The sequence below is a fragment of the Xenococcus sp. PCC 7305 genome, assembly GCF_000332055.1.
GTDB lineage: Bacteria > Cyanobacteriota > Cyanobacteriia > Cyanobacteriales > Xenococcaceae > Xenococcus.
Map to the genome: position 1 here is coordinate 1 of NZ_ALVZ01000191.1, position 47,363 is coordinate 47,363.

The 47,363-nt window shown below is 37.2% G+C and carries 37 protein-coding genes, 1 tRNA gene and 5 pseudogenes; 16 read left to right on the plus strand and 27 right to left on the minus strand.

The window, feature by feature from the left end; all coding sequences use genetic code 11:
• Nucleotides 1-270 precede the first annotated feature (270 nt).
• The 4 genes from XEN7305_RS30040 to XEN7305_RS26770 form a co-directional block, all read right to left on the minus strand.
• Entirely contained in the window at nucleotides 271-1,749 is a 1,479-nt protein-coding gene (locus XEN7305_RS30040; protein ID WP_006510323.1) for an NAD(P)/FAD-dependent oxidoreductase, read from the minus strand.
• An 86-nt stretch (nucleotides 1,750-1,835) separates the two neighbouring features.
• A complete protein-coding gene (locus tag XEN7305_RS15075) occupies nucleotides 1,836-3,905 on the minus strand; it encodes a hypothetical protein (RefSeq protein WP_006510324.1) in 2,070 nt (689 codons plus the stop codon).
• A 133-nt stretch (nucleotides 3,906-4,038) separates the two neighbouring features.
• On the minus strand, nucleotides 4,039-4,938 hold the full coding sequence (gene hslO / locus XEN7305_RS15080; protein WP_006510325.1) for an Hsp33 family molecular chaperone HslO: 900 nt from the start codon (nucleotides 4,936-4,938) through the stop codon (nucleotides 4,039-4,041).
• Nucleotides 4,939-4,991: 53 nt separating this feature from the next.
• The gene (locus XEN7305_RS26770; protein ID WP_006510326.1) at nucleotides 4,992-6,368 is read right to left on the minus strand and encodes a hypothetical protein; all 1,377 of its coding nucleotides are present in this window, start codon (nucleotides 6,366-6,368) and stop codon (nucleotides 4,992-4,994) included.
• A gap of 151 nt (nucleotides 6,369-6,519) precedes the next feature.
• On the opposite strand from XEN7305_RS26770, the gene XEN7305_RS15090 reads away from it, so the two are divergent.
• On the plus strand, nucleotides 6,520-7,194 hold the full coding sequence (locus tag XEN7305_RS15090; protein WP_006510327.1) for a response regulator transcription factor: 675 nt from the start codon (nucleotides 6,520-6,522) through the stop codon (nucleotides 7,192-7,194).
• A gap of 29 nt (nucleotides 7,195-7,223) precedes the next feature.
• Here XEN7305_RS15090 and XEN7305_RS15095 read toward each other — a convergent pair whose 3' ends face one another.
• Both XEN7305_RS15095 and XEN7305_RS15100 read right to left on the minus strand, forming a co-directional pair.
• Complete coding sequence (locus tag XEN7305_RS15095; RefSeq protein ID WP_006510328.1) at nucleotides 7,224-8,501, minus strand: hypothetical protein; 1,278 nt, start codon at nucleotides 8,499-8,501, stop codon at nucleotides 7,224-7,226.
• 124 nt (nucleotides 8,502-8,625) lie between these two features.
• The gene (locus XEN7305_RS15100) at nucleotides 8,626-9,921 is read right to left on the minus strand and encodes a hypothetical protein (protein ID WP_006510329.1); all 1,296 of its coding nucleotides are present in this window, start codon (nucleotides 9,919-9,921) and stop codon (nucleotides 8,626-8,628) included.
• A gap of 268 nt (nucleotides 9,922-10,189) precedes the next feature.
• Between XEN7305_RS15100 and murF the strand changes: the two genes are divergently transcribed.
• From murF to XEN7305_RS15115, 3 genes are all read left to right on the plus strand, one after another.
• Nucleotides 10,190-11,542, plus strand: coding sequence for a UDP-N-acetylmuramoyl-tripeptide--D-alanyl-D-alanine ligase (gene murF, locus XEN7305_RS15105; protein WP_006510330.1), 1,353 nt, complete (start codon nucleotides 10,190-10,192; stop codon nucleotides 11,540-11,542).
• 111 nt (nucleotides 11,543-11,653) lie between these two features.
• The gene (locus XEN7305_RS15110; protein WP_006510331.1) at nucleotides 11,654-12,088 is read left to right on the plus strand and encodes a pentapeptide repeat-containing protein; all 435 of its coding nucleotides are present in this window, start codon (nucleotides 11,654-11,656) and stop codon (nucleotides 12,086-12,088) included.
• A gap of 85 nt (nucleotides 12,089-12,173) precedes the next feature.
• The gene (locus XEN7305_RS15115; protein ID WP_040898071.1) at nucleotides 12,174-12,632 is read left to right on the plus strand and encodes a hypothetical protein; all 459 of its coding nucleotides are present in this window, start codon (nucleotides 12,174-12,176) and stop codon (nucleotides 12,630-12,632) included.
• 49 nt (nucleotides 12,633-12,681) lie between these two features.
• On the opposite strand, the gene XEN7305_RS15120 is transcribed toward XEN7305_RS15115, so the two are convergent.
• Complete coding sequence (locus XEN7305_RS15120; protein WP_006510333.1) at nucleotides 12,682-12,960, minus strand: YggT family protein; 279 nt, start codon at nucleotides 12,958-12,960, stop codon at nucleotides 12,682-12,684.
• A 591-nt stretch (nucleotides 12,961-13,551) separates the two neighbouring features.
• Between XEN7305_RS15120 and XEN7305_RS15125 the strand changes: the two genes are divergently transcribed.
• The 4 genes from XEN7305_RS15125 (at nucleotide 13,552) to XEN7305_RS15140 (ending at nucleotide 19,535) form a co-directional block, all read left to right on the plus strand.
• Nucleotides 13,552-15,558, plus strand: a complete 2,007-nt coding sequence (locus XEN7305_RS15125; protein WP_006510334.1) for a vWA domain-containing protein — start codon at nucleotides 13,552-13,554, stop codon at nucleotides 15,556-15,558.
• Between the two features lie 407 nt (nucleotides 15,559-15,965).
• Entirely contained in the window at nucleotides 15,966-16,244 is a 279-nt protein-coding gene (locus XEN7305_RS15130) for a hypothetical protein (RefSeq protein WP_006510335.1), read from the plus strand.
• 140 nt (nucleotides 16,245-16,384) lie between these two features.
• Nucleotides 16,385-17,854 (plus strand): hypothetical protein, encoded by a 1,470-nt coding sequence (locus XEN7305_RS15135; RefSeq protein WP_006510336.1) that lies wholly within the window; start codon nucleotides 16,385-16,387, stop codon nucleotides 17,852-17,854.
• Between the two features lie 538 nt (nucleotides 17,855-18,392).
• Nucleotides 18,393-19,535, plus strand: coding sequence for a fibro-slime domain-containing protein (locus tag XEN7305_RS15140; protein WP_006510337.1), 1,143 nt, complete (start codon nucleotides 18,393-18,395; stop codon nucleotides 19,533-19,535).
• A gap of 139 nt (nucleotides 19,536-19,674) precedes the next feature.
• On the opposite strand, the gene XEN7305_RS15145 is transcribed toward XEN7305_RS15140, so the two are convergent.
• Nucleotides 19,675-20,436, minus strand: coding sequence for a phycocyanobilin:ferredoxin oxidoreductase (locus XEN7305_RS15145; protein ID WP_006510338.1), 762 nt, complete (start codon nucleotides 20,434-20,436; stop codon nucleotides 19,675-19,677).
• Between the two features lie 142 nt (nucleotides 20,437-20,578).
• On the opposite strand from XEN7305_RS15145, the gene tatA reads away from it, so the two are divergent.
• The gene (gene tatA / locus XEN7305_RS15150; protein ID WP_006510339.1) at nucleotides 20,579-20,740 is read left to right on the plus strand and encodes a twin-arginine translocase TatA/TatE family subunit; all 162 of its coding nucleotides are present in this window, start codon (nucleotides 20,579-20,581) and stop codon (nucleotides 20,738-20,740) included.
• Between the two features lie 49 nt (nucleotides 20,741-20,789).
• Here the strand turns inward: tatA and XEN7305_RS15155 are convergent, their stop codons facing one another.
• Entirely contained in the window at nucleotides 20,790-22,421 is a 1,632-nt protein-coding gene (locus XEN7305_RS15155; RefSeq protein WP_006510340.1) for a hypothetical protein, read from the minus strand.
• Between the two features lie 258 nt (nucleotides 22,422-22,679).
• Here XEN7305_RS15155 and rpsB point away from each other — a divergent pair, with 258 nt between their 5' ends.
• Together rpsB and tsf are read left to right on the plus strand one after the other, a co-directional pair.
• Complete coding sequence (gene rpsB, locus XEN7305_RS15160; protein WP_006510341.1) at nucleotides 22,680-23,531, plus strand: 30S ribosomal protein S2; 852 nt, start codon at nucleotides 22,680-22,682, stop codon at nucleotides 23,529-23,531.
• Nucleotides 23,532-23,740: 209 nt separating this feature from the next.
• Entirely contained in the window at nucleotides 23,741-24,400 is a 660-nt protein-coding gene (gene tsf / locus XEN7305_RS15165) for a translation elongation factor Ts (protein ID WP_006510342.1), read from the plus strand.
• 91 nt (nucleotides 24,401-24,491) lie between these two features.
• On the opposite strand, the gene XEN7305_RS15170 is transcribed toward tsf, so the two are convergent.
• The 4 genes from XEN7305_RS15170 to XEN7305_RS15185 form a co-directional block, all read right to left on the minus strand.
• Nucleotides 24,492-25,409, minus strand: a complete 918-nt coding sequence (locus XEN7305_RS15170) for a DUF3365 domain-containing protein (protein WP_006510343.1) — start codon at nucleotides 25,407-25,409, stop codon at nucleotides 24,492-24,494.
• A gap of 169 nt (nucleotides 25,410-25,578) precedes the next feature.
• On the minus strand, nucleotides 25,579-27,267 hold the full coding sequence (locus tag XEN7305_RS15175) for an NAD(P)H-quinone oxidoreductase subunit 4 (protein ID WP_006510344.1): 1,689 nt from the start codon (nucleotides 27,265-27,267) through the stop codon (nucleotides 25,579-25,581).
• Nucleotides 27,268-27,390: 123 nt separating this feature from the next.
• Nucleotides 27,391-28,536: a glycosyltransferase family 4 protein gene (locus XEN7305_RS15180; protein WP_006510345.1), complete on the minus strand. Its 1,146-nt coding sequence runs from the start codon at nucleotides 28,534-28,536 to the stop codon at nucleotides 27,391-27,393.
• A 233-nt stretch (nucleotides 28,537-28,769) separates the two neighbouring features.
• On the minus strand, nucleotides 28,770-29,498 hold the full coding sequence (locus tag XEN7305_RS15185) for a Bax inhibitor-1 family protein (RefSeq protein WP_006510346.1): 729 nt from the start codon (nucleotides 29,496-29,498) through the stop codon (nucleotides 28,770-28,772).
• Between the two features lie 272 nt (nucleotides 29,499-29,770).
• Between XEN7305_RS15185 and XEN7305_RS15190 the strand changes: the two genes are divergently transcribed.
• Nucleotides 29,771-29,844: transfer RNA gene (locus tag XEN7305_RS15190), tRNA-Pro, on the plus strand.
• Between the two features lie 258 nt (nucleotides 29,845-30,102).
• Here XEN7305_RS15190 and XEN7305_RS15195 read toward each other — a convergent pair.
• Entirely contained in the window at nucleotides 30,103-30,819 is a 717-nt protein-coding gene (locus tag XEN7305_RS15195; RefSeq protein WP_006510347.1) for an IS1 family transposase, read from the minus strand.
• Nucleotides 30,820-31,109: 290 nt separating this feature from the next.
• Between XEN7305_RS15195 and XEN7305_RS28230 the strand changes: the two are divergent.
• Nucleotides 31,110-32,036 (plus strand): annotated as a pseudogene (locus XEN7305_RS28230) (IS630 family transposase).
• Here XEN7305_RS28230 and XEN7305_RS26775 read toward each other — a convergent pair.
• From XEN7305_RS26775 to XEN7305_RS15220, 3 genes and pseudogenes are all read right to left on the minus strand, one after another.
• A complete protein-coding gene (locus XEN7305_RS26775) occupies nucleotides 32,005-32,388 on the minus strand; it encodes a transposase (protein ID WP_071591358.1) in 384 nt (127 codons plus the stop codon). The pseudogene XEN7305_RS28230 and the gene XEN7305_RS26775 sit on opposite strands and share 32 nt — an antisense overlap.
• A gap of 34 nt (nucleotides 32,389-32,422) precedes the next feature.
• Nucleotides 32,423-32,770 carry a transposase gene (locus XEN7305_RS29775; protein ID WP_006510351.1) on the minus strand — a complete coding sequence of 116 codons (348 nt, stop codon included), beginning with the start codon at nucleotides 32,768-32,770 and terminating at the stop codon, nucleotides 32,423-32,425.
• A 78-nt stretch (nucleotides 32,771-32,848) separates the two neighbouring features.
• Nucleotides 32,849-33,145: pseudogene (locus tag XEN7305_RS15220) on the minus strand (transposase); the annotation flags it as partial.
• A gap of 68 nt (nucleotides 33,146-33,213) precedes the next feature.
• On the opposite strand from XEN7305_RS15220, the gene XEN7305_RS15225 reads away from it, so the two are divergent.
• Nucleotides 33,214-34,221: a hypothetical protein gene (locus XEN7305_RS15225; protein ID WP_006510353.1), complete on the plus strand. Its 1,008-nt coding sequence runs from the start codon at nucleotides 33,214-33,216 to the stop codon at nucleotides 34,219-34,221.
• Nucleotides 34,222-34,276: 55 nt separating this feature from the next.
• Here the strand turns inward: XEN7305_RS15225 and XEN7305_RS15230 are convergent, their stop codons facing one another.
• The 3 genes from XEN7305_RS15230 to XEN7305_RS15240 all read right to left on the minus strand — a co-directional run bounded on the left by XEN7305_RS15230 (nucleotide 34,277) and on the right by XEN7305_RS15240 (nucleotide 38,212).
• Nucleotides 34,277-35,215 (minus strand): DMT family transporter, encoded by a 939-nt coding sequence (locus XEN7305_RS15230; RefSeq protein ID WP_006510354.1) that lies wholly within the window; start codon nucleotides 35,213-35,215, stop codon nucleotides 34,277-34,279.
• Between the two features lie 66 nt (nucleotides 35,216-35,281).
• Nucleotides 35,282-36,232 carry a hypothetical protein gene (locus XEN7305_RS15235; RefSeq protein WP_006510355.1) on the minus strand — a complete coding sequence of 317 codons (951 nt, stop codon included), beginning with the start codon at nucleotides 36,230-36,232 and terminating at the stop codon, nucleotides 35,282-35,284.
• Between the two features lie 258 nt (nucleotides 36,233-36,490).
• Nucleotides 36,491-38,212, minus strand: coding sequence for a carbamoyltransferase C-terminal domain-containing protein (locus XEN7305_RS15240; RefSeq protein ID WP_006510356.1), 1,722 nt, complete (start codon nucleotides 38,210-38,212; stop codon nucleotides 36,491-36,493).
• Between the two features lie 549 nt (nucleotides 38,213-38,761).
• Between XEN7305_RS15240 and XEN7305_RS29780 the strand changes: the two are divergent.
• Nucleotides 38,762-39,183: pseudogene (locus tag XEN7305_RS29780) on the plus strand (IS1 family transposase); the annotation flags it as partial.
• Between the two features lie 9 nt (nucleotides 39,184-39,192).
• Here the strand turns inward: XEN7305_RS29780 and XEN7305_RS15255 are convergent.
• The 6 genes from XEN7305_RS15255 to XEN7305_RS15280 all read right to left on the minus strand — a co-directional run bounded on the left by XEN7305_RS15255 (nucleotide 39,193) and on the right by XEN7305_RS15280 (nucleotide 46,052).
• Nucleotides 39,193-39,537, minus strand: a complete 345-nt coding sequence (locus XEN7305_RS15255; RefSeq protein WP_006510358.1) for a hypothetical protein — start codon at nucleotides 39,535-39,537, stop codon at nucleotides 39,193-39,195.
• A gap of 187 nt (nucleotides 39,538-39,724) precedes the next feature.
• Nucleotides 39,725-40,333 carry a DUF6272 family protein gene (locus tag XEN7305_RS15260; protein WP_006510359.1) on the minus strand — a complete coding sequence of 203 codons (609 nt, stop codon included), beginning with the start codon at nucleotides 40,331-40,333 and terminating at the stop codon, nucleotides 39,725-39,727.
• Nucleotides 40,334-40,363: 30 nt separating this feature from the next.
• On the minus strand, nucleotides 40,364-42,142 hold the full coding sequence (locus tag XEN7305_RS15265; protein WP_006510360.1) for a SpoIIE family protein phosphatase: 1,779 nt from the start codon (nucleotides 42,140-42,142) through the stop codon (nucleotides 40,364-40,366).
• Between the two features lie 49 nt (nucleotides 42,143-42,191).
• A complete protein-coding gene (locus tag XEN7305_RS15270; protein ID WP_040898104.1) occupies nucleotides 42,192-42,551 on the minus strand; it encodes a response regulator in 360 nt (119 codons plus the stop codon).
• 25 nt (nucleotides 42,552-42,576) lie between these two features.
• Nucleotides 42,577-45,123: a response regulator gene (locus tag XEN7305_RS15275; RefSeq protein ID WP_006510362.1), complete on the minus strand. Its 2,547-nt coding sequence runs from the start codon at nucleotides 45,121-45,123 to the stop codon at nucleotides 42,577-42,579.
• Between the two features lie 35 nt (nucleotides 45,124-45,158).
• A complete protein-coding gene (locus tag XEN7305_RS15280; RefSeq protein ID WP_238568985.1) occupies nucleotides 45,159-46,052 on the minus strand; it encodes an ABC transporter substrate-binding protein in 894 nt (297 codons plus the stop codon).
• Nucleotides 46,053-46,451: 399 nt separating this feature from the next.
• On the opposite strand from XEN7305_RS15280, the pseudogene XEN7305_RS27720 reads away from it, so the two are divergent.
• Nucleotides 46,452-46,574, plus strand: a pseudogene (locus XEN7305_RS27720) (transposase); the annotation flags it as partial.
• A 130-nt stretch (nucleotides 46,575-46,704) separates the two neighbouring features.
• Here the strand turns inward: XEN7305_RS27720 and XEN7305_RS26780 are convergent.
• A pseudogene (locus tag XEN7305_RS26780) lies at nucleotides 46,705-47,363 on the minus strand (IS5 family transposase); the annotation flags it as partial.

The following is a 47,363-nucleotide window of genomic DNA, read 5'->3' on the forward strand; positions in this document are numbered from 1 at the left end:
GACTTGGGGATTTAGGGATTTGGGGATCTAGGGAAAAGCCTATTACTTCGTGGTTCAACTTGGGAAATTTAATCAAAAGGAAAATTCGTCGAACTCACGTTTATTTAAATTTGCAGATAAAAGTTGGCTTAATATCTTCATGATTGACTTTATCAGCCCAAGAATTTCCGAATCTTTTCTTTTACTTCATGATAATTTTTTGCTTAATTCAATCCCATTTGCAATAAATAAAAACCAACAAGATCAAATTATTTAATGCCTTTTGTCAATCTAAACAATAAAATTATCAATTAAATCTGCAACATTTCGACTATAAACTAAATCACTATAATTTCCCCATTTTTCCTGTGACCAATGATGATTTTGCATTGTAGCTTCTTGAATTACTGTCATAAAAGGACGACGCAACTGTTCATATCTTCTAAAAAAATGATCAATTCTTTCTTGATTATCTAAAGCATTATTATTAACAATATTCGCGGTCTTACAAGCAAGGCACTTCGCGATCGCATGACCAATAATCGCCGCATCTTCTAAACCTTGATTAGCACCTTGGGCAGCAAAAGGAGGCATTCCATGAGCCGCATCTCCTGCTAAAACCACTCTGCCTTTACTCCAAACAGATTGAGAATCAGGGGAAATATTTGTCGGATGAATATAATAAGGGCGTCGAATTAATACCTCAGGATTTGACAAATTAATTAATTGGGCAAAAACATCAGGAAATCCAGCTCTGGTAAGAATTTTAGCTGCTAAATGGATAATCTCTTCAGGAACCTTATTTTGTAATAAATCTAAGTCTAAAGGACTATGTAATAAATAACCAAGAGCTTTTTGAGATCTACGAATTAGGATCAGCCGAGGACGCTCTGAATTCTCAGAATGAGGCGAGTCGGAATCGTTATATAAAGTAACAACTTTATCATCCTGAAAATATTGATTTTCTAATTGCTGAATAATAGTCTGAGATACATTCTCAATTTGTAAACAACCGATCGCGGAGAAGCCAGAATATTGGGGTTGTGCCCATTGCTTTAAATCCGAACCGCCATACATTATTTGTCGAACAGTTGAATTAATACCATCTGCTGCCACGACTAACTTAGCTTGAAATTTTTTGGTAACGGGATAGGGAGTTTTTGATTGTATATTAGTTATGTTATCCGAAGATTTGGTATTGCCAAAATCAGCTTGAGACATTTCCCAATAGGCGAAAGGATTACTCAAAGTTTCATCATTATTAGTAAGACAATCGACCTCTATTAATGAATCTTTTTCAGTGATATCAATACAACGATGATTAACTAAGACTATCTCTGAAGGAAGTAAATTCCTAAGGGTTGTTTGCAAGTCATACCAAGGAATTGAAACTCGACCTTCATTATAGCGCTCATGCCAAGCTTCAAAAACTAAAGGAGTTGAACGAATTATTTTGCCTTGCAGATTTTTTTGATGCCAAAATCTTTTCTGAGGGTTGCTTGATGCTTTGCCTTCACTGTTTTGTCTCCGAACCTTAGTAAACTCTAACCCTACCTGCTTAACTTTTTGATAAGCTTGCTCATCAATGTATTTAAGGGCTTTTAATCCGTTGGGGAGAATATCAACTACTTGACCAACCCGACGGAAACTACGAGTTTGATCAATCACCATTATATTATCTATGCCACGTTGCCGTAATGCGATCGCAGTAGCTAACCCCACCGGGCCAGCGCCGACAATCAACACATCACAGACTCGCTCTAGATTCATAATGTATTTTCCATCTGTCGTCTGCCGTTATTATTCCGCTTGATATTATCCCACGAAGACGGGACGATACTACCACCTATCTCGGTTTAATTTTCAGATTTGTTTGTGGTTTTTTCCAGCTTCAAATCCAGAACCGATTTTGCTTTTTTATCCAGGACAGGAGTGGGATTTAATTTCTCGTCCCAAGTCTTGATCAAACTTTGAGCATTACTATATCCAGTTGTTCCTGAAGGAATTTTGCGAGCGATCGCGATTGCCTCCTCCAAAGAATAATAGGAAGCTCTCTCTGCCAGCACCACCATTTCAGTACTCCAGTCATTGACATTGGGAGTCACTTGGTAATAGGAAGATGTGCTCGAAGGTATTTGTCGAATTGTTCGAATAGCTTGAGCTAAAGCATCGGGAGTTCGTTGATCTGCTAGTTTAAAAGCCTGTCGCAAATATTCTCTAGCTTTAATTTCCTGTTGCCAAAGAGCTATTTTCTTCTGGGCTTGAGAAGACAAAGCCCTTCCCGAGCGAATTTGTCGAGCTGTTTGAATTGCTTCATCATAGTTTTTCAGATTAGCCAAAGAAATAGCCTGGTCTAATATGGGCTGATCTTCGACTCTTTCAATACTACTTTGCCAACGGCTAGCATATTTTCTGGCCTCTCGGTATAGAGGACTACTAGAAGAAACTAAATTTATTTCTGCGATCGCTCTGCGCCAAGCAGTGACATTTGAAGGTGCCGCCAGTTCTCTGGCTCGGGCAATGATGGGACGATCTTCAATGATTTGAATTTCGCCGCGCCATTGATTAATTTGTTTTTGAGCTTCCTGATGGCGAGGATTCCCATTAGGAATCAGCTTCAATTCAGCAATAGCTGCCCTGTAGCTAGTAATATTAGCGCCTTGAGCAAGTTCGCTCGCTCGGTCAAAATGCTTAACATCTTCAATTTCCAATGTCCAACGAGCCATTAGTTGCTGAGCTTGGGCATACAAACTCGCTTCTGGAGTTAATTCAGCCGCTTCTGAGATCGCATCCTCTAAATTGAGAACTGAACCTAACTCGGCACTTGTCCCTGCATTGGCGAGAATCTTCCACTCTTGAACTAGTTCTGCAATGCCCAAGGTCTCGCCAGGGACATTGTAAGTAATATTTAGTAGTTTGGACCAATTTTGTTTAGTTAGATACTCATCAGCCAAGGCAAAGATGCGATTTTTCCCTTGAGCCAAAATATCCTGGGCCTCGGCATAGGCGTAACTATCTTCAGAGATTGCTTCGGCTTTTTTGATCGCAGCAAATAGATTATCGAGACTACCCTCTTCTAACTGGGTCACGGCTTTATCGAGAGTCGCGCTTTCTTCTTGCGCAATATTAATATTATCAATCGCCTCTTGATATTTGGTTGTCGACCAATAACTATTGCGAACATCCGCGAGACGAACTGCGGCAGAAAAAGCTTCATTCCATTTAGCAGCGCGTAACAATTCTTCTACTCGGTTATAGTTGCCCTCTGCTTTTGTCCAAACAGTTTGCCAGTTGTCAATTTTGGAATCAACTATCTTTTGCGCTTCCAAATTCTCAGGTATCTCCTGGGCGATCGCGATCGCCGCTTCCAAATTACCTTCTTGGAATTTAGTTTCCCCGATATCCAAAATTCCCGTTGCCCATTTTTCCACATTACGATTAATTTCCGAGCGCAAAGGATGATTATCCGGTAACTTTTCAACCAGAGCGATCGCACTCAAATAATCGTCAACAGTTTTTTGTTCAGCTAGGTTTTGAGCGCAATATATTCTCACTGCAGCTGAAGCCACTGGCCAAAAGACATTAGAACAAGTCTTGGTTTGAGGCAATCTAAGTAACATTGAGGTTGCTCCATAGCCAATCCCCCCAGATAAAATTACCAAAACAATGGCCCATATTTGCCAAGTTTGCCACCAAGAAATTTGAGCAGATGATTCTGTAGTCATGGGCTTCGGAGAATTTGATTGAGGATTAGTTAAACTATTATCAGGAGTAGTCACTGGTAAAGACATGTTATCCGCTTCCAAAGAGACAAATTTATCATTTACGTCTTGAGAACCTTTTGTTAAGACAGGCTCTTTTGATAACGGGTAATTACCTCCTGGGGATTTATTATCAACGTTTTTAAATTCTCGATTAGTTGTCATAAACCGTCCCTAATTTACCAGTAACTTTTGTCTCCAAATTATTCTTAGAGATATTTATTTATTTGAACTACATCTTATCATCTAGTTCTCTAAGTAAATATACTAAATACATGGTGAAAAACCTGGTAAATAGCTAATTAGACTCTGCTCTTAGATCATCAATAATTCGGCTCAATTCCGATTCAGTTGCCTGATAAACCTCATTACAAAATTGACAAGTTGCTTCAGCACCTTCATCTTTTTCGATCATATCTTGAAGCTCAGCTTCTCCTAACATTTTTAAAGCCCCCAAAACCCGATCAAACGAACAACGACAGCTAAAGCGAACTAGCTGACTCTCGGGCATAATTGTCAGGCCCAGATCTCCCAACATATCCTCCATAATATCATTGAGACTCTTACCTGCTCTCAACAGAGGAGTAAAACCTGATAGCTTGCTAACCCGAGATTCTAACAAAGCAACTAAGGATTCATCCCGAGCAGCCTTAGGTAACACCTGTAATAATAACCCCCCAGCTGCGGTAACTCCATCTGCACCAACAAAAACCCCTAGTAATAATGCAGAAGGTGTTTGCTCAGAAGTTACGAGATAATTAGCAATATCATCACCAACTTCCCCAGAAACTAACTCCACAGTACTCGAATAAGGATACCCATAACCCACATCTCTGATTACGTATAAATAACCATCTTTGCCAACAGCTCCCCCCACATCTAGTTTTCCTTTGTCATTGGGAGGTAGCTCCACCTCAGGATTTTGCACATAACCTCTCACCGTGCCGTCAAGACCGGCATCAACTAAGATGCTACCCAAGGGTCCATTACCTTCAAAACGAATGTTAACCCTCGATTCTGCTTTTTTCATGCTGGATACCAGTAGTAATCCAGCGGTCATCGTGCGCCCTAAAGCTGCGGTGGCAACATATGAGAGGTTATGTCGTTGGCGAGCTTCTTCTGTCAGTCTCGTCGTGATAACCCCGACGGCTCTAATACCATTATCTGCTGCGGTTGCCCTAATTAGTTTATCTGCCATTAATCTCAATTTTGAAGTTGCTATGGTGCTACTTAATAAAATTTAGCATTACTTCAGTTACTGAAACTTTTGAATAGTAGCCGTAAGGGTTTGCGAAGTTTTCTGGGAAGCCACAGAGATTTTTTGAGAAAGTTGCGAAATTTCCACGTACTATCTCCCAAAAGCTTGCTGAACAACAGCAATAACTTATATTTAGTTGATTCAGAATTAACATTGTTGATAATCGGCTTGAGAAAATAATCATCCAAATTATTTTCCGCAGCATGCTGCACAAACCACAAAGCGTAATTTAACCTTCCCTGCAAATGATTAAGATCGAAGGCTATCTGTAAATCAATTCTTTGTTCCCAAAGGTAACGCATTAAATTAGTCACTTTCCAGGGAGAAAGACTAGATACCATTCCCGAAGGTTGATTAAGATATTGATGAAACGACTCAAAAGGATTTCCCGTAAATTTCTCTGGGGAATTTCGATAGCAATAACGCATTAGATTGGAGATCCCAAGACCGTTACTAAATCGACCATAGCTATATTCAGGATTAACATTATTTCCGTAACTAAATTCCTGTAACTTTGCCAAATAATGGTTCACGATCGCTTGTAAGGGAACATCTAAATCACCATTGAATCTTTCAGTATGCTTAGAAAGGCGTTGAGGTTGCTTAGCATCAATGCCACTGAAATGGAAAAAACTTAAGGGCTTACCATCAACCAACCAGCCTGTGTCTGTTTGGGTTAGTTGACGCTGTTCGAGGTTCCAATATGCCACATTAAGACTATGATTTCGTAAAATAGCCACATTTTCGTGAAAAGCTGGCAAAAGATCGACGAATTTTTGATCAACAAAGATTCCTTGATCCTGTTGATTAATGCATTGAAAACGTAATTTTCTCTCCCACCATTGCAAAAAGGCGATCGCATCTTGACTATTATTCAAGGCAATAAAACCGAGGTTATAGATTCCCGCCTTCATAATGCCGATATCGTTGGGAAAATCTTTAAATTCTGCTGGAGCAGTCAGATGGGGAGTCAAGACAAAATCAGCACCCCCCTCAAAAGCATCCAACACAGGAGTCATCGGGGCAAAGAGTTCAATATCAGGATCAAGATAAATTACTTCTGTATAACCTCTCGATTCAATAAGCTGCCGCATCACAAAAGGTTTAACTGCAGTATTGAATTCCATGATGTCGTAGCGAAAAGCAAAATCAGAAAAGTTCTCAATCCCTAGATCGGCGGCAGGAATAATTTCCACACCCCGAATGCCTAATTCGACATCCGCAGAAATTTCATCGGCCAAACATAGAAATAAATCCACCTCAGGATGATATTTTTGTGCCGAGCTAAACAAAATCCTCACATAGGGAAAATAATTATTGGAACAGATACTGACAATAGCTCGTTTCTTACTGTTGGAAGTAGAATTCATCAATTATAAAGTGCGATCGCATTTATTTAACATCATTATATATTCCTACAAGTTACCTCAAAGATGAGCTTAACTGGCGGAAATTAATTTATCCTATTATTTATTGATCCAATATCAAGAAACATTCTTTTCCCAAATTCCCCAAAACAAGATGAAATCTCACATTTTAGTCGTCGAAGATGAAGGTAAATTAGCTCAGTTCATAAAGCTAGAATTAGAATATGAAGGCTATGAAGTAACTGTGGTGACTGATGGATTAGGGGGCTTAGGGACAGCAAGGGAAATGACTCCCGATCTCATTCTCTTAGATTGGATGTTACCAGGAATTTCAGGATTAGAGATTTGTCGTCGTTTGCGCCAAACTGGGGATAAAGTCCCAATTATTTTATTAACTGCTAAGGATGAGGTTAGCGATCGCGTGGCTGGGTTAGATGCTGGAGCAGATGATTATATGATCAAGCCTTTTAGCATTGAAGAATTGCTAGCTCGCATTCGAGCTAATTTGAGGAGGAATCAAGAAGAAGATAGCAGCTCTCTGCAATTTTCCGATTTGCGTTTAGATCGCTCATCTCGCGAAGTCTATCGGAGCAATCGTTTGATTGAGTTAACCGCCAAAGAATTTGATCTTTTAGAATACTTGATTTCCCATCCTCGTCAAGTTCTAACTCGCGACCAAATTTTAGAACGAGTCTGGGGGTATGATTTTATGGGAGATTCTAATATCATCGAGGTCTATGTGCGTTATCTACGTCTCAAATTAGAAGCCAATCAAGAACCCAGATTAATCCAAACTGTTCGCGGTGTTGGCTATGTATTACGAGAATGAGCCAGAATCAACACAAACCATTAACTCGTCTAGATAACCTTGGTTGCCGAAAGATCAATTCTGCCCAAATAAAGACTAAAAGCAATCAAAAAGTTTTCTAAAACTTTGATTAACCAGGTAACGTCTTCTGCCTTCTGGGATTCATACTTAACAAATAAAATTGCTAATCTTTGCTCTAATTCTGGTTTAATTTTAGGACATATCAGGAGCATTTTCACCAACAAAGAGACGGCATTAACCGTACCTAAATTCATCACTAAATCAATAAATTGACTGTGATTGTTTTGTTTAGTCGTATCAACCATGATAAATCTCAACAATCTTCTGCAAGTCTGAAAAATTAAACTATCAGTTAAAGGCTGAGAATCTGATTGATAATAGCTTTCATCAAGAATATTTAAGATTGTTTTATCCAATTGATAGGCTTTATTCCTTGATTTTATTCCCAAAAGCAAATAAGCATGCAAGTTTTTTTTAAATTTTTTGTAGGAAACTGTTGAGTCATTTTTCAGCAGAAATCTCTCGGATATTTGTTGAATTGTCTCTTTTTCATTGGGCTTTTCCAAATATTTCTGAATCGATATTTTCAAATCCTGATCAGATAGTAAACTAGGGTTTTTCACTCTTCTTAAAAGTTTTCCCGCACCATGAGACATCTGCCTAGCTCTGGCAATCTGCATCAAACGAGAGCGATAAATAACATGTTGTGCTAGTTGAAATTCAAAATATTTTTGGCGAATACTTTGAAGTTTAACTATCAAACTCTTTTCCTCCGGACTATATTCTTTACCGAGTAATAAAGACTTATATAGGTAAGGATAATGAGTTAAATAATTAGAAACTGGTTCTTTAAAATTAAAGTTAGATAATGATTTATGAGCAATGACATTACCAATACGTTTTAATTTTAAATAATAATCCGTCTGGCGAAAATTATGAGCTAATTCATATATTTTTTTACGTCTGCGGTCATAGCATGGGGTGGTAAAATTAATCGAATCTATAATATTAACTAGTTCAAAAATAAATTGCTGTAGCTCCGATTGTTGCGCCCAATGATTAATGACAATGTGATAGCAATAATTTAAGACATAGGAAAATCTTGCCTGATCTTCCCTCGAAAAAATCAGACTCTCCATATGGCCGCGCAGCGCAGAATCTTGAATACTAAACTCAAAAAAAATGCGGCGAAATTCAGCAATAACATCAGCTGGTGAATTATTTTCTACATAGTTTCGTAAATACTGATAGACTACTTGTTCTAAATTAACTCTTTTATAGCCAAAATTATCTTGGTAGTTTATCATCTATAGTTACCAACTATAATGGATTTCCGTTCCATTGTAGCCTTAGTTTCTATCAAGTAGGTTGAGCTGGATCATGAGCAAGCAGAATTATTGCTCTATAAAACAAGAGATTAGAAACTTGAGGCTATAACAACTTAACTAAGGATAAATCTGCCTTCCCAAAATGGATACTAAGAGCTAATTGCAAATTTTCGAGAGAATCAATTAACCAGGGAACTTCATTACAATCATAGGATTCATAATGAGAAAAAAGAATTGCAAAACGTTGTTCCAGGTAAGGTTTTACTTTTTTACAGATCAATAGTAGCTTTAAGAGCAAACCAATAACTTTTGTTTCTCCCAAATTATCAATTAAATCGATGAATAAATTATAGTTGGGATTCTTGAGACTATCTACTACTAGAAATTTTAATAAGCTTGAGCAAGTTCTCATGATCGTAAACTCATCGACAATTTGAGAATGGAAATCTGGCAAGATATTCTGCAAATATTTATATAGTTTTTGATTGAATTGATATTTGCCATAATGAGAATCAATACCTGAAATTAAATATTCATAAAGCTCATTCTTGAATTGTTGATAATATTTAGTGCTGCTCATATTATGAGAAAAATTATGGGCTAAATCCAGATAGGTAGAACCTGACTCGACCTTGCCAAGATATTGCTTGAGGGCATAACTCAATTGGCGATCGCTTAATAATGTGGGATTATCCACAGTTTTAATTAGGCTCTTGGGGACCTTATTTCTATTAGAGGCTTTATATTTACGAATAATTTCTGCTAGCCTTACACGATAGGTGATGTATTGAGAAATATCTAATTCATAGGTTTTCTGAATTCCTTTTTGAATTTTCTTGATAGTTTTTTTGAATTCATAACTACTATCTTCACTTAATAGACAATGTTGATATAAAAAAGGATAACGTTGAATTACATCACCAACAGATAGACTGTTATTATTTTCATTATTATGATGCTGAGCAACTAAATTACCTAGTCTCTTTAATTTTATATATTGCTCAGTCCTCTGGAAATCATCAACTAGTTTACGTAGTTTTCTAGTCGCTTTAGAATTAGCTGTTCCAGGGGGCAAAGCTATTTCTAACTGAGACAATAACAGAGGAACATACTTTTTTAGCTCAGGGTCTTTCTGCCAAAAATTAATAATAATATGGCAACAACGATTGAGGAAAAAAGGAAATTCTCTTTCCACATAATGAGTATTAATAATTATATCGAGGGCAGATTTTACTGAGTGAACATCGTAACCTGTCCCTTTAACGAATAAATAACGAAATCTTTGAATTAATCTTTCTGGACTATCTCTTTGTAAAGACTCTCGTAAATGATCATATATTATATTCGCCTCTTCATGAGTAGATTGAAAACCACAATCACTTTGATAAACTATGTCCATCTATAAGCCTCTCATAGCCACGGAAAAATCAACAAAAACTTAAATTTCAAAATAAATAAAAACTTATTATGCCTTCTTCTTTATAATACAATCATATTTTCCTGAATGGGATTAAGGTTTAATCAAGATTTCATAGGGTTAAACTTAGTAATATTGCTGATGCAAATTGCTGACATGACATGGTAAAAATCCTAAAATTTAGGTAATAATCTAGGACACTTCCTATCTTGAGTAAAGTTTATTAACCAAAGTTTCAGTATTAAAAACTATGACAAAAAACATTCCTCTGGGCGAACTTGGTGAGATTCTTGGGGACAATTTGCTCCAGACAGTAGCAAATGGGCTCACCACATTTGCGATCGCAGCAAGCACTGATACTCGAAACTTTCCACCAGGAGGCATATTTCTTGCTTTAGAGGGAGAGCAATTTGATGGACATGATTTTGCTGCTATGGCCATTGAACAAGGAGCGACCGCCTTAATTCTGTCGCGTCAATTATCACTAACCTCTGATGTCCCACAATTTATTGTTGCGGATACTCTCACAGCCTATCAACAAATTGCCTGCTGGTGGCGCGATCGCTTTAACATTCCGATTATTGGTGTCACGGGCTCAGTAGGGAAAACTAGCACCAAAGAATTAATTGCTGCGGTCTTGGGAACTCAAGGAAAAGTGCTCAAAACTCAAGCTAATTATAACAATGAAATTGGTGTGCCCAAAACTCTACTTGAAATCACTCCAGAACATGATTACGCCGTGATTGAAATGGCTATGCGAGGGCTAGGGGAAATTGCCTTACTGACAGATATTGCCAAGCCCACCATTGGCGTTATTACTAACGTGGGGACAGCACATATTGGACGATTGGGCTCGAAAGAAGCGATTGCCCAGGCCAAATGTGAATTATTGGCTCGGATGTCGCCCCAAAGCACCGCAATTCTTAATTATGATAATCCCTTGTTAATCGAAACCGCAGCTCAAGTATGGCAAGGTAAAACAATTACCTATGGTTTAACGGGGGGAGATCTCCAAGGAGACCTAAGCGCTCCCGATATGCTCTCACTAGCCAATAAAAAATTTCCCTTGCCCCTTCCCGGAAGTCATAATGCAAGCAACTATTTAGCTGCGATCGCAGTTGCCCAAATTTTAGAAATCGATACTGCATGTTTAACAGCAGGCTTAACAGTCCAATTACCCAAGGGCCGAGCTCGTCGTTATCAATTATCAAATGACATTTTACTCCTTGATGAAACCTATAATGCCGGCTTTGAATCGATGCAAGCAGCCCTGAGAATGCTCAAGGCGACTCCAGGGCAAAGACATCTCGCGGTTTTAGGAACCATGAAAGAATTAGGATCTTATTCTGCGGCCTTACATCAACAAGTGGGCGTCACTGTTCAAGAGTTAGGGATTGATCGCTTACTCGTTCTAGCCGATGAACCGGAAACCGAAACTATGATTGCTGGGGCGGAGGGCGTAATTTCCGAATGTTTTCGCGATCGCGCGTTATTAGGAGATAGATTACGAGATATTATGGCCTCAGGCGATCGTATCCTGTTCAAAGCCTCTAATTCTGTGGGATTAAATCAAGTAGTAGAGGAATTACGACAAAATAGATGAGCTTGGAGATCGTCATAACCTCAAATTAGTGAGAAAATAAGAGCATCATTAAGGAAAGTGAAATTAAAGAGAGATTTTAGTTTTCACTAATAGCTAGAGAGATCAAATACCATGAACTTGAAATTACTAGTCACTATTGGATTCTTAACTACCTTTGCGATCGCCAATCCTAGCAATGCGGAAAATCCAGCTCATGTTCAACAGCTCCTAACCACTGGAGAATGTCCTAGCTGCGACTTACAAGGAGCAAATCTAGAAAATACACATTTAATTGGGGCAGATTTACGAGGGGCCAATCTCATCGGGGCAAGCCTGATAGGTGCTAATTTGGAGGGAGCAGATTTGACCAATGCTAAATTAGAGAATGCCAACTTAACAGCTTCCTTTTTGACTAATTCCAGTCTCAATCAAGCCGACCTTGATCAAGCAAATTTAACTGCGGCAACAGTAATTGACGCCGATGTTTCTGGAGCTTCAATGACAGATTTAAATCTGACAAATGCCATTATTCACCATACAGGGATTGGGGTTGGAGGTTCAGACTAAAGACATCACCAATTTAACTGGAGAAACCCGTGCCAAGACAGCTTGATGATAGGATTGGCTGTGTCTTTAATTAGAGATTCCCATTATGAGTTTCCGCTTTATAACAGTAATATTGTTGTCTTGTTGTCTATGGATGACTAGTTTTATAATTGCACCTCAAGCCAGTGCCTTGACATCCATTGAGTTATTCGACCTAGATTATGAACTTTGTACAGGAGACAAAGCTCAAGGTGGTGGTGTAAGTAGTGGCAGTCTGCGTCCAGCCAGTTGCTTTTTAATTATCGGAAAGGCTGAAAATACTTCGGGAAAGCCAGTTGTTGACGCCGACGTATACGGACGAATCTACGATGCTAACCACAACCCAATCATGGCAAACCGTAGCAGAGTTGGGGGCATCCTCTATGTACCTCCAGGTGTTAGCGATTTTCAAATCAGAATTAGTGTTCCGACTACTCAACCAACACCCTTGATACTTGACAAATTTAAAGCCTCTGGCTTTACAGGAAAAGTACGCCCTTATTACTACGATGACTTCCAACGCTGAATTAGCATAGGCTCCAGACGTTAGAGTACAGGGACAGGGTAATAGCAGATTAAATTAGGGCTCTTGTAATCAAGGGAGCTAAAGCACCTTGGATAAACTGTAAAGCTATAATGGCTAAAATTGCGGAAAAGTCTATCCCACCCAAGGGTGGGATAATAGAACGAAAAATGTTTAAATAGGGGTCGGTGATGGGGCTCAGGAAGGAAATAATATTATTTGCCCACTCAGCAGTTTGAAACCAAGATAATAAAATTCTCGCGATCAAAAGATAGCCATATATCTCAAGAAACTTATAAAGACTCACCACTATAAGAGCTACTGGATCCATAAATCTAAATTCTCCAATACATATTTTAAGTTTGTTTCTCCGATTATACTAGCTTGATCACCTTCACAATTTAAAGTGGCGTTTGCCGACCGTGAAATCCCACTCTCACGACCAACAGATCAAAATTTCTTTGTTGATGAAGTAAAAGTCAGGGGCCCCTCACTTCAATTGATTTTTCCGACAGCACAATGTGAGATTGAACCAACCATAATTCATCTGTATAATAATCTGTCTTAAGGATTGACTACGACTTAATACGGAATAACCTCAATAACTTTGTTGTAGAAAGCATATAGTTTCAGATATTTTTTGTCTCTTCATCAAAACTTTACTCTTTAACTCATCTTGCTTATACGTTCTTAACAATCAAAAGTAGTAGTTTTATGGATTTACTTATCTATAAATGAGTTGTTATCGTATTACAAGAAGAGAAGTTGATAAATCTTCTATTTAGCTTAAAGCTAATTTATTTTAAAATATTAAATTTGATGCTTACAAGGAGCGAAAAACTCCAGCCAAACAAACTTTTTTTTATTTTGGTATACACAATAAGCACTGACCAAGAGCAGTAAACACACTAGGTGAAATCTTATGCTTAAATTTATTAATTCTAAAAAACTTATAGCTAATACTCTTTTAGCGGGAATGATCATTACTGGAAGTTTTGCCATCACATCCAGCGAAAATAAAGTGCAAGCAGATTCTTGCAACAATAATGGTCACGGCAATAATTCAGCTACTTATACTAGCTTAATTAATGAGGGTGTTACTCACGTGATAACAGTTGATAACTTTGATCCTAGTAATCCAGGGAATAAAAAAAGTCATTTAATAAATGCATTGGAGACAGGCAAAACTTCGGCAAATGGGATGACTATCAATTACAGTAATGGGCCTTTTAATTTAAGCAATGAGCAAGCTAATTATATTGTCGATAATCTTCCCGATCTAGAATATTCTAATAATTGTACTGACGGAGAAGAACCTAATCTTCAGGCTTCTGGAGAGGTTTCACCTAGTTCTTTTTCTGAAGAGACACGGGTTGCTAAAACTGTCGAATTGGAAAGGACTGTTGAACTTGACTTAGAAGCTCTATCACAAGATACTCCAACAGGGAACTATATCAAACCTGAGAAGTTAGATGTATTATTTTTGGCTGATAATACAGGAAGCATGGGCCCGGCGATCGCCAATGTCAAAGCTCATGCCAAAGATCTCCTGGATAAATTAGAAGCTGAGTATGCCGATGTAGAATTTGGGGTGGCTTACTATAGAAGAGATCCGAGAGAATGGAGTAGCAGAGCATACGACAGAAAAATTGGGCAAACAACCGAAACAATCGAAATTACAGTTCAAGATACTGAAACAGTGGTAGTTGATACAGTAGCCTGTACTAAGACTTGGACGTTTAACAAAGTCGATCCCAACAGAAGTGATAAACCTTATAAATATAGAGTCAGAACTACAGATTCATCAGGCAAAAAACTCAAAGATCAATGGCCCTGGTCAAATGATGGAGACTTAGATGGCAAGACCGAGTCTTGTACATTTGACATAACAGAAAAAGTGAATGTGGGGGAGCCATACACAGAAACTAAAACGAAAAAAGTCAACGTTTATGAGAGAACTCCTCGGGAAAATCTATCTTATAAGCTTCTAGAAGCTGTAGAAGGTGGAAATAAAAATAATGCAGTAGCAGCGATTAATCAATGGAGAGCAATTGACAAAGGAGATTGGGCTGAAGGGGGTTTCTTTGGCTTGCATCAGGCTGCAACTAATGGAGCTCCAACACCTGAATATACTAGCAATCCTGGCGATTCTAACAATCCTGACTATCCAGGGGCAGAGGTTTACTCTACAGGATATAACTATCTGCTACAAGGAACAGCAGCAGGCTATGACCCAGCAGATTATGACGAAGCTTATAACACCAAATGGCGATCAGATGCGGACATGAAGCTTATTGTTATGTTCGGCGATGCTAAGTCTCATACTAAGACCATAAATCAAGCAGACACCATTCAAGCCTTAAAAGATAATGGGATTACTGTAGTGATGATTAATGTCGATACAATCACAGGAGATGAAGCAAAAGAAGTTGAGTTAGGACTTACTGTTGCAGATGACGGACTTGATGCAAATGGTCAAGGTTCTAGTATTGTCGCTGCAACTAATGGTAAATATTCCGAAGTTGACAATGATATTCTGGTTGAGCTTTTAAACGGGCCGCCTATTGATCATTCCGATAATTACTGTAATGGTCTTGCAGAAATGGATCTTGTTTGCACCATATTAAGTTCAGTGGGCGATGCGGCTGTTGTTCCTGAAGTAATTACTACTTACCCTAAAATTGATATTAATTTTCGGACTGCGGCAGCAACTCCAGTTCCTGACCTAACTATTGAATACGAATGCATAGATGAGCTGGGATGCACAAATGTAGGACATGAAGAGAAACGTAAATTCCTCATGAAAGTTACAGGATATATTCCAGACAATTACGATTTTAAGACTGAAGTTTTTGATATTAGTAATCCAACTGCTCCTGTTGACGGAGCAATAGCAGATAACAACATTAAAATCCTCAATGTAGATTAAATTATTGGAAATTAAAACTAAGACAGATCGTCTGGCAAAAGGCGATCTTTTTTTATGGATAGATATATGTTTTAAAAAATATATTGTGTCAACCTATCTATTAACACTGAGTTACGAAAATATACTTAATTTTTCTGAATAACGATACTTATTTTACAAAATCAATTTTTGATTATTAGTATTTTTTATTTAAATCGAGTAAACTCCATCTCTTTATTAAAAGTTTACCGATTATCGGCTTGATTTGCAGCAACTTAATAATAAAAATTCGTGGTTTTCTGGATTTACTTTTATACAAAGAGATTGCTATTGTATTACAGAAGGCAGTTGATGAGTAACTTCAATTTGCTTTCAATTTAATTTTTACTTTTTCTGCAATAAGACACAGATCAACTAAATTTACTATCATGAAAAAACTAATCTCTTTATCTATTATTTCTCTAGCTGTTTTTATTCCCAACATTGCTTTGTCTAGCCCTCCAGCCCAGGAGATGTCATCGGAAGAAAAAGCAATTATCCGTCAATTTGTGTGCAGCAACGAGGACTATACAAGAGGGGACGTCATATCAGCAATTAATAGTTCTAACCTTTCAATTTCCAACTCGCAAAGAAATGAACTAGCCGATGCAGTCATGAATGGGCAACAAATGCCCGAAGAAAACAAAGCTTTAATATGTGAAAACTAGAACAATAGAAAGTAATAGATAATTTTTTGATTAACTATTGATGTCTATATCTAAATAGATTTGCTACTACTCTTGATATCAAAATTATCCAATTTTTTTGAATTATCAGTCTGATCCACAAAGAAGGAAAGGTTATTATAATGTCGAATTTTGCTATTTTGAAAACACTTACTAAAAACAAGCTACTTGCTGCTTCTTTGCTGTCCGCTGGTTTTGTCGGACTATTTGCAACAACCTCTTTTGCCGGCAACCCTACTGGCACCATAACCAACGATGATTTCTCTATAGATGAAGGGGTTGGCAACACCATCACTTTGGACAGAGTTGTCACTGTAAACCTTGATAATTTAGTCGAAACCATTACAGAAACTGTAATTGGGGCTCCCAATAAAGTAGATATTCTGTTTTTGGCTGATAATACAGGGAGTATGGGAGATGAAATTGCCAATGTTCAAGTAAATGCTCAAGACATACTAAATGATCTAAGAGCGGCATATGTAGACACTACAGATATTAAGTTTGGGGTGGCTAGATATTATGGTGCCCCCAAAGAATATAGTGCTTATTACTCTTCTTATTGTTCCTGCTATGTAAATGCTAATAGTGTGCCTGGCGATAAAAAAATAACCGGCACAACAACAGTTACCGAAACTACTACTACTACTTACACATATAAATATTGGACTTATTACTATGGCTATTGGTACAAATATGATTTTGTAACTTTAGATTCAGACGGAAATCAAATCGATAGTGGTGATGTTTGGAAATGGTCATACAATGGCTCTAGTTATACAGAGAACTCAACAGAAAATATCACAGAAAATGTATATGGCGATCCGGTAGAGATGGATTCCTATGAGCTTCAAGTAGCAATTGGGGGAACGGATGCAGAAATTCTTCAAGCAATAGGCACAACGTCATCGGCAGATGATGCTTACAGTTGGAAAGCTTCAGGAGGAAAAGATTGGCCAGAAGCTAACTTCTTCGCATTGCACCAAGCTGCGACTTCCGGTGCCGCAACCACTTTAGGTTGGCAGACTGGTTATGATACCAGTTGGCGTGATGATGCAATGAAAATCATTGTATGGTTTGGGGATGCTCCTTCTCACACTAGCGATACAACTGAAAGTGAGGTAACTACTGCTTTAAATAATAATAAAATCCAGGTTGTCGCAGTTAATGTAGGTTCTGGTAGCAATACTATTAATAAAAACAGCCAGGCTACAAATATTACAACGGCAACAACTGGTGAGTATGCAGTGAGTACTGCAAATAATGTAGCCAGTACGATGGAAACTTTAATTGGAAATGCAGTAGATAGCTATACAGCTACAACTACAACCACAACTACTCCCATAATTGATATTGACTTTCGTACTTCTAATGCGACTCCCATTCCCCCTGGACTAACAGTTACCTATGTTTGTACTGATACTCATCCCAGTGGCTGTAATGATGTTTTGAATGGAGAAACGCGTAATTTTCAGATGATTGTTGAAGGTTATAACGCTGGTAGTTACAATTTTGAAACTGAAGTATTTGATATTGACACTAGTAATGAAGTAGTGGATGCTGATAATACTATTAATATTCACAATATTGACTAAATTTCAAAAGCTTTAAGCTTGCAATCTTTTTAGATTACCAATTAAATAACCTTTCGTGAAAATAGCGATTGTCTTTCTAGGTGATCGCGATTTTTTTGTGGTAAATAAAATTTTTTGATGGACGATATTTTTTAACAAATTTTCACTTGAAAATGAATTATGCAAATACCCTTAAAAATTTTGATAATTTATATTTATTTTACAAAGAAATATGTTACTTATTGGGAAATTTATTTATATAAAAGTCACTAATTTTTATCACTTAAACAAAGATAATAATAAATCTGATATTTAGCACTATATTCATAATTATTTCATCATAACTTAATAATAAAGTTTAGTAGTATTTTGGATTACATACATGCTTTTAGGCTGCTATTCTATATATAGCAAGACAAAAAAACTTTGATTTTGTTTTAAGTCAAAAAATACAAAATCACAAAGCCAATAATTCAGATAAGTAACCTAAGAGATTTTACCTATACGATAAAAATTATTTTACTTATCATTTAACCATAAGAAGAGAAGTATATTTTCAATGTTCGATTTAAGTAATTGCCCAAAAATAAAACCAGTAACTAGTAAACTTTTTGCCATTTCTTTATTAGGCCTTAGTGCCTTTGGATTACTCGCAACCAAGACCCCTGCTAATCCTGATTCAATTATTTTGACAGGAACCATTCGGGACTTTCAAGCCAGCCATCCAGACTTCGAGTTCTTTCTTGATGATGGTAATAATATTTCTTGGAATAGTGAATTTGAATATGACAGAGGTATAGTTACAGATACTATTGGCGTTGATAAGAAACCTGTGTATGCTCATGACCAAGGTAGTACTCCTAGTACTTCTGGAGCAAATAATTTTAATCAATGGTATAACGATGTGCCTGGCGTAAATCTTAGTAAAGAACATTCTATTACTCTTACTAAGCAAGCTGACGGAATGTATCAATATTCGAATAGTAGTTTTTTCCCGATTAATGGTGAACTGTATGGCAATGTGGAAGATGATCCCAACATTACAGCTCCAACCTCAGGCTGGATTTATGATGGATGGATCAGCGGAAAAAGTGGCAATAATTATTATTTTACTTACGAAATCCATAACAGTTTTACCTATCAAGGCGGAGAAACATTCACCTTTGCAGGTGATGATGATGTTTGGGTGTATATCAATGGCAAAAGAGTCATTGACATTGGGGGAGTTCATACTGCACAAACTCAAACTGTGAATTTAGATGATATAGCTAATGCAATAGGTTTAGTAGTTGGAGAGACCTATGATTTTGATTTCTTTTTTGCGGAAAGATGTTTTCAAGATTCAAGATTCACGATTACGACCAACATCGACTTAGTTGAATCAACAGAACCAATTCCCTCAACGGCAAATCAACCACCTGAAGCTGTAGATGATAGTGTAGAAGACAGCGTTAGAATTCTAACTTTAAACGTTCTGGCTAACGACAATGACCCAGACCTTGCTTACAACCCAGATGAACTGATAACGATTTCCTCAGTACACAATATTACTGGTGGAAATGCCGAAATAAACAGTGAGGGAATGATAGTTTATACTCCCACCAATGGAATTGGAACCTATAGCCTTGATTATCTCATTACTGATACTGCTGGAGATACAGATGTTGGGACTGTAACCATTGATTTACTAGGTATTGACTAGGTAATAACAAATTAATGTTTATTTTGAAAGTGTTAAGTAAAAGCTACATCTTGCCTGAGCTTTGGAATATTAGCGATCGCAGTATAAGAACAAATCTATAAAATAGCTATATCACAACCTAAATATAGCTTATTATAAATTATTGATCGCTGATAACTTCTTCCTTTGGAGTATCAAACAAAACTGATTCCATATAATATTCTGCCCAATCAGGGCCAAAAGCTTTTTCTAGCACTCGTCGCGTTTTATCGTTTTTTTGTTGCTTGTTGCAATAGTATTCTTGTCCAGCTAAATATAATTCTTTTTCTTGAGGAGATAAAGGTTTTGCGGCAACAGACTGTTGGCAATGAACTCGTAACATGATTTCTGTGTAGCGAAGAAATTCTTGTTCTTCAATTGCGCTACTAGGACGGATGAAAAGACAAAATTCCGAGAAAATATCTGCCCAAGAAGGAAGTTCCCTGGGCTGGGAAAATTTGTTTATCGGAAGTTCCTTTAGTTCCTGTTTGTAAACAATAGAGAGTGTTTTTTCTGGACTAGTAGGGGAAAGATCTGCGATCGCAGCACTGATACCGACTTTACCCGCAACAATGTCGCAACCAAACATGGGCAAAGGATATTCGGGGCGGGGAAACATGACACAATGCAAAATATCCAGATTATTCCCAATCTTTGCCAGTTCCAAATGCATTTTCCGAAATTCTCGTGTTTGGTAGCAGCGATTTTCGATGCGGAGCTTTTCTCCTTCTAATTTTCCTTCCACATAGCCTAGTCCTTCTGGGAGAGAATATTCAGACAAATCAAGATATTCTTCCCAACAACCTAAAATCAAATCAGCAAGTTGTCGAATTAAGGGATGTTGTTCTTGGCGCAGTGAAGGCGGTTGTGAGGATTTTAGCATTCGATCAAAAAACACTTATTATTCAGATAACTCTTAGGATATAGAGTCTACTCCTTTAACGATATACTGATACGAGACTATTTATCGGATTATTTGTTGTATATGTATAAATAGTAATTTATTCTATCTGGAGTATTGTAGTATGTTTGGTCTAGGTTTTCCAGAGTTAGCAATTATTGCCATAGTTGCGATAGTAGTTTTCGGCCCCAAGAAAATACCGGAAATAGGCGGAGCACTAGGCAAAACATTACGGGGGTTCAAAGAAGAGATGAATTCAAATCAGGAGGAAGATTCTGATGTTTAAGCAGCGCAAATTTGATCAGTTATAGACGTTGCAGAATTTGCTAGTGAAGTTAACCCTTCATTATTTGCATAAGATATTCGTGGTCTTCATTTAGTTGCTTAATCTTATTCTTATTTAACCCAATACCCTGCTTAACCTTAACTAGATGACTATTGGAGTCTTGTATATAAGAGTTAACTTTTTCTTGATGCATTTGATGTTGTTCATCTAAAAATATATTTATATCCTGCATTAATTTATCGGCAATGAATTTAACCAAGTTTTGATACTTATTCCCAACAGATTTCTTTAATTCCTTAGTCTGTTGTTTCAGCTTCAGGGATTTAACACTTTGACCAGTTAGGACCTTGATTATTTGTAGGATCAAAAAAACAAAGCCGAATAGTCTACCTGTCAAGAAAAAGAAGCCTAAACCGATGGAGAGCGTGATCGCGATTCTAAACCAATTGCTTTGGGTATAATGATAATCAAAAAGTATGCGGTTAGTCTCAGACAAAACCACGGGGCAAATATATTTGTTTAAATCAAACTCAGGTTGAGAAATTCTCGGCAGTTTGCAGTTTTTCTCGGATAACCTATTCACAATTTGCAACTCGCGATCGCTTTCTTCGATAAACTGATTAAAGATATTTAATTCTTGGTCCAAAAACCACCACTGTTGTTCAATCCACAAATTTATTTTCTGTTGATAAAGCTCTAAAATATGTCGATGAATTGCTTTGACATATTGGTCTTCTTGTATTACTAAAGTTAAATAGATTTTTTTATCTTCTTGAAATTGAATCACTGTAGATTTCCCAATTATTTGCTGCACATTATAGATAAAGCTTGTAGAGATGAAAGGGTTAATGAAATCTTGTTTTGAGTCAAGTAGGGTTTGCTTGATTGTTTTTAAATGATACTGCAATATTTTATTGAGCTTAGGGGGTAATTGTTTAATTTTTTTCCGAACTTGTGGGGGATCTTCTCCCGCAAAATAAACTTGCTTGCTTTGCTCTATTTGTTTTTTATATTGTGATTTACGTTGAAGGAAATATTTTTGAGCCATCTTTACCAGCTTCTCTTCTAAGGAGGCTTGTCTGATTAGGATAATTTGTTCTAGAAGTGATTTTAGACAATTATCATATTCTCGACTATTTAATAATGTCTGAGATTTTTCCGTAAATTCACCATAAAAATTAAAATAATTCACTCTTAAGAAACTAATATTTGGCAACCAAGATTGTATTTTATTTGAAGATTGATTAAAATCAAAAATAATCAGGGGAATATTTATTTTTTTAGCTTTAATCACTAATTTCTGTTCAACAGGAATACTATCCTTACTGGAATCTATAACTAAAAATAATAAATCGCAACTATTAAAAAGATGCCCTAAATCATAAGGGAAAGTGATTATTGTAAATTGGGAGATGGGATTGAGTCTGCTACAAGTTTGGTTAAACAGTTTAACTTTTTTGAGTAAATCTTCTTGGCAACCAGCAATTTTAACCTGAATAAGATTATTGTTAGTTTTTAAAAATGATTCTTCTAGATCCTGAAGAAGAGTAATATATTCTCTGTCTTCATCAACCTTCTGAGATAAATATTTTTTGACTTTCGGCAATTTTTCCAACAAAAATCGATTAACACTTGTACATTCTGATCGCTCAAAATCAGAAGAGAAGTCTGGGTTTATCATCGATAAATATACTTTCTTTAAATATTTACAGTTTGTAATTCGTAATTTAGTTCATAATACTTCAAAAGTTGAGAAAAAATTGACTCGCAACTAATAACTGATAAACTGGAAAGGTTGTCAAAATCGCACATTCAGGAATTCGGGTGTTTTCTCAAGAAGTCCATAGTAAAACGCTTCATTTTAAAGCGAAGTACTCCCTGAATAATCAAGAAAATTCCCCTGGATGGAGGATTAACCCGAAAAGGAGTTAAATAAATTATGCCCGTTGTTACGTTAGCCGAACTATTAGAATCAGGTGTTCACTTTGGACATCAGACCCGCCGCTGGAATCCCAGAATGGCCCAGTATATATATACCGCAAGAAATGGGGTTCATATCATTGACTTAGTGCAAACAGCACAGTTAATAGAAGAGGCTTATGACTTCATGCGCAATTCTTCCGAAAAAGGCAAGAAAGTGCTTTTTGTGGGAACTAAACGTCAAGCAGCAGGGATTATTGCTCAAGAAGCTAGTCGTTGTGGCTCCTACTATGTTAACCAGAGATGGCTTGGTGGGATGTTGACCAACTGGGAAACCATTAAAACCAGAGTAGAAAGACTCAAAGAATTAGAAAATCTAGAAATTACGGGTGCTTTGGATAAAAGACCTAAAAAAGAAGGTTCAATGTTGCGTCGTGAACTAGGTAAATTGCAGAAATATCTAGGCGGCATCAAAACCATGCGTAAAGTTCCTGATATTGTGGTGATTGTCGATCAAAAACGAGAACATAATGCGATTTCTGAATGCCAGAAATTAAACATCCCTGTTTTATCAATTTTAGATACAAATTGTGATCCTGATGTAGTTGATATTCCCATTCCGGCTAATGATGATGCAATTCGTTCGATTAAACTAATCCTTGGCAAGCTAGCGGATGCAATTCATGAAGGTCGTCATGGAGCTGCCAGTGCACAAGAGGATTATGAAGAATTTGAAGATGCTATTAGCGATGAAGATTATCCTGACGCCGAATACAGTGACGAAGAAGTAGTCGAAGCCGTCGAAGCAGTAGCAGAAGAATCTGTTGAGATAACCACAGAAGATACTGCGGACAAAGATAGCGAAGAGTAAACAATTTCGGTACCAAAGCATTATTCGGAATAAGACATCCTTTTTTGTCCTGTCTTCGCGGGATAATTAAGGACAAGGGAAGAATGAGATACTAAGGATTAGATTTAAGTTTTATCTATCCTCAGTCCTCATCTTTAAACATTGCTTATCCCTTAAAATAAGCTTAGACTTGGTTGTTTTTTCATAAAAAAAGATTAGGAACAAATAACATGGCGCAAATCTCGGCAAAATTAGTAAAGGAACTCCGCACACAGAGTGGTGCGGGAATGATGGACTGTAAGAAAGCTCTCATCGAAAATGATGGTGACACGACGAAGGCAATGGAGTGGTTGCGCCAAAAAGGAATTGCTTCTGCTGGGAAAAAACAGAGTCGAGTGGCTGCTGAAGGACTAGTAGATAGTTATATTCATACTGGTGGTCGCATTGGAGTCTTAGTAGAAGTCAATTGTGAGACTGATTTCGTAGCTCGTGGGGATCAATTTAAAGAACTAGTGCGTGATATTGCAATGCAAATTGCGGCTTGTCCCAACGTCGAATATATCAGCGTAGAAGATATTCCTGAAACAGTTGCTGCCAAGGAAAAAGAAATTGAAATGGGTCGAGATGATCTAGCAGGGAAGCCCGATAAAATCAAAGAAAAGATTGTTGAAGGTAGAATTGGGAAACGACTTAAAGAACTTTCCTTATTGGATCAACCATTCATTAAGGATCAAAGCATTACTGTGGCAGAGTTGGTTACTAATACTGTTGCCAAATTAGGGGAAAATATTCAAGTTCGCCGTTTTTACCGCTTTGTTCTCGGAGAGGGTATCGAAAAGGAGGAAACTAACTTTGCTGATGAGGTAGCAGCACAAACAGGCCAGAAATAGTTGGCAATATTGTTATTAGTTTTAGAATTGAGAATTTGATTACTAAATTAAGACAAGAGTAAAATTAATTTTTTGCTTTTGTCTTTTTTTGTTAATGATTTGAGTCATTGGGTCGATTTACTTTGCTCAATCGATTCATTGCCATTGATAAACTCAATTTCATTCTTCCAAAAGCCTCTGCTAAACTACCAATTTCATCCTGGCGCAATTCGTCAAAATCAGCGTTTAGATTACCTACACTCACTTCTTCAGCTACTCGAACAATTCGTTTTAATGGTCGAATAACATTTTGATTTAGCAAATAATTAACCAGCAAGATAACTGAAATAAATACTCCAGAAATGATTATCATAATCCCGACAAAGGATTGACGGGCTTGTGACACTACTTTTTGTGCCGGTACAGAAATAATCTGAGCCCCGACAATTTCATTAAGTTTCCAACCATAACCATTTTTCGTCCCGTAACGCTCAACAAGACTAGGGGGCGCTTTTTCAGGAGTACTATGACATTGTAAACAGCTTTCTTTTTTGATTTGGATTGGACGGGCAATGAAAAATAATTGACCACCAGAAACGGAACGAAAGTCGGCAATTTCTTTTAAATTGGGATTGCTAATAAATCGTTCGACAATTTTTGTTTCAAATTGATCTGCGCGATCGCGTAAATTTGACGGGTTTAGGGTAGCTTCTTTATAGAAAAAGTTACGATATTCCAGATTGTTTTGTCGGAGACCTTCAAATACTTCCCTTGCCGAATAAGCAGGTATAGTTTCGGGTAAAAATTCCACTTCAATTTTGTCTATCAGTTCTGGCTTGACCTGACTACTGGTATATTCTCTCACTGAGTTCATGGTTTCCATTAAAATCAAGGCTTGAGAGGTTATTTGGTTTTGAGTGTCTGATCTTAAAATAAATCCCATCGCGATCGCAATTAGGCCCAATCCGAAGATTAATATCCCTAAAAGGATAGCGGTAAATTTTTGTCTTAATTTCCATTTTTTTAACATACGTAAATTTAGGAATAAGGAACAAGGAATCACAAGCGACCTTCACTTATGATACTCCTGATATTAGATAGATGGGATTTTAACTCATCAAAAAAGCGATCGCATGAAACACTTGCGATCGCTATAAAAAGTTATTGAATTGTAACAAAAAGACTTAAATTTACCTTTTTTATTTAGCTAGAGTAGCTAATTCTGGTTCCACAATCCCAATTTCAGGAACAGAGAAAGTCTGAGCGTAAATTCCAGCGGGATTAGACTGAGCAATTTTACTATGTGATTGAAGAATTTCTGTATTTACAGCAACTGTTTTCACGTCATAGAGTTGAGTTGTCAACTTGGGATAGACCCCAATTGTGACAATCATCACGAGAAAACAAGCCGCAATAAAGATTTCTCTGGGATTAGCATCAGTGACACGAGCCTCTTCTGGCAAAACACAGCTATTACCAAAACAAACTGCTTTATCATTACCAATACTTTGAGTTTTCTTTTCTTGAATGTCACAAGCCAATGCTTCATTAGAAGTGAAAAATACAAGTCTGAGCATCGATAACAAATAAATCGGAGTCAAAATCAGTCCTACAGCTGTTAGGAATAAAACCACCAGACGAAAGCCAGGAGTATATATATTGCTTGTTGTAACCCCCATAAAAACTGCAAGTTCACTAGCAAAACCACTCATGCCGGGGAGGGCCAGAGAAGCCATCGCCCCAGCCGTAAATAAAGCAAAGGTCTTGGGCATTACTTGACCGATGCCGTCCATCCTATCCATAAATAGAGTGTGGGTGCGATCGTAAGTTACGCCAGTGAGGAAGAAGAGCACAGCAGCAATCAAGCCATGGGAAAGCATTTGCAACATGGCACCGCTAATACCGATGTCGGTAAAAGATGCAATTCCTAGCAAGACAAATCCCATGTGGGAAACTGAAGAATAAGCTAGACGGCGCTTCATATTACATTGTCCAAAAGAACTGAATGCACCGTAGACAATATTAATGACACCTAAAACAATTAGTAGCGGCGCGAAGTAAGTATGGGCATCAGGCAATAATTCTAAATTAAAGCGAATTAGACCATAGCCACCCATTTTTAGCAATACACCAGCTAAAATCATTGATATGGGAGCGGAAGCTTCACCATGAGCGTCGGGAAGCCAAGTATGGAAGGGGAAAATCGCTAATTTAACCCCAAATGCAATTAACAATCCAGCATACAGAGGTATTTCTAAAGCTAAAGGATAATCCTTAGCGTTAAGAGCAGCTAAATCAAAGGTGAAATTGTCTCCGTAAAGAGCCATTGCCAAACCGGCTACTAAAATAAATATAGAAGCAGCGGCTGTATAGAGTAAGAATTTAGTGGCTGCGTAGCGACGCTTCTCGCCACCCCAAATAGAAACTAATAAGTATACAGGAACTAACTCTAATTCCCACATTAGGAAAAATAGCAGCATATCCTGAGCTACAAATACTCCAATCTGTGCTGAATAGAGTATAAGTATCAGCATGTAGAAAAGCTTTGGTTTACGATCTACTCTCCATGCTGCCAACATCGAAAGAGTGGTAACAAATCCTGCTAATAAAACTAGAGGTGCGGATAGCCCATCTACTGAAACCGCCCAACTCAAACCTAATTGAGGTATCCAAGAATATTTTTCTGCAAGCTGGAATTGTTGTGCATCGTTGAGATTATACTGTTGCCAAAACGCATAGCACATTAAAACAAAGTCTGCGATGCCAACACCCAGTGCGTAAGCTTTTACGCGTTTGCCATCCTTATCGGGAATAAGAGGAATAGCAACAGAAGCAATTAAAGGGAGTAAGACGATCGCGGTAAGCCAGGGAAATTGAGCCGCCATCATAGTTGTGAGTATTAGTACTTAATGTGTTGATGTCATCATTATAAGCAACAACATGAAGAAATGTAAAGAGATTAGAATTTATTTTTCTTGCAACAGAAATTAAGTATTTTTATTACTATATTATTAATTGCTGATGATTGATAAGGGTTGAGGGTTGACAACCTCGGCATAAAGACTCTCTAACTTATCAAGATTTTGACGAAGATGATAACGCTCTAAAACTCTTTTCCTTGCTTTGCTGCCCAACAAATCAGTCATTTCTGGTTGATCACGAAACAGAGGTAACAGGGTTTTTAACTGATTAGCAACTCCTTGAGTATCCAAAACCACCCCTGCACCAGCATCTAAGACTTCTCCATCTGCGCCAGCATCAGTGGCAATACAAGCGACTCCACAGGACATAGCTTCTAACAGGGAAATAGATAAACCTTCGACCAAAGAAGGCAAGATAAAAACATCGGCTGCTCTTAAAATATCGATACGACGCTCTTCTTCGGGGACAAAACCGAACCAGGTAATATTATGTTTTTTGCCATAACTAGTCTGAAGCGAACTTCTCAAAGGACCATCACCGACCATTAATAGTTGACAATCATCTCCAAGATGAGCATATTTCCAAGCTTTGAGTAACGCTTCAATATTTTTCTCGGTGGACATCCGTCCTTGGTAAACAAATAACCTTTTAGCTTGTAATTGATACTTTATAGTGGAATAACCTGGCGAATATTTATTTTCGTCAACTCCATTGGGAATAATAGCAATTTTCTCGGCTGCTACGCCCAATTTAATCAGTAGATCTTTTTGAATTTCACTAAAAACAATTACTCGACTATAACGAGCTAAACATGGTGCGTAGAGTTGATAGGTAAGATATTGGGTGCTGGACTTGATATTGCGCAATTTACTATCGAAGGGAGGATGAAATGTGGCAATGAGGGGCACATTTAGTTCTTCACAAATTTCAGGAAGCGCAAAATCTAAGGTGGAGAGAGTCAAGGAGGCATGGACAATATCAGGTTGCAACTTTTTCAGCGATCGCATTAATACCTTACTCGCCTTCAAAGCTGGAATGGTATAGATCTGGGATTTATAAATAAATGGCAACAAAACTTCTGGACAGTTAGAAAAATTGTCATGGTTGCTAGCAGATTGAGCAAAATGAAGAAAGCTCACACGATAATCTCTGTCTAACAATGCATTGGTTATTTCTCGACCATAGGTCACGTTCCCGCAAAATGGTGATTTTTTCCCTAACCAAGCAATGTGCATTCAATTAATCTATGCTCTTAAAAAAATGTAAAAAATGAATTTAAGTTAACAAATTAGAACTTATGCATTTTATTTATCAACTTTAGTTAATTTACCAGATGACGCCGTCACTAGATTGAAAAACAGATATATTCTTCGTAGAAATTTACTGAAAATGACCGCTCATGAATATCAAATGCCAGAAAAAAGACGGGTTGTACCCGCCTTTAAATAATTATTTTGATTCAATTTGATTAGTCGCGGCCATTAAGCGCAATTAATAAACGAAGGATGAAGACAAAAAGGTTGATGTAGGTCAAATACATCGAAAGTGCAGCAGGTAAATATTGCTCATCATCATAAGTACGAGGCAAGATATAAAAATCAACTACCGCAGCACCTGCAAATAAAGCAACACCCAAACCTGAAATGCCAATTTCTAACCAAGAAGGAGTATAAACTCCGAAAACAGAAAACAGCAGTTGTCCAACAAGAACTACTATTAAGGCAATCATTCCTAGACGAATGGTTTGAGCAAGAGCCAGACCATCCTCATCACTCAGGTTGGAACCAATATTCCGTCCCACAATAAAGGTTACGCCACAACCTAAAGCTGCGATTCCTACTCCTTGAATACCAACACCAGAGGTACTAAGGGCAATGAAAACTAAACCGCTCAGTGTATAACCAGAAAGTACACTGTAAAGAGCGAGCAAAGGTAAAGCTACACTATTATTGCCTTTTGCTGCGACACCTCGTGCTACAAAAAACAGCACAATTTCCGCAATCATCGCCACCCAAAAAGTCGGCATAAATATATCTGGACGAGAGCTAATCACTCCTAGTCCGCCATAGGTTCCCACTGCGGTTAAAATTAAACCGCCACCAAGATAGGGTAAGGCATTGGGTATAACATTAGGCCCTATTATAGATTGATTTTGGGCCTCTCGAATCGCTTGTCTAAAGTTACTTGAATTACTCATGACACCTTGCTAGTTTTTATGATTTTCGTGTCTTATATTGATAAATTATCTTAGATTAATCGTAACGTAATTGTTGATCCCTTGGAAAATTAGTGATTACCGAATAGAAATTGCGATCTCGACAATCAACACTTAGAACGATTATGCGCTCAATAACAACTTAAATTGCCTCTCCATATAAATCGGCAGAATTTTTCCCAAAGTTTGTGCTAACCTTATAAGGGCCTAATGAGGTTGACTTTATATAGATGACAACTTCGGATTATGCCTTACGGGATGTAGCGCAGCTTGGTAGCGCGCCTGCTTTGGGAGCAGGATGTCGCAGGTTCAAATCCTGTCATCCCGATACCTTACAAAATCAACATCTTAGCCAGTTGGTCTTACTTGGAGTTTGCAGATAAAATCCAGTGTAGAACCAAATAGAAACCAGATACGTTTAACTTATTTTATTCTTCACTAGATACTACAATTGATTTTAGTTTGTATTAACTAGTAATAAGTCTTTTTTTTTGAGGAAGACCTAAATGTCCCCATCTTTTGTTCGTATTGATATCGCTGATAGTTCTATCTGGCAACACCAAACTGAGAACCTATTTCGGTAGTCCTAGCCCTGTAAGGATTCATTGTAATGGTGTACAAACATCCAGATGGCTCCAATATGATTCTGGAGCTTCTTGGAAAAAGAAAGTGTCTTACGAACTAAGCGAGAGACTCTCTGGCGCATTGTGCAGTTGAAACGTTCGATATAGCTAGTCTTACCAGTTTCCTTGCCCACTGCCTTGTGTCGTTTCTTGGGGAAAACACAACCATAAGCAGCCCAGAAATCAGTATAGGCAAAGGCACACTGGCGATACACACTAGGTAAAGAAGTCCATAACTGGCGAGCACCCTGCTCCGAGCGCTCACCCACATAAACCCCGACAATCTCACGAGTGGCTACATCAAGTGCAAGCCAGATCCACTGTTTGTTTCCCTTATTATTTACAAATGACCACATCTCATCGCATTGAATTGTTAACTTGCCTTTTTTTTTTGACGAGACAGCTACCTGGCGAGTCACCGTCTCATACTTGCAGTTCACGTAATTTTGCAGCCAGCTTTCAGAAACATCACAAACCCTTGTAATGCCAGCAAGAGGGATTTTTTCCAGCAATAGCTTATCAATGAGAGCTTTTGTGGATTGGTCTATTCGCTTTTGTTGGGGGTCTTGGACAAATTGGCGGCCACAAGTTCTACATTTATGGTTCTGTTTGCCATTGTGAATACAGCCCTTTTTAACAACCTTTTGAGAGCCACAGCTTGGGCAAATCAACTTTGACATAGGTTATGCACGAAACATCAGTTACCTCTATCCTTACATCTGGTGGACTACCCCTATTTCTTGATGAGTCAAGTTATCTTCAGCTAGCAATTGCTTAATCAACGAACCTATCCCACTAATAATATTTTGTTAATCCAGATATGAACGGTAGCTAGAGACAAAAAGGCATCAAAATTAATTTTCTGACGTTCCCATCGAACAACTAGACGACGATATTTGCGTTGATATAGCAGTGGACACTTTAGTTAGGACGCTACCCTAAAAAAGTAGTGTCACCTTTGCTCTATAATATGGCCAAACCTCACAGCAATGATTTACGCCAAAAAGTAATTGATGCGATTGAACTCAATGGCATGAAACGCTGCGAAGCGGCTGAACTGTTCGAGATTAGTCGTAATAGCATTAATTTATGGTTTAACCGTAAGGTTCAAACAGGAACAATTGAGCCGAAAAAACGAGAGAAACAAGGCCATAGCCACAAAATTACCGATTGGGATGAATTCCGCTATTTTGTGCAAAAAAATCATGATAAAACCCAAGCGGAAATGGCTGAGCTCTGGCCTCATAGCATTTCTGGACGGACGATTGGTCGAGGGATTAAAAAGATTGGATTTACGCGCAAAAAGCGGTCAGACCCCGCGTCGCCGTCAGGCGCAAGGGAACGCTGACCAAGACAGAAAAGCTATGGGTATCGGGAAAGAGATGAGCAAAAGCGAGCCGAATTTAGAACCCGCCTAACTTCTCTCCTGTCTGAGGAGCTGGTGTTTGCTGATGAAGCGGGGATGGACAATCGGGATGAGTATAGTTATGGTTACAGTCCCAAAGGAGAACGGATTGATGCGTTGAAATCAGGACGGAGAACAGGTCGAATCAATATGATTGCTGCCTACTGTAATCGCACTTTACTAGCCCCTTTTACAGTAGAAGGTTCGTGTAATCGTGATGTGTTTGAAACTTGGTTAGATACTTGTTTGATTCCAGTGCTTAAACCAGGGCAAAAGCTGATTATTGATAATGCTAGTTTCCATAAAGGAGGACGTATTGAGGAGCTCGTGAAAGCAGCAGGATGTGAGGTATGGTATTTGCCACCCTACTCGCCCGATATGAATAAAATTGAACGCTGTTGGTCATGGATTAAAGCCCGCGTCCGTAAGTGCTTGAATAGGTTTGACACGCTTCGAGATGCTATGGAAGATGTTTTACTCCACGCGTCCTAACTAAAGTGTCCACTGCTATACCAAGCGAAACATCTCTCTTGTTGAAATCGTGGAACAGAAATTTTGATTGGTCTTCCTCGATTTTTCTTAGTTTTGTAAGTTCGCTTAGGTAAGTTCGCTTAGGTAATTGAGGTCTAATCCCTCTTTCTCTTAAAGCAGCACGTTTTTCCTTGGAATCATAACCTTTATCTGCTGCTAAGACTTTAACTCTTTTCTTCGGTCTTCCTCTTTTGAGTGTCTTCAACTTCACGCTATCCAGCAGAGGAATAATTTGCTCTCTTTCACTACCGTTAGCAGCAGTAGTGCAATTAGCACGAGGCATTCCATTTCCTTCGGTTAAAGTATGAATCAAAATTCCTTTTCCTTTATAACCATAAGCAATATCATCACCCCCTCCCTTGCCAGGGGGAAAAAGAGCCGTCTATTGCTCCATAGTTCCAATTAATTAGTCCTTTCTCATCTGCTATTGCTAAAATTCTGGCTTGCAAATATTCAAATGTGCCGTCTTCTTTCCACTGTTTTAACCAACGATGAGTAGCACTCTTGGATGCCCAAATTTCGCCTTTTGGTGAGTCACACCAACGACATCCAGTAATTAGAATGTATATTAGGCTATTTAAAACATGACGAAATGGGGTATGAGGCATTCCCCGTGTTCGCTTCTTTGGTGGAGGGAAAATATCCTTGAATAATTTCCATTCCAGCTCGCTTAAACCTTCAAAACGTCCTGCCATTCTACTCTCTGTATCATTAAGGGTAAATTATCATGTTTTGGACATTAGTGGGATAGGTTCACGGTCAGTTCGACGAAATCAAAAAACCGCAGAAGGTAGAGCGGATAAGACTTTAGTGTCTAAATCAAGAGAAGGCTTTTGGGGCAAATATGAGTAGGCAATTAATCCAGACATCAGATTAACCAAAAAATTCCAGATACTTCGATGTCTTGAATGTTCGATCTCAAAGATATTTTTGAGTTGGTCATTTACTGTCTCGATTAAAGACCTTTTTCGCAAGAGAATTTTATCTATGAGCTTGACTAGCTTCTGTTTCATGTTCTTTTTGTATCGAGTAATCAGCTGGGGCACTGGTTCCGCTAAGTGGGATAAGAGAAAGCGATACGGTACATGACGTAGGAGATAATAAGTGATTCGTAAACTCGTCTAAGATCAGCTGTGTTATGAATCTATTTTCCCGTATTTGTCCTTGCTGTAATACCAAGGAGATACATATACATACCCACTATAAAACTCAAGCTCATGGTCCAAGAACGATCTATCATTGTGCCAACTGCGGCATCTATTTCAGTGAGACCGTTGAGACTCCACTCGCGGGACTAAAAACGCCAGTGAGTCGGATTATTACGATCCTCAAGGCGAGAACTGATGGGATGGGGCTCAATGCCACAGCTCGGACTTTTAGCGTCTCGAAGAAAAGCGTCATTGATTGGGAAAAGCGCTTAGGGGAGCTTAAACCAACACTAATGCTCTATACCATGCTCCATGAGTTTATTCATCAGGATATCGAAGGAGATGAACTATACACAAAAGTTGCGAAAAATGTTGCTCCTTCAGTTTCAGAAGGATGGACAATTGTTCTGATGGAACAGGCTAGTGGATTTTTGTGGGAATTACACTGTGGACGCAGAAATCAACAGTTATTTGAGAAGGCTCTGACCTGCTTGGCTCAAGTCATTGAGAAGACTGGGAGTCTTAATCTCTTAACTGATGGAGAACGACGCTATAGCAATTTATTATTTGAGATCTGCCATGACCTAATTCTTAGTGGTCGACCAGGACGCCCTAAAAGGAGATTACGTAAAGGAGTGCGAGTGAGACTGAAAAATAAAGGCTCCCAAAAGCGACCAGGGCGCAAACGCCAAAAGTACCAAGCTCCGATACCTGAGCATCCTGAAACACAACATGATGTTACCGAGCAGACAATTCATGCCAATCATGTGGAGGCTTTCAATGCCTCTATCAGAAGGCGTAATGCCGCCTTCCGCCGCAAAACCAACACCTATGCTAAATCAAGAAAAGACCTACAACGAACACTCGATGTCTACTGGTTAGTGCATAATTTTGTGCGCGTTCATTTCACTACTAAGATGGTACCTGCTGTTCATTTAGGAATTTTGTCCGTGGGGATATCCTGGCCACAATTATTGACTATTCGATATGCAGTTTAACCTATGCTAGGCAAAGGTTTTGGCTTCCCATTTAACGGAACCAGTGCCGAGGTTTTTAACAAACTGATCTTGGATTGGAGGATGCATACAATTGATTTAGCAAAGTAGCTATAGTTACAATCACAGCTCCAATCCATCCTCTTGGACCCAAAACTTCTCCTAAAAACAAATAAGCGAAAACCAAACCCCAAACTGGTTCTAAAGTATAAATCACTGCAGCCTGAACTGACTTAACTCTAGCTTGACCCCAAGATTGAATACAAATAGTACATGTCGTAACAACTAAGCCCAAATAAAATAAAGATAGCCACGGTAAATTAAACAATGCTTCAAAATTATTTGGCCAATGAGATTTGTCTACTAAGACCCAAAAAACAGAAAAAATAACAGCGCCCCAAACTTGTGATGCGGCCAAAGATAAAACACTCAACTCTCGAGCATAATTTTCAATTCTAATAATGTAAAAAGCATAGCTAAATGCAGTACCTAAAGTCCAAAAGTCTCCTATATTTGGAGCCTGATGATCATAAGATATAATTCCAACACCGATTAAAGCTAAATATGCAGTTACCCAGATAGGCGTTGTGATTTTTTCTATTTTGCTTGAGTTAACAAGTGCTGTTTTGTTTGTCAAAATTTTTGACAAAATAATATAGAAATGAATAATTAAAGGAACTAAAACTACGTAAAGCGTTGTAATAAAAGCACTGCGACTAGCGCTTGTAAATTGCAAACCAATGGTCTGAGTTGCTGAACCGAGCAATAACCAAAAACCTAATTCTAAACCAGCCTTAGTCAAACGACGCTTTTGCCTTAGAAATGGCGTCAAACAAATAGCAGCTAAGGTATAAGAAATTAAATTTAGTATTGATGGCGATACGATATTAATTATTTGCTTGAGAACTATATAGCTACTTCCCCACAATAAAGGAGCCAAATTCAACAGACTTAAGCCGAGTAAATAGGAATTAATTTTTCTTGATTTATTAAGCATGTCTGTAGAATACAGTTTGTGGTAAACTTTGATTGGAAACTCTAAAGGAATGTATAATCATGATGATCAATAATGCAGTATTTCTAATTTTTGTTCGGAATTAAAACTATTAAAAACATCCAGATATTTTTTCATCTCGGCTTCTCGTTTGTTTTTTTCACAATCATGTTCTTCATCTTGCCAGCCAATAAAAATTTTCGAAGGACTATCAAATTGCAAAATTGCTTGTTTCATTAATATTAAAGCTTTGAGTGCGTCTCTTATTTTGGCTCTAGGATGATTAGGAAACATCGCTTTACTTTTTCTTGAAGGATAATAAGAATGAAAATTGAAATCTATTGGTACTTTATATTTTTGTGACATATTTAAGCCATATTCCACTGTTTTAATGGCTTCTGATATTGCTTCTTGGCCTATAATTTCAGGAGGCTGAAAGATTACGTTAAACTCTATTCCTATTCTGTCTTCGTAAGCACCTATGACCGTGAAAGCTTTTTCAATAGAATCCTTCGACATTAACTTTTTTAAATTAACCATTCTAATTTTTTCGTCTTGAGATTCAATCCCCAAAATAATTTTTATCTGTTGATCCTGACGTAAATTATTGACAATAATATCCAAGTTTTTATGCTTGATATAATTTTCCCGAGAATCCCAAGATACAATTTTACATTTCTCTAAAGAAGCTGCATATTGCGAAATACAAAATAGAGTATCTGGAGACATTTCTAGTTTATTTAAAGTAGAACCAGAATTATAAATAACTAAATGTACGATATCTGGTAAAACATCAGCATAATAATCCTTAAAAAAGACTAATCTCTCTCGATTCAGTTCATGATTAAACTGAATTCCTTCTCCATTACCAATATCACAGTGGTTACATTGATTTTGGTAAAAAGGGCATTGACCATCTTTACATTCGTTACCAAAAACAAGTGCAAGACGTCTACCATATCCATCAATAACAGAATTAAATAAGGTAGATTTTTCCGGAATAGCAAAACTAGTTTTCATCTATATTTCTAATTAATTTTTGAAAATATTTCAATCGATAATGTTTGAGATTATTTTGGTATAGAAACCTTACTTCGAAGCTGAAAGAAACAATTTTATTATCACTTCAATACTTAGTAAATGCAAGGACTATGACGACTTATATCATTTTAGGAAATATCTAAGACACATAAAATATCTTAAAGTTTTTTTAATAAAAAATTCTAAGAAATTATCTGTCTTAACTAAAAAATAAAAAGATATTAATCTGAGGAAATTTTATTTTGACCAAGTATTGTCCACCAGGAAATTTCCAATGGCTAAATAATATAGATTGGCTTTTTTCATAGTATTTACCGCATCTTGTGGACTACAAACAATTGGTTCTAATTTATTTAAGGAAGTATTGAGTAGAATTGGAACTTCCGTAATTTTTTCAAATTCTTTAATTAATTTATGATATTTAGGATTAGATGAGCTTTGTACAGTTTGAATTCTGCTAGTCCCGTCAACATGAGTAACAGCAGGAATAGTTTTTTGCTTATTTTTAAGAACATCATAAGCAATTAACATGAAATTAGAGGAAAGTTGTTTATTAGGGATTTTGAACCATTCATCCGCTTTCTCTGCTAGAACTGAAGGTGCAAAAGGTCTAAAGCCTTCTCTTTTTTTGACTTTCATGTTGATAATATCTTTCATATAAGGATGTCTTGGATCTGCAAGTAAGGATCGATTCCCCAATGCTCTTGGTCCAATTTCAGACCGACCTTGAAACCAGCCAATAATATATCCTTGGGCAATTAGCTTAGCTGTAACTTCTTCAATATTTTCATGATAAGAATATTTGAGATTATTATTATCAAGAACAGTTTCTATTTCTTCAGCTGTATATTCCGGGCCCAGATAGGGATTATCCATAATGTAATTTTTAGAGTTGCCCAGAACTTGATTCCATAAAATATAAGCTGCTCCAATTGCCGTTCCTGCATCATTGGCAGCAGGTTGAATATATATATTTTCAAAAGAACTATGTTCTTGCAAGATACCATTGACAACACAGTTTAAACTAACTCCCCCAGCAAGACAAAGATTATTGCTTTTGGTCCGATGATGAAGATCTACAGCCAAGTCCAAAATGATTTCTTCCGTAATTTTTTGTAAGGATGCTGCAATATCTGTATGGCGCTCTTCTAGCTCTTGACCTGCTATTCGTCTTGGTCCAAACAATTCTTCTAAAGCACTAAAGTCATTAATTCTAAACTTTATAATGTCATTGTCTATGGAGAAGTTTCCTGATTTAGTATTAATAAATTCCTTAAATGAATTGTAGTAGTAACTATAATGCCCAAAAGAGGCAAGACCCATAACCTTGCAGGCATCATACTCACTAAAGCCCAGAAATTCTGACATTTTTTCCCATAAAAAGCCTAAGCTGTTGGGATAATCAATGCTATTTAATTTTGATAGTTTATTTCCTTTACCCTTGTATAGTGTAGTAGATTCAAATTCTCCAATACCGTCTACTACAAGCACAGCAGCTTCTTCATAGGGCGAAACGAAATAGGCACTTGCGGCGTGACATAAATGATGATCAAGCCATTTGAACTTTCTGCTGACATCTACCCCCGCAAAATTGCTAAGAATTTGAGTTACTTCTTGTAGTTTCCTATAGAATAACTCTTCCCCTGATTCACTACCCCAATCTCCATCAATACAAGGTTCTTGTAGATCTTTATTTTTTGATAATCTCATTTCTGGGTTAAATGAATAACCGATAAGATCTATGTCTTGAAAACTAATTCCTGCTTTTTCTAAGCAAAGTTGTATTGATTTCAAAGGTAGTACATGAGGATTATCAACTTTTGCAGGTTTTGCATGTTTGACTCGATTAAGCCTTTCTTCTTCAATTGCAATCACTAGTTGACCATTGTCAATTAAGCAAGCAGATGATTCATGATAAGCAGAATTAATCCCTAAAATATATCTATCAGAATTACTCATGGCGACGATATCTTAATATATAAACTGAATAAAATACGATAAAATAGTCAACAATAAAGTTAATTTTATAGAGCTATCTACCAAAAATGACTATTGTAAGTTTTCTTCAACTATTAACAACTATAATTGTAATTTTTGTGTATGTCTCCGGGATTATTACTTAAATCTATTTAATTTTTATAAAATGTTTTTTTATGAAAACTATATTTTTTCAAGAGAATTCTTTACTAAAAATCCACAATAAATTTGATAATAATTAAAAGAACTCAAAAAAACAGGAGGGTGACTTTTATTAGGCTTTTCCTCAGGTATTTTTCCCGTAAGTATTGCATATCTTAAACGCTTATTATCTAAAATGATTAAGGGTTTATACTGTAACTCATGATTTTGCTTTGAAGCAAAATAATGTAATACCTTGAAAATACTTTTCATGAAGCTCCTTTTACTTTTCTGAGTTTTATATATCTACTAAGAAAACTTTCGTATTTTCGAAATCAGATAGTCCACCAAATGTAAGGATAGAGGTGATTTATTTTTCATACAGAAGCCATGTCAAAGTTGATTTGCCTAAGCTGCGGCGCCCAAAAGGTTGTTAAAAACGGTCGCATTCATAATGGCAAACAGAAACATAAATGTAGGACTTGTGGCCGCCAATTCGTCGAAGACCCCCAACAAAAGCGAATTGACCAAATCACAAAAGCTCTCATTGATAAGCTGTTGCTGGAGAAAATCACCCTTGCTCTGGCATTGCAAGGGTTTGCGATGTTTCTGAAGGCTAGCTGCAGGATTACGTGAACGACAAGTATGAGGCAGTTCATCGCCAGGTAACTGTCTCTTCAAAAAAAGGCAAGTTAACGATTCAATGCGATGAAATGTGGTCGTTTGTCAATGATAAATAAGAAAACAAACAGTGGATCTCGCTTGCACTTGATGTAGCAACTCGTGAGATTGTCGGTGTTCATATAGGTGAGCGCTGAATCTTATTTTATTTCCAGCACTAAAGAAGGCATCAGCCTTTGTAGGTTTTTTAAAGATTTACTTTGCCAGGGATTATCACTAGCGCCCAAAACTAGTATTTGAACATTCTTCTTTTTGCGTACATTAATTACAAATTTTGACAGCATACTTATGCCGGAACTATTAAGAAATTTCAGTTCTCGAAGGTTTAAACTAATTTTCATGGGCTCTTTATCTAAAACTCCATTGAGAAAATCAAAAATTGCACTGTATTCATCCGCTCCACTTAAGCGTAATGCGCCTTGGAACGCAATCATTTCTTTGATTGAATCATAAGTTATATGATAATTTTCTGCTTTAATTTCCATCGTTTTTGTCTTTAAATAATGTTAAAAAATATTTACTTTTTGATTAAGAAATATCTTATGGCTTTTTTCTCTTGAGTTGAGCGAACTTAGAATCCTACCCTATATGATAATTACCTTATAATTTCTAATCCTATTTACCTGAAACATGCTACAAAACAACAGAAGCACCAATCATTTCATAATTAAGTCACACTTGTAGTTGTACCATTGTTGTCACTCTACAATCTTGTTGTACTGATGAGCTGGTAGTCTCATTTTCAAATTTCCAGCCTAACTTAGCATTATAATCATTAATCATAGTTAAAAAACCCAAGCCAGAATCTTCATTATTATCATCAATAGCATTTTTTTCCAATTTTTTGAGATATAGCTCACAAGGATCAGAGTCTATTATGTTGTTAATATAATTCTGGAAGTCTCTAACCATTGACGACTCAATATCATTAGCTAGTTTGAAAATAATCTTATCTTGATTTAAATAAATTTGAATAGTAATGGGAGATGATTGATTATTTTTACTATATTTCATGGCGTTTTCTAATAACTCATTAGCAACATAACTAACCGCATCTTGAAATTCTGCTTTTTTTTGCTTTTGCTCTTCTTGATCAGCGGAAAAGAAGGTACTAAGATAATCGGCCAAAAAATCGGCTGATAAGCAATTGTTACGCCACCTTTTTTCTAGTGAAATAGAACTTGGAGAAAAACTTAATATTAAATATTCTTGACTTGAAGGCAAGTCCTCAATAAAGTTGCCCAATACGTTACAATGGTTGACTTTTGCTGGATAATTCATATAAAAAATAAATTTTGTAATTTAGACTAATTAAATTTGCTTTATTACTACTAAGGTAATATCATCGTAAATTTTCTGTTCACCTATATACATTAGTAAATCATCAATAACCATTTTCCTGATATTACTTGCTGATTTATGGTGGTTCTCCTTGATTAATTGGCAAAGCCGCTCCAAGCCATATTGCTGTCCTGAAGGATTTTCTGCTTCTGTAATTCCATCTGTATAAAGCACAATTGTATCTCCTAAATCTAATTTGATTTGGACCTGAAACACAAATTGTTCAATAGTATCTACTAAACCAATAGGAAAGCCCAAATCCATTGTGTCGATACGCTGAATTTCCCCTTGAGATTTAATTAAAATAATCTCTTCGTGCTGGCCACTTAAACTAACTACAGAGTTATGATAATCAACTAAACAAAGAGTTAGATTTCTGTCACAATTCATACGTTGTATATTTTTGTATATCGTTCGGTTAAGAACTTCTAAAAATTTTTTAGGGTCTTTTTCATCGATTTCCACTAAAGTTCTTACTGCTGTCTGTACCATAAGCATTAAAACCCCACTTTCTAGGCCATGTCCAGTGACATCTCCAATACCAATTTTTACCCGCCCATTGTCATGAAGAACATCATAGTAATCGCCCCCTACTTCATCGGCAGATTCCATAAATCCAGATATTTCCAGATCATCAATTTGCCGAAGCTCTTTTTCCTTCGGCAATATCATTTGTTGCAATCTTTGCGTTACTTCTATCTCAGTAGTCAGGCGGTTATTTTCTGCCTTAAGAAGTTTATTCAGTGTTGTAATTTCTTGGTTGGCTTGTGCCAGTTGATTTAGAAATAATTCTTCTTGATCTCTGAGCTGTTTTTTCTCCAAACAGGCACTAATTCTTGCTTTCAATATGACAGCGTTAAAAGGTTTAGATAGATAATCTTCCGCCCCCATTTCAATACATTTAACAACACTATCAATTTCATCTAAAGCAGATATCATAATCACAGGAATATAACTTAGTGAACTATTTTTAATCCATTGAAGAACTTCGTAACCGTCAATTCCTGGCATTAGTACATCAAGAAGTATTAAATCATATTTTTCTATCTGTATCATTGCCAAAGCTTGTTTTCCATTGGCAGCCCTGGCTACTTTATAACCTTGATTAATAATGTATCGAGATAATAAATCAAGGTTGGTTGCGTTATCATCGACTATTAAAATGGTGCTTCGATTTTTATTATCAATTGACTCTTTTTCTTGACTAAAATGAATACTATTAGAATTTGGTGAACTTTTTTCCGTGAGGGATGATAGATCTTTTTCTATGAGGGGTATGTTGTCAGTTGAAATAAATGAATCGTCAACTTGAATTGCACTGTGTTTTTTAGCTGTACCAGTCATATCACTCGTCATCGCTATTAGGCTCTGAGAAGCTTGATTGATTTTTTGGATATCTGATACTAAACTTTGGTTATTTGTAGTCTTTAAAATTTGTTGGCAATGGCTGATCACTGAATTTACGGGAATCTGTATCTGATTTTGGACCATTTGCTCAGTTAGCAATTTTTCCAAATCTAACTGATGAATTTCTAAATTGCTATCGTTGAGTAGAGTGCTAACTAATGATGTCAATTTAAGTCCACATTCTCTGATGTGTTTTAACTCGTGAAAATCTTGACTATCATTTATCATTTCAAGATCTTCTAATAGCATTTCGCTATAACCAATAATTGCATTGATTGGAGTTCGTAGTTCATGACGTAAATGAGATAGTGATAGGATTTTAGACTCCTTATTAGTTGACATATTGCGGTACACTCTCAAGAGAAAATTTTTGTAGTGAAGTAATCAAAACCTACAAAAAAGCCTTGATTTTTTCGAGAAGACGAGATAGGTCTATCGGTTTAGTGTCGTAATCATCACAACCGACTTCTAGCGCTTTTTCCCGATCACCAGCCATAGCATGAGCTGTCAGCGCAATAGTTGGAATTAATCGCGTCTTGGAGTGAGATTTAATAATTTTTGTGGCTTCCCAGCCATCCATCACAGGTAAACTCATATCCATTAAAATTAAATCTGGGATTTCTGATTGTGCCATTGAAACGCCTGTAGCACCATCAATAGCAATAATGACTTCATAGCCCCTTCTTTTCAATCTACGAGACAGCATATCTCGATTCATTTCATTGTCTTCCACTAATAATATTTTTGGCATAATCATATTTAAGAATTAGATAAATTTATTTGACTGACTGAACAATTTTTCGATTATTTTTTCTGTTGATAGCCTCTGACAAAAGATTATGTATCTCTTGGAGCAATATTTGGCGTTGATAGCCTCCTTTCTGAAAGATTGTTTCAACTCTACCTTGTAATTTATCTCGATCAATTGATGTTAATTCTTTAGCGGTTAAGATAATTACTGGAATGGAACTCCAATTTTGATTTTGACGAAGTTTATAAACTAATTCAAATCCATCCATTTCAGGCATCATTAAATCAGAAATTATTAGTTCTGGAGGATTCTTGGAGATAATATCAAGTGCTTGACAACCATGTTCCGCTTCGATAACTTCCCAGCTATTATTTTCTAATTGACGTCGTAACATCTGTCGAATGTCGGGGTTATCTTCTACTATTAAGATGCGATTAGAGGTAGATCCAGAGCGATATCCATCTAAAACCTCTCTTAAAATGTTTTTACTAATAGGCTTCAGTATATAGTCAACAGCACCTAAGGCATAACCTAAATTTTGATTATCTACCATCGTCATCATGATGACTGGTATTTGAGCGGTTTTTGGATCGGCCTTGAGAGATGTTAACACAGACCAACCATCTAAACCTGGCATCATAACATCAAGAGTGATCGCATCGGGCTCTATTTTTTTTGCTAAATCAATACCTTCCGAACCACTTCCGGCGGTGAAAACTCGAAATCCTTGCTTAGTTAAAAAGCGTTCCACTAAATCATGTACCGTTGGATCATCATCGATCACTAAAACAGTATTTTCGTTTGGTCCAATATCAATGTATTGCTCTTGGTTATTTGACTTGTATTCTACTTTAGCTATCTCCTGAAACTGAATTGGTAATTTGATAGTAAAGGTAGTTCCCTCATTGGCTGCACTCTCAACTTCAATGTCACCTCCCATCATCTCACAGAATTTTTTAGTGATTGCTAACCCCAACCCTGTGCCACCATATTTGCGAGTCGTTGAGGCATCTGCCTGGCTAAAAGCTTTAAATAGCTTACCGATTTGTTCTTTGGTCATGCCAATGCCTGTGTCGCTTACTTGAAAATCAATCCAGTCTTGATTATTGTGAGTATAGTCATTTAAGCTTAGGGTAATCTTCCCCTTTTGGGTAAATTTGCTAGCATTACTAAGTAGATTAAACAAGCTTTGACGAACTTTGGTAAGGTCCGAATGCATTGTCTTTAAACCATCAGAAATATGTACTTCTATAGTATTTTGATTTTTTTCAATTAAAGGTTGAATTGTCGCTACTACATCTTCAATGAGTCCACGAATCTCAAAAGATTCTAAATATAACTCCATGCGACCAGCTTCAATTTTTGAGAGATCGAGGATATCATTGATCAGACTTAATAAATGTTTTCCTGCTCCATGAATTTTCTGGAGATCGGGGATAAAACCTTCTTGCCCGAGATCCTCTGCCTCCTCATGTAACATCTCACTATAACCTATTATTGCATTCATGGGGGTGCGTAATTCGTGACTCATATTAGCTAAAAAAGTGCTTTTAGCCTGATTCGCCTGTTCTGCTACTTTTCTTGCTTCGCTCGCTTCCCTAATACTTTGAGCAAGTTCTGCTGTTCGTAGCTCAACTTTTTGCTCAAGAGTCGCATTGTACTCAGCTAATCTGTCATGAGAATTCGCTAATTCTTTTTTAGCTTGTTCTAGTTCGATTTCCCTTTGTTTTTGAATCTCTAAGGCTTTTTCTAAGGCTTTTTCTGCATGCCTGCGCTCTTCTATTTCTCTTTGCAGTTTTTCATGATTTTCTAATTGTCGAAAAACCTCATCAAACTTTGCGGCGAGAAAACCGATTTCATTATTGGGAATAGAATCAGGGACCAAAAATGAACCTGTTTCTTTACTTTCTCCTAGCGACTTATGTAAGCGATTCAGTGGAAGAAGTATAATCCGATGAATCAAAAAACCCATGACACAGAGAATTAACCCGGTACCAACAGCCATAGTAACAGTGGAAGTCAGAAAGGTTCGTTGTGCTTTTTGTTGTATTTGTTTAAGATCGACACTAACAATAGCTACACCTCGTTTTCCCGAAGTGCCAAAAATAACACTACTAAAGGGCAAAATATAAACGAAAAATTCCTCGCCATTGGACTTAGCTATTTGAATACTATCTTCAATTCCTGAACTAGCAGCTTTTTTCATTGCCAGCTCGAGTTTGGGATGAGAAGCTTTATATGGCTTGTTGTTTTGAACGATAGAGCTGTGAGCTAAGGTGACTTCTTGAGGATTGATGATAGCTATTTCCTCAACTGCTTCGAGAGTTGAGTAATTTTGCACAATCCTCCTTAATGTACTTGTATTCCCTAGTTCAATAAGACCCTCGGTGGCAAATTCTAGACCGTGAACAATGGATTGAGCCCTTTGCTGCACTTGTTTCTCTAGGTTGGAGCGAATCAACAGATAGTTGATCGAAAGTGTAGCCAGGCCTACAGTCACAAGTGAAACCCCAAAACCGCTAAGGAGTTGTTGAGATAAATTGCGTTTATATTTCAGAGAAGACTGATTCATTGGATGTCTATGTATCGAATTAAGTTTTCTTTAATTTATGTGGTCCATTTCTCAATAGCGCTAGTGATTGGATCTCCGTTGATTTCTACATCCTCCCTAATAGTGCGACCATGTCGTGGATCTTCTCGCAACATTTCCGTAATTTCTTTCATGGCTTGTGTTAAACGTCCTTGAGGCTCAAACATGCGTTGATTCATGTCGATATCACCCTTTTTAAGTCCAGCATAATCACTAGCAAAAGATTCTGGATTTTGTTCCAATTTTTGGCCAACTATGTTGAAGACATCATGAGGTTGACTCTCTAAAGCTGCCATGAGATCAAACCAAGTCAAAATAAATTGTGTTAATTCTTCTTTCTTATTAGCAAGAGTTTCAGAGCGCGTGGCCAGACCATCAATAACCAAACTATCAACATCTTTTGTTGTGTAAACGATATTCCCTTTAATGTCTTGAGCTGTACTGCTGAGTAATGGTTCCCAAACGACAGCGGCATCTAAAAGACCTTCTTGCATCTTTTGCACAGCAGCTTCGTTAGAGATATCGACAATTTCCACATCTGTTGGTTTCAGGTTATGCAATTTTAAAGCTTCTAGCAAAATTAGATGATTCACTGTTCCCAGTTTTGCCCCAATTTTTTTCCCCTTTAAATCTTCAAGAGATGTAAATTCAGACTGAGTTACGATGCCATCGGAACCAGAAGAAATATTTGTTACCAATACAAAGACTGGCCTGTCATTCCCAGGGTCTACTTGAGTCACATCCCAAAGTGCTTCAAAGGCCGCATCAACAGAACCTCGTAACATTGCACGAGCAGCATCAGAGCCATTTTGAAATCGGACAAATTCGACTTCAAGACCTCGGTTTTTAAATAGTTCTGCTTCTTGTGCATATACTGCGATATCAAAGCCAGGCCAATTAGTAATACCCACTTTCAATGATTTAAGAACATTATTTGGTTGAAAAAAACATCCGTGAATCAATAGGGGAGCAAAAAAAGTTACTATAAATAAAAGAGATAGAGAAAACCAAGATTTAGATTTAAACCTGTTCCTATTCCACATCATTGCACTCTCAGACTTATTTCGTTTGTTGGATTTTATGGTGATTTTGTAAGCAAACAATTAGTACAAATCACACTTACCCTAGATTTCCCCAAAATAATTTAAAGATAACAATCATCTTTAAAAGTGTTTAAAATGCTAGGCTTACTGAGTCAAAGCGCAAATCAATAAAGAACAGGGGTATATGAAGATAATGAACCCTGAAAACTATACAGGGGGTTGAGATATAAAAAACTGCGCCAAAACTAATAAGACAAAGAGAAAAAAATACAGTGTAAAAAATATAGTGCTTCATTCAAAGCCAAAATTGTATTAGAAGCTGTAAAAAGGTCAAAAACCATTAATGAAATTGTAGGGGATTTAGGAGTACATCCAAATCAAATTCAACAATGAAAAAAGTAAGTGTTAGAAGAAACGCCAGAGATTTTTAATCAGGAAAAAATCGACAAAAATAACAAGATGAAGATTAGACCTCTTGCAATATTCATTCCAAAATGTGTTTAGGTTGGCATAGGTTAGGTTAAGCAGCTAAGGATAACTCATAGTTATAGATTGAGGCAATCAAATTGCATTGGAGATTGTAACGACAACGACGATTGCGATATCGCCCAGCCAAAATGCGAAAAATTTTCAAGCTACGATTAATATGCTCAATAGCAATCCGCTCTTGGCTTAGAGCATGATTATAGTCGCGCTCTAACTGGCTCAAGTCTCTATGCTTAGGCTTCTTAAGAGGAATATAACTATGGTCGTGATAGGCTTTAATTCCCTGATATCCACTGTCTTGAAGACTCTCGGTCTCTGGATGAATATGAATCCCAGATACCTTAAATAGGTGGAAATCATGACGACAACCTTTACCAAAGAACAGGCAAATAATCTGAGCAGTATCACCCTCGGCAAGAACCTGACATTTGAGGGTATGTTGTTTCTTTTTTCCCGAGTAATATTGTTTTTGACCCTTTTTGGGCGCTCAATAGGCGTTTCTGTGACGTCGATGAGGATCACATCAGGGGTCCCAAAACCTTTCGTTAGTTGCTTCTTTCCGGGAAGCCGGAATCGACCTGAGTTCATCAGAACTTTTTCGACGCGGTGCACAATTCGACAAACAGTCGCTTCCGAAACATTCCAATCCTGGGCAATGTGAAAATAGCTGCGGTACTCTCGCCAATATTGAAG

Bases quoted from the DNA above. Each gene is read 5' to 3' on its own strand.
- XEN7305_RS15120 (WP_006510333.1), bottom strand. From the start codon at position 12,960: ATGGATCCAGTAGCTCTTATAGTGGTGAGTCTTTATAAGTTTCTTGAG.
- XEN7305_RS15185 (WP_006510346.1), bottom strand. From the start codon at position 29,498: ATGAGTAATTCAAGTAACTTTAGACAAGCGATTCGAGAGGCCCAAAAT.
- tatA (WP_006510339.1), top strand. From the start codon at position 20,579: ATGTTTGGTCTAGGTTTTCCAGAGTTAGCAATTATTGCCATAGTTGCG.
- XEN7305_RS26770 (WP_006510326.1), bottom strand. From the start codon at position 6,368: ATGAATTCTACTTCCAACAGTAAGAAACGAGCTATTGTCAGTATCTGT.
- tsf (WP_006510342.1), top strand. From the start codon at position 23,741: ATGGCGCAAATCTCGGCAAAATTAGTAAAGGAACTCCGCACACAGAGT.
- XEN7305_RS15075 (WP_006510324.1), bottom strand. From the start codon at position 3,905: ATGACAACTAATCGAGAATTTAAAAACGTTGATAATAAATCCCCAGGA.
- murF (WP_006510330.1), top strand. From the start codon at position 10,190: ATGACAAAAAACATTCCTCTGGGCGAACTTGGTGAGATTCTTGGGGAC.
- XEN7305_RS15230 (WP_006510354.1), bottom strand. From the start codon at position 35,215: ATGCTTAATAAATCAAGAAAAATTAATTCCTATTTACTCGGCTTAAGT.
- XEN7305_RS15225 (WP_006510353.1), top strand. From the start codon at position 33,214: ATGAATCTATTTTCCCGTATTTGTCCTTGCTGTAATACCAAGGAGATA.
- XEN7305_RS15135 (WP_006510336.1), top strand. From the start codon at position 16,385: ATGTCGAATTTTGCTATTTTGAAAACACTTACTAAAAACAAGCTACTT.
- XEN7305_RS15235 (WP_006510355.1), bottom strand. From the start codon at position 36,232: ATGAAAACTAGTTTTGCTATTCCGGAAAAATCTACCTTATTTAATTCT.
- XEN7305_RS15095 (WP_006510328.1), bottom strand. From the start codon at position 8,501: ATGATAAACTACCAAGATAATTTTGGCTATAAAAGAGTTAATTTAGAA.
- XEN7305_RS15170 (WP_006510343.1), bottom strand. From the start codon at position 25,409: ATGTTAAAAAAATGGAAATTAAGACAAAAATTTACCGCTATCCTTTTA.
- XEN7305_RS15155 (WP_006510340.1), bottom strand. From the start codon at position 22,421: ATGATAAACCCAGACTTCTCTTCTGATTTTGAGCGATCAGAATGTACA.
- XEN7305_RS15240 (WP_006510356.1), bottom strand. From the start codon at position 38,212: ATGAGTAATTCTGATAGATATATTTTAGGGATTAATTCTGCTTATCAT.
- XEN7305_RS15140 (WP_006510337.1), top strand. From the start codon at position 18,393: ATGTTCGATTTAAGTAATTGCCCAAAAATAAAACCAGTAACTAGTAAA.
- XEN7305_RS15100 (WP_006510329.1), bottom strand. From the start codon at position 9,921: ATGGACATAGTTTATCAAAGTGATTGTGGTTTTCAATCTACTCATGAA.
- XEN7305_RS15110 (WP_006510331.1), top strand. From the start codon at position 11,654: ATGAACTTGAAATTACTAGTCACTATTGGATTCTTAACTACCTTTGCG.
- rpsB (WP_006510341.1), top strand. From the start codon at position 22,680: ATGCCCGTTGTTACGTTAGCCGAACTATTAGAATCAGGTGTTCACTTT.
- XEN7305_RS15115 (WP_040898071.1), top strand. From the start codon at position 12,174: ATGAGTTTCCGCTTTATAACAGTAATATTGTTGTCTTGTTGTCTATGG.
- XEN7305_RS15175 (WP_006510344.1), bottom strand. From the start codon at position 27,267: ATGATGGCGGCTCAATTTCCCTGGCTTACCGCGATCGTCTTACTCCCT.
- XEN7305_RS15090 (WP_006510327.1), top strand. From the start codon at position 6,520: ATGAAATCTCACATTTTAGTCGTCGAAGATGAAGGTAAATTAGCTCAG.
- XEN7305_RS30040 (WP_006510323.1), bottom strand. From the start codon at position 1,749: ATGAATCTAGAGCGAGTCTGTGATGTGTTGATTGTCGGCGCTGGCCCG.
- XEN7305_RS15125 (WP_006510334.1), top strand. From the start codon at position 13,552: ATGCTTAAATTTATTAATTCTAAAAAACTTATAGCTAATACTCTTTTA.
- XEN7305_RS15260 (WP_006510359.1), bottom strand. From the start codon at position 40,333: ATGAATTATCCAGCAAAAGTCAACCATTGTAACGTATTGGGCAACTTT.
- XEN7305_RS15145 (WP_006510338.1), bottom strand. From the start codon at position 20,436: ATGCTAAAATCCTCACAACCGCCTTCACTGCGCCAAGAACAACATCCC.
- XEN7305_RS15180 (WP_006510345.1), bottom strand. From the start codon at position 28,536: ATGCACATTGCTTGGTTAGGGAAAAAATCACCATTTTGCGGGAACGTG.
- XEN7305_RS15275 (WP_006510362.1), bottom strand. From the start codon at position 45,123: ATGAATCAGTCTTCTCTGAAATATAAACGCAATTTATCTCAACAACTC.
- XEN7305_RS15255 (WP_006510358.1), bottom strand. From the start codon at position 39,537: ATGGAAATTAAAGCAGAAAATTATCATATAACTTATGATTCAATCAAA.
- XEN7305_RS29775 (WP_006510351.1), bottom strand. From the start codon at position 32,770: ATGGCAGGACGTTTTGAAGGTTTAAGCGAGCTGGAATGGAAATTATTC.
- hslO (WP_006510325.1), bottom strand. From the start codon at position 4,938: ATGGCAGATAAACTAATTAGGGCAACCGCAGCAGATAATGGTATTAGA.
- XEN7305_RS15265 (WP_006510360.1), bottom strand. From the start codon at position 42,142: ATGTCAACTAATAAGGAGTCTAAAATCCTATCACTATCTCATTTACGT.
- XEN7305_RS15270 (WP_040898104.1), bottom strand. From the start codon at position 42,551: ATGCCAAAAATATTATTAGTGGAAGACAATGAAATGAATCGAGATATG.
- XEN7305_RS15195 (WP_006510347.1), bottom strand. From the start codon at position 30,819: ATGTCAAAGTTGATTTGCCCAAGCTGTGGCTCTCAAAAGGTTGTTAAA.
- XEN7305_RS15130 (WP_006510335.1), top strand. From the start codon at position 15,966: ATGAAAAAACTAATCTCTTTATCTATTATTTCTCTAGCTGTTTTTATT.